The 56689-nt window shown below is 64.0% G+C and carries 52 protein-coding genes and 1 tRNA gene (1 of these 53 cut by a window edge); 33 read left to right on the top strand and 20 right to left on the bottom strand.

Going from position 1 to position 56689, the window contains the following annotated elements:
- Both greA and Q0L30_RS20995 read left to right on the top strand, forming a co-directional pair.
- Positions 1-106, top strand: partial view of a transcription elongation factor GreA gene (gene greA, locus Q0L30_RS21000; protein WP_296660639.1) — the final stretch only. The gene continues 371 nt to the left of window position 1, outside the view; the window shows 106 of its 477 coding nt (coding positions 372-477); its start codon lies beyond the left edge, outside the window; the stop codon is at positions 104-106.
- A 61-nt stretch (positions 107-167) separates the two neighbouring features.
- Positions 168-608, top strand: coding sequence for a DUF4149 domain-containing protein (locus tag Q0L30_RS20995; protein ID WP_296660636.1), 441 nt, complete (start codon positions 168-170; stop codon positions 606-608).
- A gap of 173 nt (positions 609-781) precedes the next feature.
- On the opposite strand, the gene Q0L30_RS20990 is transcribed toward Q0L30_RS20995, so the two are convergent.
- The gene (locus tag Q0L30_RS20990) at positions 782-1327 is read right to left on the bottom strand and encodes a YhbY family RNA-binding protein (RefSeq protein WP_296660633.1); all 546 of its coding nucleotides are present in this window, start codon (positions 1325-1327) and stop codon (positions 782-784) included.
- A gap of 225 nt (positions 1328-1552) precedes the next feature.
- On the opposite strand from Q0L30_RS20990, the gene Q0L30_RS20985 reads away from it, so the two are divergent.
- From Q0L30_RS20985 to phoR, 11 genes are all read left to right on the top strand, one after another.
- Positions 1553-2215, top strand: coding sequence for an RlmE family RNA methyltransferase (locus Q0L30_RS20985; RefSeq protein ID WP_296660695.1), 663 nt, complete (start codon positions 1553-1555; stop codon positions 2213-2215).
- A gap of 211 nt (positions 2216-2426) precedes the next feature.
- Complete coding sequence (gene ftsH, locus Q0L30_RS20980) at positions 2427-4316, top strand: ATP-dependent zinc metalloprotease FtsH (protein WP_296660631.1); 1890 nt, start codon at positions 2427-2429, stop codon at positions 4314-4316.
- 106 nt (positions 4317-4422) lie between these two features.
- Entirely contained in the window at positions 4423-5343 is a 921-nt protein-coding gene (gene folP, locus Q0L30_RS20975; RefSeq protein WP_296660628.1) for a dihydropteroate synthase, read from the top strand.
- 40 nt (positions 5344-5383) lie between these two features.
- Positions 5384-6736, top strand: a complete 1353-nt coding sequence (glmM, locus tag Q0L30_RS20970) for a phosphoglucosamine mutase (RefSeq protein WP_296660626.1) — start codon at positions 5384-5386, stop codon at positions 6734-6736.
- Positions 6737-7122: 386 nt separating this feature from the next.
- Positions 7123-8154, top strand: a complete 1032-nt coding sequence (gene pstS / locus Q0L30_RS20965) for a phosphate ABC transporter substrate-binding protein PstS (protein ID WP_296660623.1) — start codon at positions 7123-7125, stop codon at positions 8152-8154.
- Positions 8155-8332: 178 nt separating this feature from the next.
- A complete protein-coding gene (gene pstC, locus Q0L30_RS20960) occupies positions 8333-9319 on the top strand; it encodes a phosphate ABC transporter permease PstC (protein ID WP_296660621.1) in 987 nt (328 codons plus the stop codon).
- Positions 9316-10212 carry a phosphate ABC transporter permease PstA gene (gene pstA, locus Q0L30_RS20955; protein WP_296660618.1) on the top strand — a complete coding sequence of 299 codons (897 nt, stop codon included), beginning with the start codon at positions 9316-9318 and terminating at the stop codon, positions 10210-10212. Before pstC ends, pstA begins: the two co-directional genes overlap by 4 nt.
- 21 nt (positions 10213-10233) lie before the next feature.
- Positions 10234-11088, top strand: coding sequence for a phosphate ABC transporter ATP-binding protein PstB (gene pstB, locus Q0L30_RS20950; protein WP_296660693.1), 855 nt, complete (start codon positions 10234-10236; stop codon positions 11086-11088).
- Between the two features lie 19 nt (positions 11089-11107).
- The gene (gene phoU, locus Q0L30_RS20945; protein ID WP_296660617.1) at positions 11108-11812 is read left to right on the top strand and encodes a phosphate signaling complex protein PhoU; all 705 of its coding nucleotides are present in this window, start codon (positions 11108-11110) and stop codon (positions 11810-11812) included.
- Between the two features lie 30 nt (positions 11813-11842).
- Positions 11843-12544 (top strand): phosphate regulon transcriptional regulator PhoB, encoded by a 702-nt coding sequence (phoB, locus tag Q0L30_RS20940; RefSeq protein WP_296660614.1) that lies wholly within the window; start codon positions 11843-11845, stop codon positions 12542-12544.
- Positions 12545-12649: 105 nt separating this feature from the next.
- Positions 12650-13963, top strand: a complete 1314-nt coding sequence (gene phoR / locus Q0L30_RS20935) for a phosphate regulon sensor histidine kinase PhoR (protein ID WP_296660612.1) — start codon at positions 12650-12652, stop codon at positions 13961-13963.
- Positions 13964-14123: 160 nt separating this feature from the next.
- Here phoR and ppk1 read toward each other — a convergent pair whose 3' ends face one another.
- Entirely contained in the window at positions 14124-16187 is a 2064-nt protein-coding gene (gene ppk1 / locus Q0L30_RS20930; protein WP_296660609.1) for a polyphosphate kinase 1, read from the bottom strand.
- Positions 16188-16389: 202 nt separating this feature from the next.
- Between ppk1 and ppx the strand changes: the two genes are divergently transcribed.
- Positions 16390-17970 (top strand): exopolyphosphatase, encoded by a 1581-nt coding sequence (gene ppx / locus Q0L30_RS20925; RefSeq protein WP_296660607.1) that lies wholly within the window; start codon positions 16390-16392, stop codon positions 17968-17970.
- 105 nt (positions 17971-18075) lie between these two features.
- Here ppx and Q0L30_RS20920 read toward each other — a convergent pair whose 3' ends face one another.
- Together Q0L30_RS20920 and sixA are read right to left on the bottom strand one after the other, a co-directional pair.
- On the bottom strand, positions 18076-18894 hold the full coding sequence (locus Q0L30_RS20920) for a GNAT family N-acyltransferase (RefSeq protein WP_296660604.1): 819 nt from the start codon (positions 18892-18894) through the stop codon (positions 18076-18078).
- 180 nt (positions 18895-19074) lie between these two features.
- Positions 19075-19539, bottom strand: a complete 465-nt coding sequence (gene sixA, locus Q0L30_RS20915; RefSeq protein WP_296660601.1) for a phosphohistidine phosphatase SixA — start codon at positions 19537-19539, stop codon at positions 19075-19077.
- Positions 19540-19829: 290 nt separating this feature from the next.
- Here sixA and Q0L30_RS20910 point away from each other — a divergent pair.
- A tRNA-Pro gene (locus tag Q0L30_RS20910) sits at positions 19830-19906 on the top strand.
- A 570-nt stretch (positions 19907-20476) separates the two neighbouring features.
- Here the strand turns inward: Q0L30_RS20910 and Q0L30_RS20905 are convergent.
- The gene (locus Q0L30_RS20905) at positions 20477-20782 is read right to left on the bottom strand and encodes an H-NS family nucleoid-associated regulatory protein (RefSeq protein WP_367277848.1); all 306 of its coding nucleotides are present in this window, start codon (positions 20780-20782) and stop codon (positions 20477-20479) included.
- 419 nt (positions 20783-21201) lie between these two features.
- Between Q0L30_RS20905 and Q0L30_RS20900 the strand changes: the two genes are divergently transcribed.
- From Q0L30_RS20900 to Q0L30_RS20880, 5 genes are all read left to right on the top strand, one after another.
- Positions 21202-21654 (top strand): hypothetical protein, encoded by a 453-nt coding sequence (locus tag Q0L30_RS20900; protein ID WP_296660600.1) that lies wholly within the window; start codon positions 21202-21204, stop codon positions 21652-21654.
- Positions 21655-21739: 85 nt separating this feature from the next.
- The gene (locus Q0L30_RS20895; protein ID WP_296660597.1) at positions 21740-23347 is read left to right on the top strand and encodes a methyl-accepting chemotaxis protein; all 1608 of its coding nucleotides are present in this window, start codon (positions 21740-21742) and stop codon (positions 23345-23347) included.
- A gap of 334 nt (positions 23348-23681) precedes the next feature.
- Positions 23682-24515 carry a translesion DNA synthesis-associated protein ImuA gene (gene imuA / locus Q0L30_RS20890; protein WP_296660594.1) on the top strand — a complete coding sequence of 278 codons (834 nt, stop codon included), beginning with the start codon at positions 23682-23684 and terminating at the stop codon, positions 24513-24515.
- The gene (locus tag Q0L30_RS20885) at positions 24424-26055 is read left to right on the top strand and encodes a DNA polymerase Y family protein (RefSeq protein ID WP_296660592.1); all 1632 of its coding nucleotides are present in this window, start codon (positions 24424-24426) and stop codon (positions 26053-26055) included. Before imuA ends, Q0L30_RS20885 begins: the two co-directional genes overlap by 92 nt.
- A 9-nt stretch (positions 26056-26064) precedes the next feature.
- On the top strand, positions 26065-29583 hold the full coding sequence (locus Q0L30_RS20880; protein WP_296660589.1) for an error-prone DNA polymerase: 3519 nt from the start codon (positions 26065-26067) through the stop codon (positions 29581-29583).
- 125 nt (positions 29584-29708) lie between these two features.
- Here the strand turns inward: Q0L30_RS20880 and Q0L30_RS20875 are convergent, their stop codons facing one another.
- Both Q0L30_RS20875 and Q0L30_RS20870 read right to left on the bottom strand, forming a co-directional pair.
- Positions 29709-30659 (bottom strand): SDR family oxidoreductase, encoded by a 951-nt coding sequence (locus tag Q0L30_RS20875; RefSeq protein WP_296660586.1) that lies wholly within the window; start codon positions 30657-30659, stop codon positions 29709-29711.
- Positions 30660-30669: 10 nt separating this feature from the next.
- Positions 30670-30897 carry a heavy-metal-associated domain-containing protein gene (locus Q0L30_RS20870; protein WP_296660585.1) on the bottom strand — a complete coding sequence of 76 codons (228 nt, stop codon included), beginning with the start codon at positions 30895-30897 and terminating at the stop codon, positions 30670-30672.
- A 161-nt stretch (positions 30898-31058) separates the two neighbouring features.
- Here Q0L30_RS20870 and cueR point away from each other — a divergent pair, with 161 nt between their 5' ends.
- The 3 genes from cueR to Q0L30_RS20855 all read left to right on the top strand — a co-directional run bounded on the left by cueR (position 31059) and on the right by Q0L30_RS20855 (position 32488).
- Positions 31059-31472 carry a Cu(I)-responsive transcriptional regulator gene (cueR, locus tag Q0L30_RS20865; RefSeq protein WP_296660583.1) on the top strand — a complete coding sequence of 138 codons (414 nt, stop codon included), beginning with the start codon at positions 31059-31061 and terminating at the stop codon, positions 31470-31472.
- A 305-nt stretch (positions 31473-31777) separates the two neighbouring features.
- Positions 31778-31924, top strand: coding sequence for a DUF3563 family protein (locus Q0L30_RS20860; RefSeq protein ID WP_296660580.1), 147 nt, complete (start codon positions 31778-31780; stop codon positions 31922-31924).
- 252 nt (positions 31925-32176) lie between these two features.
- Positions 32177-32488: a hypothetical protein gene (locus Q0L30_RS20855; RefSeq protein ID WP_296660690.1), complete on the top strand. Its 312-nt coding sequence runs from the start codon at positions 32177-32179 to the stop codon at positions 32486-32488.
- Between the two features lie 94 nt (positions 32489-32582).
- Here Q0L30_RS20855 and Q0L30_RS20850 read toward each other — a convergent pair whose 3' ends face one another.
- Both Q0L30_RS20850 and Q0L30_RS20845 read right to left on the bottom strand, forming a co-directional pair.
- Positions 32583-33428, bottom strand: coding sequence for a 23S rRNA (adenine(2030)-N(6))-methyltransferase RlmJ (locus tag Q0L30_RS20850; RefSeq protein WP_296660578.1), 846 nt, complete (start codon positions 33426-33428; stop codon positions 32583-32585).
- A gap of 223 nt (positions 33429-33651) precedes the next feature.
- Positions 33652-34623, bottom strand: a complete 972-nt coding sequence (locus Q0L30_RS20845; protein ID WP_296660575.1) for an aldo/keto reductase — start codon at positions 34621-34623, stop codon at positions 33652-33654.
- 220 nt (positions 34624-34843) lie between these two features.
- On the opposite strand from Q0L30_RS20845, the gene Q0L30_RS20840 reads away from it, so the two are divergent.
- Both Q0L30_RS20840 and Q0L30_RS20835 read left to right on the top strand, forming a co-directional pair.
- Positions 34844-35647, top strand: a complete 804-nt coding sequence (locus Q0L30_RS20840) for a 3-hydroxybutyrate dehydrogenase (RefSeq protein WP_296660573.1) — start codon at positions 34844-34846, stop codon at positions 35645-35647.
- Positions 35648-35663: 16 nt separating this feature from the next.
- Positions 35664-36938, top strand: a complete 1275-nt coding sequence (locus Q0L30_RS20835; protein WP_296660570.1) for a patatin-like phospholipase family protein — start codon at positions 35664-35666, stop codon at positions 36936-36938.
- A 150-nt stretch (positions 36939-37088) separates the two neighbouring features.
- Here the strand turns inward: Q0L30_RS20835 and Q0L30_RS20830 are convergent, their stop codons facing one another.
- Positions 37089-38288, bottom strand: coding sequence for an amino acid aminotransferase (locus Q0L30_RS20830; RefSeq protein WP_296660567.1), 1200 nt, complete (start codon positions 38286-38288; stop codon positions 37089-37091).
- Positions 38289-38656: 368 nt separating this feature from the next.
- Between Q0L30_RS20830 and uvrB the strand changes: the two genes are divergently transcribed.
- From uvrB to Q0L30_RS20800, 6 genes are all read left to right on the top strand, one after another.
- A complete protein-coding gene (gene uvrB / locus Q0L30_RS20825; RefSeq protein WP_296660562.1) occupies positions 38657-40738 on the top strand; it encodes an excinuclease ABC subunit UvrB in 2082 nt (693 codons plus the stop codon).
- Between the two features lie 374 nt (positions 40739-41112).
- Positions 41113-41661, top strand: coding sequence for an iron transporter (locus Q0L30_RS20820; RefSeq protein WP_296660560.1), 549 nt, complete (start codon positions 41113-41115; stop codon positions 41659-41661).
- A gap of 93 nt (positions 41662-41754) precedes the next feature.
- Positions 41755-42099, top strand: coding sequence for a cupredoxin domain-containing protein (locus Q0L30_RS20815; RefSeq protein WP_296660559.1), 345 nt, complete (start codon positions 41755-41757; stop codon positions 42097-42099).
- Between the two features lie 77 nt (positions 42100-42176).
- On the top strand, positions 42177-43022 hold the full coding sequence (locus Q0L30_RS20810) for an FTR1 family protein (RefSeq protein ID WP_296660556.1): 846 nt from the start codon (positions 42177-42179) through the stop codon (positions 43020-43022).
- Positions 43019-44437, top strand: a complete 1419-nt coding sequence (locus Q0L30_RS20805) for a 4Fe-4S binding protein (RefSeq protein ID WP_296660554.1) — start codon at positions 43019-43021, stop codon at positions 44435-44437. The genes Q0L30_RS20810 and Q0L30_RS20805 overlap by 4 nt, the downstream gene beginning before the upstream one ends.
- 30 nt (positions 44438-44467) lie before the next feature.
- On the top strand, positions 44468-44875 hold the full coding sequence (locus Q0L30_RS20800; RefSeq protein WP_296660551.1) for a heme-binding protein: 408 nt from the start codon (positions 44468-44470) through the stop codon (positions 44873-44875).
- Positions 44876-45117: 242 nt separating this feature from the next.
- Here the strand turns inward: Q0L30_RS20800 and hemP are convergent, their stop codons facing one another.
- The 4 genes from hemP to Q0L30_RS20780 all read right to left on the bottom strand — a co-directional run bounded on the left by hemP (position 45118) and on the right by Q0L30_RS20780 (position 47519).
- Positions 45118-45366 carry a hemin uptake protein HemP gene (gene hemP / locus Q0L30_RS20795; RefSeq protein ID WP_296660688.1) on the bottom strand — a complete coding sequence of 83 codons (249 nt, stop codon included), beginning with the start codon at positions 45364-45366 and terminating at the stop codon, positions 45118-45120.
- A 204-nt stretch (positions 45367-45570) separates the two neighbouring features.
- Complete coding sequence (locus Q0L30_RS20790) at positions 45571-46056, bottom strand: SRPBCC family protein (protein ID WP_296660550.1); 486 nt, start codon at positions 46054-46056, stop codon at positions 45571-45573.
- Positions 46057-46093: 37 nt separating this feature from the next.
- The gene (locus Q0L30_RS20785; protein ID WP_296660547.1) at positions 46094-46492 is read right to left on the bottom strand and encodes an OsmC family protein; all 399 of its coding nucleotides are present in this window, start codon (positions 46490-46492) and stop codon (positions 46094-46096) included.
- Between the two features lie 133 nt (positions 46493-46625).
- On the bottom strand, positions 46626-47519 hold the full coding sequence (locus tag Q0L30_RS20780; RefSeq protein ID WP_296660546.1) for a pirin family protein: 894 nt from the start codon (positions 47517-47519) through the stop codon (positions 46626-46628).
- 122 nt (positions 47520-47641) lie between these two features.
- Between Q0L30_RS20780 and Q0L30_RS20775 the strand changes: the two genes are divergently transcribed.
- Entirely contained in the window at positions 47642-48625 is a 984-nt protein-coding gene (locus tag Q0L30_RS20775; RefSeq protein WP_296660544.1) for a LysR family transcriptional regulator, read from the top strand.
- A gap of 798 nt (positions 48626-49423) precedes the next feature.
- Here the strand turns inward: Q0L30_RS20775 and Q0L30_RS20770 are convergent.
- The 6 genes from Q0L30_RS20770 to Q0L30_RS20745 form a co-directional block, all read right to left on the bottom strand.
- Positions 49424-49696, bottom strand: a complete 273-nt coding sequence (locus Q0L30_RS20770) for a (2Fe-2S)-binding protein (protein ID WP_296660541.1) — start codon at positions 49694-49696, stop codon at positions 49424-49426.
- A gap of 201 nt (positions 49697-49897) precedes the next feature.
- On the bottom strand, positions 49898-50782 hold the full coding sequence (murI, locus tag Q0L30_RS20765) for a glutamate racemase (protein ID WP_296660538.1): 885 nt from the start codon (positions 50780-50782) through the stop codon (positions 49898-49900).
- Between the two features lie 40 nt (positions 50783-50822).
- Positions 50823-51302 carry a bacterioferritin gene (gene bfr / locus Q0L30_RS20760; protein ID WP_296660537.1) on the bottom strand — a complete coding sequence of 160 codons (480 nt, stop codon included), beginning with the start codon at positions 51300-51302 and terminating at the stop codon, positions 50823-50825.
- A gap of 241 nt (positions 51303-51543) precedes the next feature.
- Entirely contained in the window at positions 51544-53067 is a 1524-nt protein-coding gene (locus Q0L30_RS20755) for a fumarate hydratase (RefSeq protein ID WP_296660534.1), read from the bottom strand.
- A 48-nt stretch (positions 53068-53115) separates the two neighbouring features.
- Positions 53116-53718: a TIGR00645 family protein gene (locus tag Q0L30_RS20750; protein WP_296660532.1), complete on the bottom strand. Its 603-nt coding sequence runs from the start codon at positions 53716-53718 to the stop codon at positions 53116-53118.
- 178 nt (positions 53719-53896) lie between these two features.
- Entirely contained in the window at positions 53897-54787 is an 891-nt protein-coding gene (locus tag Q0L30_RS20745) for a DMT family transporter (RefSeq protein ID WP_296660529.1), read from the bottom strand.
- 350 nt (positions 54788-55137) lie between these two features.
- On the opposite strand from Q0L30_RS20745, the gene acs reads away from it, so the two are divergent.
- On the top strand, positions 55138-56689 hold a 1552-nt coding region (gene acs / locus Q0L30_RS20740; RefSeq protein ID WP_296660527.1), incomplete at its 3' end, for an acetate--CoA ligase.

The following is a 56689-nucleotide window of genomic DNA, read 5'->3' as shown; positions in this document are numbered from 1 at the left end:
GCCGATTGCGCGCGCGCTGATCGGCAAGTCGGAAGGCGACGTTGCTGCGGTGCAGGCGCCCGGCGGCGTGCGCGAGTACGAAGTTATCGACGTTCGCTACATCTGACGGGTAAGCCCGCGTGAGTCCCGCTCCCTCGGCTGCACACCGTCTGTTCGGCCTCCTGGCCATGCTCTGGGTGGGCAGCCAGCTGACTATCGGCTATGTGGCCGCCCCGGTACTGTTTGGCTCTCTCGACCGAATGACAGCCGGCTCGATCGCCGCGCAGCTCTTTCGGATCGAAGGGCTCGTCGGCCTTACGTGCGGCGTGCTGATGCTCGCGCTGTCCAACGTGCTGGTGCGGCGCGGCGTAGAGCGGTACCGGCGCTTGCGCTGGCTGCTGGCCGGGATGCTGTTGTGTGTGCTGATCGGCTATTTCGCGGTGCAGCCGTTCATGAACGCGTTGCGCGTACACGCCGCGGTTGCCGGCGTGGATATCGCGAATTCGCCTGATGCGGCGCGCTTTGGCATCCTGCACGGCGTGTCGAGCTTGTTCTATTTGATCAGTAGCCTGCTGGGCATTGCGCTCGTGTGGCTGCTGCCCGCCGCATGGCGGTCTCGCGCGGCGTAGCACGACGGGGAGTAGTGCGGAAGTGCTGCACGTGAGCGCACCGTTCTGAGGCCTGTGGGCCTGTCTGCCGCTTTCTTCTTCTGCTTTCCTTGCCGTGCGTTACTTGCAGAATCGCCACCCGCGCCGCTACGTGCGGGCGGCGCGATGGTGCGATTGGCATGCTGTGCAGCGGCTTACTTCGAACCCTGGTGCCCGCGCTTGCTGCTGGTCTGGCGCTTCTTGGCGCGTTTGACGTTGCCGCCTTGCGTGACGCGCTCGTTGCCCTTGACGACCACGTTCTGCGGCTTGGGGCGGCGCATCGGGTTTTCGGAAGGCTTGACGACCTTGACGATGCGCGGGGCTGCGCCGCGCGTGCCGGTTTCGCGCGCGCTCGGCACGTCGCCGGCCGGGCGCTTGACGGTGCCGCGGGCGCCGGCGCGGGCGGTGGCGGTCGTCGGTGCGGCTTCTTCGGGCTTCCAGATCACGAGCAGCTTGCCGATGTGCTGGACCGGTGCCGCGCCGAGGCGATCGCAGATATCTTCGTAGATCGCGATGCGTTCTTCGCGCTCATCGCCGAACACGCGCACCTTGATAAGCTGGTGCGCTGCAAGGTGAACCTTGATTTCTTTTACAACGGCGTCGGTCAACCCTTCCGCGCCGATGAGCACGACTGGTTTGAGCGCATGAGCCGCGGAGCGAAGTTCGGCGCGCTGCTCGGCAGTGAGAGTGAGGGCGGGCATGGGATGTGGCAGACTCGACTAAAATGACGGCGCCCGGCGGGCCGAAATGAGCCTCTCGGGGCTCACCCGGCGGGCAGCGCATCGGAACAACGGAAAAAACCGTGGGGACGGCAAGACGCGGGCGTGAGCCGGCGTGGATCAGCCGGACGGGCCGCGATGGCCGCACGAATAAAGCGCGTATTATCCGCTAAAAGCGCGCAATCACGCAGCAAGAGTTCACCTTTAATGGCAAAAAACCGCTTCAACCAGTCGTGGTTGCACGACCATATCAACGACCCGTACGTGAAAATGGCGCAACGGGAGGGCTACCGTGCTCGCGCCGCATACAAGCTTAAGGAAATCGACGAGCAGGACAAGCTGATCCGCCCTGGCATGGTGATCGTGGATCTCGGCGCGGCGCCGGGCAGCTGGAGCCAGTACGTGCGCAACAAGCTCGCGCAGGGCGCGAAGCGCGACGGGGAACGGCAGGGCGGCGTCGACGGCACGATCATTGCGCTCGACCTGCTGCCGATGGAGCCGATCGCCGATGTCCAGTTCATCCAGGGCGACTTCCGCGAGGACAGCGTGCTTGCGCAACTCGAAGAAATTGTCGGCGAGCGTCCGGTGGATCTTGTAATTTCGGACATGGCGCCCAATCTCTCGGGGGTGGCGTCGGCGGACGCCGCGCGTATTGAGCACGTGTGCGATCTCGCACTCGAGTTCTCGCAAAACCATCTGAAACCTGATGGCGCCCTTTTAGTAAAATGCTTTCATGGCAGCGGTTATAGCCAGATCGTCGAAAAATTCAAGCATCAGTTCAAAATTGTGGCCGCCCGCAAACCGAAAGCTTCGCGGGATAAATCGGCCGAAACGTTTATATTGGGTAAACAGCTGAAGCAGCCGCGTTGACGCGGGTATCGATTACGGTGTGCAGGGCAGGGTGAAGAAGCGTGTCGGCGGCGGAACCTGAAAGCCAGCCGAAACGCTTTGCGCACAAGGCCCGGAGGCTATTCCCGCGCCAGCGAAACGTTATGGCGGGTGCCTGCGTACTGGATTAGAATGCTTTGGTGGTGCCGCAAGGCAAATGTAGGCGCCCGTCTATGAGTGAAGGAGTGGTGCTTTGAACAACAACATGTTTTCGAAGGCGGCAGTGTGGCTGGTTATCGCACTGGTGCTGTTTACGGTGTTCAAGCAGTTCGACAAGCCCCGTGTCCAGGAAGGCGTTTCCTATTCGCAGTTCATGGACGACGCGAAGAGCGGCAAGGTCAAGAGCGTCGTGGTGCAGGGGCGGAACCTCACGGTCACTCCGGCGGATGGCCAGAAATACCAGATCGTGTCGCCCGGCGACATCTGGATGGTCGGCGACCTGATGAAGTACGGCGTGCAGGTGAGCGGCAAGGCTGACGAAGAGCCGAACGCGCTCGTTTCCGCGCTGTACTACCTCGGACCGACGATCCTCATCATCGTGTTCTGGTTCTACATGATGAGACAGATGCAGGGGGGCGGCAAAGGCGGGGCCTTCTCCTTTGGTAAATCGCGCGCCCGCCTGATCGACGAGAACAACAACGCCGTCAATTTCTCCGATGTCGCGGGCTGCGACGAGGCCAAGGAAGAGGTCTCCGAACTCGTCGACTTCCTGCGCGATCCCCAGAAATTCCAGAAGCTCGGTGGGCGCATCCCGCGTGGCGTGCTGCTCGTCGGCCCCCCCGGCACCGGTAAGACGCTGCTCGCGCGCGCCATCGCGGGCGAAGCGAAGGTGCCGTTCTTCAGCATTTCCGGTTCGGACTTCGTTGAAATGTTCGTCGGTGTCGGCGCGGCTCGCGTGCGCGACATGTTCGAGCAGGCCAAGAAGCACGCGCCTTGCATCGTGTTCATCGACGAAATCGACGCCGTCGGCCGCCATCGCGGCGCCGGCATGGGCGGCGGCAACGACGAGCGCGAACAGACGCTGAACCAGATGCTGGTCGAGATGGACGGCTTCGAGGCGAACTCGGGCGTCATCGTGATCGCGGCAACGAACCGTTCGGACGTGCTCGACAAGGCGCTGCTGCGTCCGGGCCGTTTCGATCGTCAGGTCTATGTGGGCCTGCCCGACATTCGCGGCCGTGAGCAGATCATGAAGGTCCACCTGCGCAAGGTGCCGATCGCCAACGACGTCGACGCTGCGGTCATCGCACGCGGCACGCCGGGCTTCTCGGGCGCCGATCTCGCGAACCTCGTGAACGAAGCGGCGCTCTTTGCGGCGCGCCGCGGCAAGCGCATCGTCGAAATGCAGGACTTCGAGGACGCGAAGGACAAGATCTTCATGGGTCCGGAGCGCAAGTCGGCGGTTATCCGCGAGGAAGCGAAGCGCGCTACCGCGTACCACGAGTCGGGCCACGCCGTGATCGCGAAGCTGCTGCCGAAGGCCGATCCGGTCCACAAGGTCACGATCATTCCGCGCGGCCGCGCGCTCGGCGTGACCTGGCAGTTGCCGGAGCACGACAACGAAACGTATTCGAAGGACTATCTGCTCGACCGTCTGGCCATTCTGTTCGGCGGCCGCGTGGCGGAAGAGCTGTTCCTGAACCTCATCAGCACGGGTGCGTCGGACGACTTCAACAAGGCCACGCAGACGGCCCGCGCGATGGTTGCACGCTTTGGCATGACCGATGCGCTCGGACCGATGGTCTATGTCGACGACGACAGCGACGGCGGCCCGTTCGGCAAGGGCTTTACGCGCGCCATCTCGGAAGCGACGCAGCAGAAGGTCGACGCGGAAATCCGCCATGTGCTCGACGAGCAGTACAACCTCGCCAAGCGCATGCTCGACGAGAACCGCGACAAGGTCGAAGCGATGACCGCTGCGCTGATGGAGTGGGAAACGATCGACTCCGATCAGATCAACGACATCATGGCGGGTCGCCCGCCGCGCTCGCCGAAGAGCTCGCCGTCGGCTGGCGATGCTTCGTCGTCGGGCGGCAGCACGGGCAGCGAAGTGAAACCGGGCAGCGCGACTGCGCCGGCCTGATTCAGATTGCGCCAAATCAAGTAAAGTTGCGGGCCGGTGTGATTCCACATCGGCCCGCCTGCATTTCCGGCGACATCTCTTCGCTACACTTCTGACGTTCGTTGACGTGCCCGATACCACTGCGCAGAGTCTTTTGCTTCCTCAGTTGCCTCCTGAGCCGCTGAAGTGCGGCCGCTTCACGCTGACTTTCGAACGCCCGCTGGTCATGGGCATTCTGAATGTCACGCCTGATTCGTTTTCCGACGGCGGCCGTTATGTCGATCCCGGCGAAGCGCTGCGGCGCGCCGAGCAGATGCTGCTCGACGGCGCGGACATCGTCGACATCGGCGGGGAATCGACGCGGCCAGGTGCGCCGCCCGTGCCGCTCGCGGAGGAACTCGAACGCGTGATTCCGCTGGTCGAGCGGTTGCACGGAGCGAACGTGCCGCTGTCGATCGATACGTACAAGCCCGACGTGATGCGCCATGCGCTTGCGGCCGGGGCGGACATGATCAACGACGTCTGGGGTTTGCGGATGCCCGGCGCGATCGACGCCGTGCGTGCGAGCGATTGCGGGCTGTGCGTGATGCACATGCTCGGCGAGCCGCAGACGATGCAGATGGGCACGCCCGACTACACGGACGTCGTGAGCGAAGTGCGCGCATTCCTTACGGCGCGCGTAGCGGAACTCGAAGCGGCGGGCGTGGCGCGTGCGCGCATCAGCGTCGATCCGGGTTTTGGTTTTGGCAAGGCGGTGATCGAACATAACTACGCGTTGCTCGCGCATCTGCGGGATACGGCGCCGCGCGTACCGCGGGGCGCCGCACCCTATCCGGTGCTGGCGGGCATGTCGCGCAAGTCGATGCTGGGCGCGCTCGTGAACCGGCCCGCTGCGGAGCGCATCGCCGCGAGCGTGGCTGCTGCCGTGTGTGCGGCGGAGCGCGGTGCCGCCATTATTCGCGTTCACGATGTCGCGCAGACCGTGGACGCGCTGAAGATTTGGGCCGCTGTGCGCGAAGCCGCACGCAGCCAGGCCACCCCGGCGTAAAGCCGGACAAAGAGAACGGTAGAAGGAGAGGGATCGAAGGATGGGACGTCGTTATTTCGGAACGGATGGGGTTCGCGGCAAGGTCGGCTCGGCGCCGATCACGCCGGATTTTGTGCTGCGCCTCGGCTACGCGGCGGGCAAAGTGCTTGCGGGCGCTGCCGCGACTTCGGGCTCGCGCCCGTCTGTGCTCATCGGCAAGGACACGCGCATCTCGGGCTACATGCTCGAGGCGTCGCTGGAAGCCGGGCTTTCGGCGGCCGGCATCGACGTGATGCTGGCGGGCCCGATGACCACGCCTGGCATCGCTTACCTCACGCGCGCGCTGCGGCTCTCGGCAGGCGTCGTGATCAGTGCGTCGCACAACCCGTTCTACGACAACGGCATCAAGTTCTTTTCAGCCGATGGCAACAAGCTGCCCGACGAAGTCGAGCGGCAGATCGAGGAGCAGCTCGACCTGCCGCTCGACTGCGCGCCGTCCGAGCAGCTTGGCCGCGCACGACGCCTGGACGATGCAGGCGGCCGCTACATCGAGTTCTGCAAGAGCACGTTTCCGCAGGCGTACAACCTGCGTGGGCTGAAGCTCGTGGTCGATTGCGCGAACGGCGCAGCCTACGATATCGCGCCGCACGTGTTCCATGAACTCGGCGCGGACGTGATTCCGATCGGCGTTTCGCCGAACGGCTTCAACATCAACGACGGTGTCGGCGCGACGGCGCCCGACGCGCTGGTGCGCGCCGTGCGCGCGAATCAGGCTGATCTCGGCATTGCGCTGGACGGCGACGCCGACCGCCTGCAGGTGGTCGACGCACAAGGCCGCCTTTTCAACGGCGACGAGCTGCTTTACGTCCTCGTGAAGGACCGCATGGCGACCGACGGGAAGGTGGAAGGCGCGGTCGGCACGCTGATGACCAACCTCGCCGTCGAGCAGGCCATCGAGCGTCTTGGAGTGAAGTTCGTGCGCGCCGCAGTCGGCGACCGCTACGTGCTCGAACAGTTGCGCGAGCATGGCTGGCTGCTCGGTGCCGAAGGCTCCGGCCACATTCTCTCGCTCGACCGGCATACGACCGGCGACGGCATCGTTTCGGCGCTGCTGGTGCTCGCCGCGATGAAGCGCAGCGGGCACTCGCTTGCCGAACTGCTCGACGGCGTGACGCTGTTCCCGCAGAAGCTGATCAACGTTCGCATCGCGCAGGGCGCCGACTGGAAAGCTAACGGAGCCATCCAGCAGTCGGTTGCCGACGCCGAAGCCCAACTGAACGGCAAGGGCCGCGTGCTGATCCGCGCATCGGGTACGGAGCCGGTGCTGCGCGTGATGGTCGAGGCGCGCGAGCAGCACGACGCCGTCCACTACGCGGAAGCGATCGCCGCGACCGTCAAGCGCGCGATTGCCTGAGTCCGCCGCTGGCAGGGCCACGCGTGCGCGGCGATGCGAACGTCGCGCATCGGGCCACGCCGGCGAATTGTGACAGCCCATTACGACGTATTCGAATCGTTCCTCGAATTCGTCAAATTCTTTTCCCCACGCTTTCCAGAGGGACAGAACGCGCTCCAGCAGGAGCGCGTTCGTGTTGCCTGAATCACCATCCCCTACCTGTTAGAGCGGCTCAGAGGCCCGCTGTGCGAGCCGCAGCGGCAATGAACAAGGCGCATCATTCATTCGCTTCGCATCTTTCAGTCGGTAATGACATTGTCACGGTTGGTTCATGTACGGTCATGGTACTGTCACAATGAGACCCTAAGCTTCGCGGTGTCGTTTATCTGCTCACCACTGGAGGCCACATGAAATTGATGCAAACCGTGCTCGCTGGCGTCGCCGGCGCGCTCTTCGCGATCGCAGCGCAGGCAGCTGATATTACCGGCGCTGGCAGCACCTTCGCTGCACCGATCTACACGAAATGGGCGGACGCCTATCAGAAGTCGGGCGGCGGCAAGGTGAACTATCAAGGTATCGGTTCGTCGGGTGGCATCAAGCAGATCAACGCCAAGACCGTTGACTTCGCAGGTTCGGATGCCCCGCTGAAGGACGACGAACTGGCCAAGGAAGGCCTGTTCCAGTTCCCGACGGTGGTTGGCGGCGTCGTTCCGGCAATCAACGTGCCGGGCATCAAGGCTGGCGAAATCGTGCTGTCGGGCGCAGTGCTCGGCGACATCTACCTCGGCAAGATCAAGAAGTGGAACGATCCGGCCATCGCCGCCCTGAACCCGAAGGTCAAGCTGCCGGATCTCGACATCGCCGTGGTCCGCCGCGCCGACGGTTCGGGCACGAGCTTCATCTGGACGAACTACCTCTCGAAGGTCAACCCCGAGTGGAAGAGCAAGGTTGGCGAAGGCACGACCGTGAACTGGCCGACCGGCACGGGCGGCAAGGGTAACGACGGCGTTGCTGCATTCGTGCAGCGTCTGCCGGGCGCAATCGGCTACGTCGAGTGGGCGTACGCCAAGCAAAACCACATGGTCTACACTGCCATGAAGAACGAATCGGGCGCAGTCGTTCAGCCGACCACCGACACGTTCAAGGCCGCTGCAGCTGGCGCCGACTGGAAGAAGTCGTTCTACCAGATCCTGACGAACGAGCCGGGCAAGAGCGCATGGCCGGTCGTCGGCGCGACGTTCGTGCTGCTGCACACCGCACAGGACAAGCCGGAGCAGGGCAAGGAAACGCTCAAGTTCTTCGACTGGGCGTTCAAGAACGGCGGCGCTTCGGCTGACAGCCTCGACTACATTTCGCTGCCGCCGTCGGTCGTGAGCGAAATCAAGTCGCAGTGGAAAGAGAAGGTGAAGGACGCTAGCGGCAAGTCGATCGCCGAATAAGGCAGATTGAAGCCAAGCTGAACGGGGTCGTCGCGCGATGAGCGCGCGCCCCGTTTGTCCGTTTGAGGGCTGTAGTCCGTTGTCGTGCCGTAAGCCTCGCTGGCAGACGGGCCGTAGTCCTCAGACTGCATGACCGCCGCGCACCGTTGTGGTGAACGGCATCTGGAAACTGGCCACAATGTCCGACATCCGTCTCGTGTCGAATCCTCCCGGCAGCGCTGCGCAGCAAAAAGCGCCCAGCCCGGCAGGCGACGTTATTTTCGGCAGCCTCACGCGGTTGGCCGCTATCGTCACTTTGCTGCTGCTCGGCGGCATCATCTTGTCGCTGATCATCGATTCGCTGCCAGCGATCAAGAAGTTCGGCTTCGCTTTCCTCTGGACTGCCGACTGGGATCCACCCAGTGAGCAGTTCGGCGCGCTCGTGCCCATCTACGGCACGATCGCCACTTCGCTTATCGCGCTTATCATCGCCGTGCCCGTGAGCTTCGGCATTGCACTCTTTCTCACCGAGCTTTCGCCGTCGTGGCTGCGCCGTCCGCTCGGCATCGCCATCGAACTGCTGGCCGCCATCCCGTCGATCGTGTACGGCATGTGGGGCCTGCTCGTGTTCGCGCCGATCTTTGCGCAGTGGTTCGAAAAGCCCCTCGGCAACCTGCTGGGCGGCATGCCGATCGTCGGCGCCCTGTTTCAGGGCGCGCCCATCGGCATCGGCATTCTGTGCGCCGGCGTGATTCTCGCGATCATGGTCATCCCGTACATCGCCGCGGTCATGCGCGACGTGTTCGAAGTCACGCCCGTGCTGCTCAAGGAGTCGGCCTACGGCATCGGCTGCACGACGTGGGAAGTCATGTGGAAGATCGTGCTGCCGTTCACCAAAACCGGCGTGATCGGCGGCATCATGCTCGGCCTCGGCCGTGCGCTCGGCGAGACCATGGCCGTCACGTTCGTGATCGGCAATACGAATCTGCTCGACAACGTGTCGCTCTTTTCGCCCGGCAACAGCATTACGTCGGCGCTCGCCAACGAATTCGCGGAAGCCAACCCGGGCCTGCACACCGCAGCGCTGATGGAACTCGGCCTGATCCTGTTCGTGATCACGTTCATCGTGCTTTCGATCTCGAAGCTGCTTCTGCTGCGCCTCGAAAAATCGGAGGGCGCGCGATGAGCGAACCGCTGATGAAAATTCCAGGCGCCATTTACGGCCCTGCGCTGGAGAAGATGCGCGGCAAGCTGCAGCGCCGCCGCCGCGCGATCAACGTGTTCGCGCTCGCGTTGTCGCTCGCAGCGATGGCCTTCGGCCTCATCTGGCTCGTGTGGATTCTCTATACGACGCTCTCGCTCGGCCTGGGCGGTCTTTCCGTGCAGCTCTTCACGCAGTCGACGCCTCCGCCGAACACCGATGGCGGCGGTCTCGCGAACGCGATCGTCGGCAGCCTGTTGCTCGTTGGCGCCGCAACGTTCGTCGGCACGCCGATCGGCATTCTCGCCGGCATCTATCTGGCCGAGTACGGTCAGCGCGGCTGGCTTGCGAGCGTGACGCGCTTCATCAACGACATCCTGCTGTCGGCGCCCTCGATTGTCGTGGGTCTGTTCGTCTACGCGCTCGTCGTCGCGAAGATGGGGCATTTCAGCGGCTGGGCCGGTGCGATCGCACTCGCGCTCCTGCAGGTTCCGATCGTGATCCGCACGACCGAGAACATGCTGAAGCTTGTGCCGAACGCCCTGCGCGAAGCGGCCGTTGCGCTCGGCACGCCGAAGTGGAAGATGATTCTTTCGATCACGCTGAAGGCGTCGATTGCCGGCATCGTGACTGGCGTGCTGCTCGCGGTTGCGCGTATCGCCGGCGAAACGGCGCCGCTGCTCTTTACGGCGCTGTCGAACCAGTTCTTCACGGCGGACATGAATCAACCGATCGCGAACCTGCCGGTCACGATCTTCAAGTTTGCGATGAGTCCGTTTGCGCAATGGCAGTCGCTTGCGTGGGCAGGTGTGTTCCTGATCACGCTGGGTGTGCTGGGGCTGAACATCCTCGCGCGTACGATATTTTCGAATAAGTAAGGGCGGAGCGATCCGATGAACATGGCAGAAAGTCACATCAATACCGCCGCTCAGGCGATGACGCCGGCCGCCGGTTTTCAACCCGCGGATCCCGCCCAGGGCGCAACGAATCAGGCACCTGGCGCGCCGAAAATCGACGTGAAGAACCTGAACTTCTTCTACGGCAAGTATCACGCGCTGAAGAACATCAACCTGCAGATTCCCGAAGGCCGGGTGACGGCGTTCATCGGCCCGTCGGGTTGCGGCAAGTCGACGTTGCTGCGTACGTTCAACAAGATGTACGCGCTCTATCCGGAGCAGCGCGCCGAAGGCGAAATCATCATGGACGGCGAAAACCTGCTGACCACGACGCGCGACATTTCGCTCTTGCGCGCGCGTGTCGGCATGGTGTTCCAGAAGCCGACCCCGTTCCCGATGTCGATTTACGACAACATCGCGTTCGGCGTGAAAATGTTCGAATCGCTGTCGCGTCCGGAAATGGACGACCGTGTCGAGTGGGCGCTCACGAAGGCGGCGCTCTGGAACGAAGTGAAGGACAAGCTCGGCCAGAGCGGCTACGGCCTCTCGGGCGGCCAGCAGCAGCGTCTGTGTATCGCGCGCGGCATCGCCATCCGCCCGGAAGTGCTGCTGCTCGACGAACCGTGCTCGGCGCTCGACCCGATCTCGACGGGCCGCATCGAAGAGCTGATCGCGGAACTCAAGAGCGATTACACCGTGGTGATCGTCACGCACAACATGCAGCAGGCTGCACGCTGCTCGGACTACACCGCGTACATGTATCTTGGCGAGCTGATCGAGTTCGGCGATACCGAGAAGATCTTCATCAAGCCGGTCCGCAAGGAAACGGAAGACTACATCACCGGTCGCTTCGGCTGATCGAAGCAGGGAGACTGAAATGTCCGATAAGCATCTGTCCAGCCAGTTCGACGCCGATCTGAATCTCGTGTCGTCGAAGGTCCTCGAAATGGGCGGCCTCGTCGAATCGCAGATCATCACTGCGATGCAGGCGTTGAACGAGTTCGACGCCGAAGCCGCCGAGCGCGTGATCGTTGCAGAAGAGCGCCTCAATACGATGGAAGTCGATATCGATGAGGAGTGCAGCAACATCATCGCGCGCCGCCAGCCGGCCGCGCGCGACCTGCGCCTCCTGCTCGCGATCTCGAAGACCATTACGAACCTCGAGCGCGCCGGCGACGAAGCCGAAAAAATCGCCAAGCGCACGAAGCGCCTGATGGAAGACGGCGCGTCGCGCAGCGTGAATATCGCCGAGATCAAGATCTCGGGCGAGATGGCCGTCTCGATCCTGCGCCGCGCGCTCGACGCGTTTGCGCGCCTCGACACCGTGGCCGCCGCGCAGATCGTGCGCGACGACAAGGCGATCGACGAGGAATTCCGCGCGTTCGTGCGCAAGCTCGTCACGTACATGATGGAAGACCCGCGCACAATTTCGGTCGGGCTCGACTATCTGTTCATCGCGAAGGCGATCGAGCGGATCGGCGACCACGCGAAGAACATCGCCGAGTTCATCATCTATATCGTCAAGGGCACCGACGTGCGCCACAAGTCGCGCGACGCCCTCGAACGTGAAGCATTGAGCTAATTAAACTGGATACAAGGTCAAGAGGTGCCGATGCCTAGCAGCATTCTCGTCATCGAAGATGAGCCCGCTATTTCTGAGCTGATTTCCGTGAACCTGCAGCACGCGGGCCATTGCCCGATCCGCGCGTACAACGCGGAGCAGGCGCAGAACCTGATCAGCGACGTGCTGCCCGATCTCATCCTGCTCGACTGGATGTTGCCGGGCAAGTCCGGCGTTGCGTTTGCGCGCGACCTGCGCACCAACGAGCGCACGAAGCATATCCCGATCATCATGCTGACCGCACGCGGCGACGAACAGGACAAGGTGCTTGGCCTCGAAATCGGCGCGGACGACTACGTGACGAAGCCGTTCTCGCCGAAGGAACTGATGGCGCGCATCAAGGCGGTGCTGCGCCGCCGCGCGCCGCAGCTCACCGAGGATGTCGTGGCGATCAACGGCCTGAAACTCGATCCGGCCACGCACCGCGTCGCTGCGCACGCGGAAGGCAGCGAGATCAAGCTCGATCTCGGGCCGACCGAGTTCCGCCTGCTGCATTTCTTCATGACCCATCCGGAGCGCGTGCACAGCCGCACGCAGTTGCTCGACCAGGTGTGGGGAGATCACGTGTTTGTGGAGGAGCGCACGGTTGACGTGCACATCAAGCGTCTGCGTGCCGCGCTGAAACCGGCGGGGTGCGATGCCATGATCGAAACGGTGCGCGGAAGCGGCTACCGTCTCGCGAAGAGCGCCTGACGCACGTTCTACTCCAGCCGCGTCCCATGCCGGCGCGGTCTCGTGTCGATTCCGTATCGACGCGGCGCGTCCGGTTCGCACTGTCTATCTTCGATTAGCGGGAACATGAACATCATCTGGGCGCGCTCCATTGTTTCGGTTGTGCTGCTTGCGCTCGTGTGCGCGGCGATCGGTGAGGTGTTTGGCGCGAAGTATGGCCTCGCACTCGCCGTCTGCCTGTTGCTCGTGCAAATGTTTTTCAGTACGTTTCACAAGCAACGTTTGTGGCGACTGCTCGATGCACCGGTCTACGGCGAAGTGCCGAGCGCCCCGGGTGTATGGGGCGAAATCTATTACCGTCTGCACAAGCTCGCCAAGCGCTGGCACGCCCAGGTGCGCCAGGTCGAGCAGCAGCATTCGCGCTTCATCCAGGCGATCCAGGCGTCGCCGAACGGCGTCGCGATGCTCGACGATCACGACCAGATCGAATGGTGCAATGCGATCTCCGAGCAGCACTTCGGGCTCGATGCGAAGCGCGATTTGCGCCAGCACATCACACACCTCGTGCGCCAGCCCGACTTCGTGCGATACCTGAACTCGAACCGCTACGAAGCGATGCTGATCATGCGCGGCATGGGCGACAAGCGGCAGAACGTTCTGTCCGTGCAGGTGTTTCCGTATGGCGACAATCGCAAGCTCGTGCTTTCGCAGGACATCACCGAACTCGAACGCACCGACGCCATGCGCCGCGATTTCGTCGCGAACGTCTCGCACGAACTCAAGACGCCGCTTACGGTGCTGTCCGGTTTTCTCGAGACGATGCGCGAGCTGCCCCTGTCCGAAAGCGAGCGCGCACGTTACCTCGAACTGATGGAGCAGCAGGCCGCACGCATGCGCCACATCGTGACGGACTTGCTCGTGCTCGCGCAACTGGAGGGCGAGGCGCGTCAGCCGGGCGATCAGATGATCGACATGCGCGCGGTGCTGGGCCATGTGCGCGAAGACGCGGAGAACCTCTCCGGGGGCCATCATCTCATCTCGGCGGACTTCGACGACAGCCTGAGCGTGATCGGTTCGGAATCTGAAGTGCTGAGCGCGTTCGGCAATCTCGCGAGCAATGCGGTGCGCTACACGCCCAATGGCGGGAAGGTGCATCTGACGTGGCGCGCCGAGGGGAATTGCGCGTTGTTCTCGGTGACGGACAGCGGGTTCGGCATTCCGGCTGCCGATATTCCGCGACTCACCGAGCGCTTCTATCGTGTGGATCGCAGCCGTTCGCGCGATACGGGCGGCACGGGCCTCGGCCTCGCGATCGTCAAGCACGTGCTGCAGCGCCACGATGCGGCGCTCGAAGTGAAGAGCGAGGAAGGGCGGGGCAGCACGTTCACGGTGCGTTTTCCGGCCGCGCGCACGACGCGCCGGCAACCGGCGCCAGCGTGACCGGCAATGATTCAGTAGTTCACTAAAGCAATAAAAAGGCCGCGCATCCGGTGATCTGCACCCTGCGCGGCCTTTTTTACATGCGTCGGGCGCCGCATCGAGCGGCGCCGCGCCATCACTTCCCGTCGTTACGTCCGCCGTTACGTCCGCCGTTACCTCATCACGTACAGAACTTCGACAGCAGGCTCAACTGCCCGTTGCGCACCGCCTTGCCCGCGCGGCGGCGGCGGTAGTGGCCGTCGCTTTGCATGAGCCACGCCGACTGATTGTCGCCGAGGAAAGTCGAGAGTCCTTCGCCGATCACACGGCGCTTGAGACGCCGGTCGTCGATCGGGAAGGCCACTTCGACGCGGCGGAACAGGTTGCGATCCATCCAGTCGGCGCTCGACAGATAGACCTTTTCCTCGCCGTCGGCATAGAAGTAGTAGATGCGGTGATGCTCGAGGAAGCGGCCGACGATCGAGCGCACCGTGATGTTCTCGGAGAGCCCAGGCACGCCCGGCTGCAGCGAGCAGACGCCGCGCACGATCAGATCGATCTTCACGCCCGCCTGCGACGCTTCGTAAAGCTCGTTGATCACGGTCGGTTCGAGCACGGCGTTCATCTTCGCGACGATGCGTGCCTTCTTGCCGGCGCGCGCAGCGGCGGCTTCGGCGCGAATGGCTTCGATCAGCTTCGGATGCAGCGTAAACGGCGATTGCCACAGCGCGTGCAACTGCAGTTTGCCGCCGATACCCGTCAGTTGCTGGAACACGTGATGCACGTCCTCGCAGATCTCCGGCTTCGATGTCATAAAGCCGAAGTCGGAGTAAAGACGCGCGGTGCGCGGGTGATAGTTGCCGGTGCCGAGGTGAACATAGCGGCGCAGCACCATGCGGCCGTTTGCCGGCACGCGGCGCACGATCAGCATCATCTTGGCGTGGCATTTGTGGCCCACCACGCCGTAGACGACGTGTGCGCCCACCGCTTCGAGCTGCGCTGCCCAGTTGATGTTGGTCTCTTCGTCGAAGCGCGCGAGCAGCTCCACCACCACCGTGACTTCCTTGCCATTGCGCGCGGCCTGCATGAGCGCGTCCATGAGCGGGGAATCGGTGCCTGTGCGGTAGATCGTCTGCTTGATTGCGACGACGTTCGGATCGTTCGCGGCCTGAATCAGCAGCTCGAGCACGGGCTGGAAACTCTCGTACGGATGATGCAGCAGGATGTCACCCTGATCGATCACGTCGAACATGTTGCCGTTCGCCGTGACGCGTTTCGGAATGGCCGGCACGTGCGGCACGAATTTCAGCTCGGGGCGGTCCACCATCTCGGGCAGCTGCATGAGGCGCACGAGATTCACGGGGCCGTCGACGAAATAGCAGTCCCTTTCGGTCAGGCCGCTTTCGTCGAGCAGACGCTTCACGAGGTGAGTGGGCGTCTCGGCGGATACTTCGAGCCGCACCGCGTTGCCGAGGTGGCGCGCGGGCAGTTCGCCCTGCAGCGCGACGCGCAGATTCGTGATTTCGTCCTCGTCGACGAAGAGTTCGCTATTGCGCGTGATGCGGAACTGGTTGCAGCTGCGCACGACGAGGTTGGGAAACAGTTCGCCGATAAAGCGCTGCAACAGCGACCCGAGCAGCACGAAGCCGTGCTGGAAGCCGGATAGTTCCTGCGGCATGCGCACGAGGCGCGGCAGCGCGCGCGGCGCCTGGACGATACCCATCACGGCCTGGCGGCCGAAGGCGTCCTTGCCCTCGAGTTCGACGACGAAATTCAGGCTCTTGTTGAGCACGCGCGGAAACGGGTGCGCGGGATCGAGCCCGATCGGCGTGAGGACCGGCAGCAGTTCATCGAGGAAGTACGCGCGCGCCCAGGCGGTCTGGGCTTCGTTCCAGGCGTCGGTGCCGTGGAAATAGATGTCTTCCTGCTCGAGCGCGGGCAGCACGGTCTCGTGCAGCATCTGGTACTGGCGGTGCACGAGACGCTGCGCACGCTCGACCACGAGCTCGTAGACATGCTGCAGCGACATGCCGTCAGGAGAGAGCCCGCCCGGGTTATCGCGCATCTGCTCCTGAAGCCCGGCCATGCGGATTTCGAAGAACTCGTCGAGGTTGCTGCTGGTAATACAAATGAAGCGCAAGCGCTCGAGCAAAGGGACAGCGGGGTCAGCCGCCTGTGCGAGCACGCGCTCGTTGAATCCCAGAATGCCCAGCTCGCGATTGAGTAAAGGGTAGCGGATGGACATCGGCAGTGAAAACTGTATGTCAGGATTAGATTCGAACGGACGCTCGGAAATTCGCACAATGATATGTCTATATTATGACGTTTGATGTGTCATAAATTCTACGCTGCAAGTTCACGAAAAAGACAAGTCGTTTCGTAATGATGCCCGATGGTTCCGACTCATGCGAGTGAGGAGCGACATCGTGAAAGCGGGTACGCTTAAAATGGCATATTTGAACAGCGCGGCCCCGATCAGGGTAGCCGTACTTGCACGCATGGAGCCACCCCCCTCGATGCTCAACAATCCCCATCTGCTCGCCGCCGTCGATCTCGGTTCGAACAGCTTTCGTCTGATCGTCGGCCGCGTTGAAGAAACCGAAGCGGGCAGTCAGATCTATCCGGTCGATGCGCTGCGCGAGACGGTCCGTCTCGCAGCCGGCCTGTCGAAGGAGAAAATGCTCGACCGCGCCTCGCAGGTGCGAGGCTGGGACGCGCTCAAGCGTTTCGGCGAACGCCTGCGCGATTTCCATCCCGATCACGTGCGCGCCGTGGCGACCAATACGCTGCGCGTCGCGAAGAATGCCGGCGAATTTCTCGGTGAGGCTGAAGCGGCGCTCGGTTTTCCGATCGAAGTGATCGCGGGCCGCGAAGAAGCGCGTCTCATCTACGCGGGCGCCGCGCATTCGGTGCCGGCGAGCGCGGGCAAGCGGCTCGTCGTCGATATCGGCGGCGGCTCGACGGAATTCATCATCGGCTCGCACTACACGCCGATCCGCATGGAAAGCCTCTATATCGGCTGCGTGAGCCACAGCCGTCAGTTCTTCCCCGCGGGCAACGTCGACGAATACACGATGCGCCAGGCCGAACTTGCGGCGACGCGCGAAATCCAGATTATTTCCTCCGATTACCGCGAAACCGGCTGGGAGCAGGCGATCGGCTCCTCGGGCACGGCGCGCGCGCTCGCGGAACTCGTCGAGGCCAATGGCTTCAACGATCCGGGCATTACGCACGGCATTTCGCGCGGCGGCCTCGAGCGGCTCAAGCGCGCGCTCATCAAGGCGGAGAACGTGAACCGCCTGAAGCTCATTGCACTCAAGCCCGACCGCATTCCGGTGCTCGCGGGCGGCCTCTCGATCATGATCGCGGTGTTCGACGAACTGGGCATCGACTACGCCGACACCACCGACGCCGCGCTGCGTCTCGGCGTCCTCTACGACCTGCTCGGGCGTTCGCAGCACGAGGATATGCGTACGCTCACCGTCGAGGGCTTTATGCGCCGCTATGGCGTCGACCGCATGCAGGCGGGGCGTATCGGCGAACTGGCTGTGTCGTTCTACGACCAGCTTGGCGAAACCGACGAAGAGCGGCGTGAAGAAAGCCGCATGTTCCTCGGCTGGGCGGCGTCGCTGCACGAGATCGGGCTTTCGATCTCACATAGCGCGTATCACAAGCATTCGGCCTATATCGCCAGCAACGCCGACATGCCGGGCTTCTCGCGCACCGACCAGGCGCGGCTCGCCGCGCTCGTGCTCGGGCACGTGGGCAAGCTCGGCAAGCTCTCGCAGACGCGCGACGTCGAGTGGACGCTGCTGTTCTGCCTGCGACTTGCGACGCTGCTTAGCCGCCGCCGCGCCGACGTGGGGCTGCCCGTGATCTCGATCACGCAGGAGCGCAACGGCTTCGAGGTGCGCCTGCCCAACGCGTGGGTCCAGAATAATCCGCTGACCGACTACAACCTCGTTCAGGAATCGGCCGAGTGGGGCAAGCTCGGCATCCCGTATCGCGTGGTGTATACGGACGACTGAGGGACGATTGAGGGGCCATTGCGCGTCATTGCGACGCGCGATAAAGAACGCCCGGCTTGTGCCGGGCGTTCTTGTTGCATGCCTTACCGCGTGTTTTAGCGTCTTTTAGCGGCTGGCGGCGTCGCCGAGGAAGTGGCGCGCATAGCGCTCGTTGATATCGGAGAGACGAAACAGCGTGAGGAAATCGGCGGTGTTGAAATCGGGATCCCAGGCCGGTGCGCCGCAGATCTTCGCGCCGAGACGCAGATAACCCTTGACGAGCGGCGGCGGCACAGCGGACGCGCCGGTGCGCAGTTCGTCGACGGGCAGCGGTGTGTGCGGGAACGCGCGATATTCGGGCGCGGTGAGCGCATTCGCGCCGAGCGATGTGTAGAGATTCGCGGCGTAGTGGCCGCCGTCGGCCATGGAAACGCTCGCGCAGCCGAGCATGGTTTCGTAGCCGTTATGGTTCATGTACGCACCGAGCCCGCCCCACAGCGACATAATCACCGAGCCGCTGCGAAAGTCGGGATGCACGCACGAGCGGCCCACTTCGACCATTTTCGGGCGTAGATGCGCGAGGCGCGAAACATCGAATTCACTCTCGGCGTAGAGGCGGCCGATGCGCACGGCTTCGTGCGGCGGCAGCACGCGATAGGTGCCGACAACTTTCAGGGTGTCGAGATCGCGCACGAGCAGATGGTCGCAGTAGCCGTCGAACACGTCGACGTCGAGGCCGGTCGGGCCCATGAGGCGCGCGCCCATTTCTTCGGCGAACACGCGGTAGCGCAGGCGCTGGGCTTCGCGCAGTTCTTCGTCGCTGCGCGCCCACGCCACCTGCAGGCGGTGCTGCGCAGTAACCGTTTCTTCGGCGCGCGGCAGACGCCGGTTCGACTCGAACAGTGTCGAGGCGAGCGGCAGAACGGGCGTCGGCAGATCTCGCATAGTGCGTCCTCGTCGGAAGTGATGTAACTTTTCCGGCCAATGTAGTAACACCTGGTTACGACTACGTGGCAAGGCGATGACGATTCGGTGACGCACTGAAAGGTGGACGTTGGGGCGAAGCGGGGGATGCCGGGCGGCGTGGCCTGAGTCCACGCGCGCGCACGCCCGTCGGAAGCGGGATCAGGCCAGTTCGGGCGTGATGGCGGCGTGCAGGACTGCGTGCTCGTTGCCGTTGCGCTCGCGCGAGGCAATCCACACGAGCGCACCCTTCTTGAGCGCCCAGCTGTGCGGATCCTGACCGCCGGAGAGGAGCTGTGCGGCGACTTCGCCGAGCGTAGGCTGGTGGCCGACGACCACGACGGTCGGCGCGAGGCCTTCCGGCCAGCCGACGGCCGTAAGGACGTCGTCGACGCTCGCGTTGGGGGCGAGCTCGCGCACCACACGGTACTGATCCGTGAGTGCTTCGACGGTCTGGATGGTGCGGGCGGCGGGGCTGGCGAGAATGAGCGCGTCATCGGGCAGACGTGCGTGCAGCCATTTCGCGACGCTTTGCGACTGCTTGCGGCCACGTGCGGTGAGCTGGCGGGCCAGGTCGCTCGCGGCCACGTCTTCAGCTTCGGCGTGGCGCCAGAGGATGAGATGCATCGACGGCTCCTTGTTGTGTGCGGTGGTGTGCAGCGGCGGACCCGCGGGTCTTCGCATGTTGCATGCCTCGTATGTCCGCAGCAAGGCGAGGTGGCCCGATTTGACGGTTTTGGGTTCTAGCCGATACAATCTTCGATTCGTTGGAGCGAAGCGCGGTCTCGCCGCGCATCTGCCTGGGGATCGCTTTTATCGCGTGCCGTTATGGTCCGCTATGGTCCAATAAGGCAATCCCGGGATGCACGGCCATTCCGAAAGCTCCTTCGTTTTTGCACCCGTTTTTGCACCCTCGTCGGGGTGTAGCGTAGTCCGGTAACGCGTCCGCTTTGGGAGCGGAAGACCACAGGTTCGAATCCTGTCACCCCGACCATCCCCTCGTTTGTCCGCCAGCACGGTTTTCACCGGCTTTCGCACCCGCACCATTGCGTCCGTACCGGTTGTTCCGTTTCTACCGGCGCGCCTTTTGGGCTCGTTCCTTTCCGTGACTCGCCATATTGCGGCTTTTGCATAACTACATAAGCGAATATGTAAATATGGGGCGCAATTAGAAAGATGATCCACAGCGACTTCGCAAATCGGAATGCGTCGAGTCGGTGAAGCAAATCACCTGTGATCTTGATAACCCGGTCAACGGCATTTTCGGCGCGTGGAGCATGGGTGGCTACGCTATTAGCGTGCAGCCAGAGCATGCCTGTGCGGTAGACGGAAGTCCGCGTTTCTCGTCGCGGCGCCGCCGATGACGCAAGCGTGCGCGGCGCACGTTATTCCCCGTTTCAAATGTTTATTCGGCACGTGATGGAATAAGTTTGCGCGCGCAACAGACGTACGCGGATTCGTACCAGTCGGGCGGCAGCAATCCTGCCAGTCGCAGCAGAAAAGGGGCAGCGCCCTTTACGGGCGGATCGGGAACGACGCCTATGAGCGCGGTCTGTCTCAGGTGTTATCCGAACAGATCGGGCTGTTTGGGCTCGTTGCTGCTGTCGGAGGCCGACCCCTGCGGTGCAGGGTCGATACGGAAGAAATCTGGATTGACGCCTGCATTGCGCGCGGCACTCAACCAGTGCGGCATCGCGCCCTTTCCGTTCCATTCGTTTCCACGCGCATCGCGGTAAAGCGGCGGGTGGTCCCGGTCATACTGGAGCGATTCAGCGAGGGCCTGGGGTGTAATGCCAAACTCGGCCATGCGGCGGCGAATCCACATGATCAATCGTTCGCGGGCCTCGCCGTCGGCGATTTTTCCCTTCATGGATAACGCGGACATTCGTGATGGTGTGCTGATTATAGCGTGGTACGGTCAGCTGACTGGCGCCGGAACCCGCGCAGATCGCGCGCTTTTCCGAGCCATGGATTTGTGACCGCTAAGCGCGAGTATAGCGACGTTCATGCCTGTGTGGGGCACCGTTTTATGGCTGTTGCAAATTCTAGTGGCCGTCCGGGTTTTTTTCGATTGATTCCGATCGCGCGGCACCCGGCGGCTCACGATGTGAGCAAGCGTGCAAGGCTCGCCGCGCAATGCTATCCCGATATGCGCGGCGTGCGTCACGACGTGGTTCGCGATGTAAACAGCAACCTGGTTATCATTCGCTGCCATTTAAAATCGCGAAGCTAATATGCGAATAAACTGTGCCGTCTCTGCGGATGAGCAAACGTTTTACGGCGTGCGGGATGGCTCACGCCAAAGTGCAGGGCATGCCGGAGTTTCAATTGATGAAAGTCAGCCGTCTGATGAGTGAAACGTTTGCTCGCGGGTTTGCTCTTGCTTTGGCTTTCATATATTGGCAATTAAATGGATTATGGCGTGAGCACGAATGCCGGATGCCGATATTCGCTTTGCTAATTCCATATTCGTGGTTGGTGTGGAGGTTGCCCGGTCGCAGGTTCTCTGTCTTCCTGCGTGGAACGGAAGGCATCCATTGGCGGCAGCCGCTGCTGGGATTGCCGGTGCGCTCGCGACAATTGGCGACGTTCCGCCATGGCGTATTTTTCGCAGAATTACGGATAAATCGTGCGCCGATCGGAAAAACCGTATGCATCTGCCGGTCGAGTTGCCGCGATAAGTATGTCGGAAAGATCAAGACGGTTGCGCCGGAACGCGTGATGGCGGATTCGGGCAGCTGAAAAATAAAAATGCGATCTGATTAGGGTAAGCGGCACCTGAAGATATTCCTCTTCCATAAAATCAGATCTGGTTACGGAGTCTCCGATGAAACAGCTTTTTTCGACGGTTAAATCCAGGATCATTCTTGTCATTGCGGTGAGCACGGTGGGTACGCTGATAATCGGCGGATTCGTCGTAAGCGGCATTTCAGCCTTAAGCGATGCGTTACACGGCACCTATAGCAGCATCGTCATTCCGACCGGCTATCTGAGCGCGACCCAGACCGATACGCTCAATTCGCGTCTTGGGCTCTGGCGCATGGTCGCGCAGAAGGACAAGTCGTTCATCCCGGCGATTCGCCATTCCCTGGTACAAACCCAAGAGGACTGGAAAGGCTACTACCCGGGCGGCGTAGCGAATAGCGAAGCGCGCGTGCTGGCAGACAGGATCGATGGCCAGATCGCACAGTTTCAGACAGCAGTCGAGAAGGAACTGACGCTTGCCGGGCAGGGCGACTTCGACGGCGCGCTCGCCTGGCAGGTGGGCAGCGTTCTCCCCATCGGCGACAGCGTGACCGCTCTGCTCAAGCAGGACGTGCAACTCAACGCGGACCTGGCGAGACAGACCGATGTCGACGGCGCGACCAAGGCATCGCGATTGAGGTGGATTTCCGCTGCGCTGCTGCTGGTCGGCGCGCTTTATTCGGTCGGCGCGGCGCTTTATCTGACCCGATCCATTACGCGGCCGTTGCGCAAGACGGTGAGTATCGCCAGTGACATTGCACAAGGCCGGCTCGACACCGAGATCGTCGTGGACGCGACGGGCGAGTTCGGGCAGTTGCTCGAAGCCATGAAGGCCATGAGCGAGCGGCTGGCCACCACCATCCGGGAGATTCGCGACAGCAGCGAATCGGTGACGGTTGCATCGGAGCAGATCGCGGCGGGCAACCAGGACCTCTCTGCGCGCACGGAAGAGCAGGCTGCATCGCTTGAGCAGACGGCCGCGAGCATGACTGAGCTGACCGAAACCGTGAAGCAGAACGCCGACAACGCCCGCCAGGCCAATTCGCTCGCAGCCAACGCGCGCGCGCTGACCGATGCGGGAAGCTCGGCGGTGGGCACGATGGTGGCGACGATGCAGGAGATCAGCGCGGACTCCGCCAAAGTGGGGGAGATCACCGGGATGATCGAGGGCATTGCCTTCCAGACCAATATCCTCGCGCTCAATGCGGCTGTTGAAGCCGCGCGCGCAGGGGAGCAGGGGCGCGGTTTTGCGGTAGTCGCCACGGAAGTGCGTGCGCTGGCGCAACGCGTGTCGGCGGCAGCCAGGGAGATCAAGGCGCTGATCGAAGTGTCTTCCGGCAAGGTGCAGCAAGGCGCCCAGCAGGCGGGCGACGTCGGCTCGACGATGGACAAGGTGATCCAGGCGATTGGCCGCGTGTCCGATATCGTGGAAGAAATCTCGGTGGCTTCCGACGAGCAGAGCAAGGGCATCCAGCAAGCGCATCAGGCGATCAACCTGATCGACGATGTCACCCAGCAGAACGCCGCACTGGTGGAGGAGGCCGCGGCGGCGGCCCAGTCGCTGCAGGAGCAGGCGGCGAGGATGGCGTCCGACGTGCTGTTCTTCAGGCTCGGGGTAGAGGCATCGTCACTGGCGCAGCCGGATTTCGAGAATCCGGAGGATCAGCCGGCCGTCGAAGCGTATGCGTAGTCACAGCGGCGTATGCGTAGTCACAGCAGCGTATGCGTAGTCACAGCAGCGTATGCGTAGTCACCGAAGCGTAGGCGGAATTTGACGCGTGGCCCGGAACGCATGCCGCGATACCCGCGCAGGTATCGCGGCACGAGCGCATCCATCACCCCTACCTCCCGCCACATTTCCGCTTTCCCAAATTGTTAAAAATACTGTATAAATATACAGGTAACGGCGCGGCGAAATCCGCGTCCGTGGTGATTTCGTCATGCCCCGTTTTCCGCCTGGGCAGGGCGATCTATTCCTTTTCAATCGAGCCCTGGCGGCCGAGCCCCTTTGACAGAGCGAACTCATGGCAGCAGCACTCCAGCTTGCGGCGGCCCATCTGCCGCCCCGGTTGCAAAGCCGGATCTGGCAGGGCGATCAGCTCGCGCACGCGAGCGGGCGCACGGTGCCGAGCGGGCACGCTGCGCTCGACGCGCTCCTGCCCGGCGCGGGCTGGCCTGCGGGCAGCCTGACCGAGCTGCTGGTCGAACAGGGCGGCATCGGCGAGATGCGGCTCGTCGCGCCCGCGCTGCGTTCGCTGACGGCCACGGCCGGCCGCCACGTGCTGCTCGTCGCGCCGCCCTGGCAGCCGTATGCGTGTGCGCTCAGGGCGTGGGGACTCGCGCTCGATCATGTGATCTGGGTGCGCGCGGGCGAGGACGATGCACCCTGGGTCGCCGAGCAGGCGCTGCGTCAGGACGGCATCGGCGCCGTGCTGCTCTGGCAGGCGCGCGTGCGCGCCGATGCGGTGCGGCGTCTGCAGGTCGCCGCGCAGGATTCGCGTGCGCTCGCGTTTCTGATCCGTCCGGTCGCCGCGCGCAGCCAGTCGTCGCCCGCGCCGTTACGCATGACCTGCACGCCGGTGCCGCCTCCCGCCGATGCCGGTATCAACCGGCGCCAGTGGATGCAGCTCAGCGCCGTGTCCGTCGATATCTTCAAACGCCGCGGGCCGCCGCCCGCCCAGCCACTCATCGTCATGCTGCCGCTGCAGGACGCCGTGCTGCCCCTCGCCGGGCCGGCGTCCGCCGTGCCGCGGCCCGGGATCAATCATGTTGTGGATCGCCGTCACCTTGCCGCTCTTGCCGCTGGAGGCCGTGAGGCCACCGCTGCTGCCGGACCAGCCGTTTCCGCATCCCTCTGAGGCGCAGCCGCAGGGCGCACGCACCGCGCAGGAGGCTCGCTGCTATGCGCTGGCCGACCACGCACGCATCCTGATTCCCGATCTCGATGCGTTCGCGCTCGGCGTGCGCGCAGACAACACGCGCGCGCATGCACTCGCGCTCGCGCCGGGGCTCGTGCTGCTCGAACCCGATCCGGCCCGCGAGACCCGTGCGTTCGAAGCGCTCGCGCTTGCGCTGCTCGCCTATACGCCGAAAGTGTCGTTCGCGCAGTCGCATACGCTGTTGCTGGAGGTCGGCTCCGGGCTGCGTCTTTTCGGCGGCGTGCGCGCGCTGCTCGCGAAGGTGGCGGCGACGGTAGCCGATTGCGGGCACACCGCGCGCATTGCCTGCGCGCCCACCGCCTGGGGCGCGTGGACGCTCGCCCAGGCGCGTGCCACCCGCGCTTCGGGGACGTCGCGCCGCTGGCGTGTGCTCAAGGAGACGACGCTTGCGCGCGTGCTCGACACGCTGCCGGTCACGCTCGCCCCATTCGCCGCGCAGCACGATCACGCGCTCACGCAGATCGGCTGCGCGACTCTTGGCGGCCTGCGGCGTCTGCCGCGCGAGGGCATTGCGCGGCGTTTCGGCGACGGCGTGCTGACCTGGCTCGCGCAGGCGCGCGGCGAGGCGCCCGATCCGCGTATCGCGTTCAGCGCGCCGCCGTCGTTTCGCGCCGAACTCGAATTGCAGGCGCGGGTGGAAAGCGCCGAGGCGCTGCTCTTCGCCGCGCGCCGGCTTGTGATGCAGCTGGCGGGCTGGCTCGCTGCGCAGCATGCGGCGCTGAGCGCGTTCGAGTTGCGGCTCGAACACGAACTGGCTTCGCGGCACGCGCCGCGCACGTCGAGTTTGACGCTCGCGTGGGCATCGCCTTCGCGCGACGCCGGGCATCTGTTGTGGCTTCTGCGCGAAAAGCTCAATCAGACCGAGCTTGCCGCGCCGGTGATCGGGCTGGCGCTCATCGCGTCCGAGGTGAGCGAATACGCCGCGCCCAATGACACGCTGTTCCCGATGCCCGAGACATCGGACGCGCCGCTCGCGCAGCTGTTCGAGCGCATCGGCGCGCGGCTTGGCGAGCAGAACGTGCTGCAGCTGTTCGTCGAGGACGATCACCGGCCCGAGCATGCGATGGCGGCGCGCGCGTATCGTGCGGATGGTGCGCCTGCGCGCCGGGCGTCTTCGCGCAAGCCGCGCGGCCGGGCGCAGGCGCAGGAAGCGCAGGAGGTGCAGGGGGCGGCATCGGTGCAGTCCGTGCTCGATCTTCCCGACATGCCGCTGCCGACGCAGCCGCGTCCGGCGTGGCTGCTCGAAAAGCCGCTGAAGCTGGCCGTGCGCGGCGACCGCCCGGTCTACCGGCGGCCGCTGAAGACGCTCACGCGCACCGAGCGCATCGAGACCGGCTGGTGGGACGGCGAGGGCGTCGGACGCGACTACTACGTTGCCGCCGACGACCAGGGCCGCATGTTCTGGCTCTATCGCGAGCGCATCGGCGGGCAGTGGTATCTGCAGGGGCTCTTCGGCTGAGCGGCGATCATGTCGATGTCCGGTTCGGGCGAGGCGCCGCGCGCGTCGCCGCCAACTGATCCCCCGGCTTATCCAGCTTCGCAGCCGGGCAGGGCGCAAGCTGCGCATTTGCCTGCTCATTTGCCGGATTATGCGGAGCTGCACTGCCTGACCAATTTCACGTTCCTGCGCGGCGCGTCGCGCCCGGACGAACTGGTCGGGCAGGCGATCCGTCATGGTTACCGCGCGCTCGCCATCACCGACGAATGCTCGCTCGCGGGCGTCGTGCGCGCCTTCAGCGCACTGAACGAGCATGACGAGCCGCTCAGAAAGGCGCACGACGAAGCCGCGCGCGAAGCGCATAGGCGCGGCGACAAGGCGCCGGAGCCGTTCGTACCGTCGCTGCAGCTTTTGATCGGCAGCGAGCTGAATCTCGTCGAGCAAGACGGCGGTGCGCCGTTCTGCACGCTGGTCGCGCTCGCGATGAACCGCGAGGGCTACGGCAACCTGTGCGAGCTGATCACGCTCGCGCGCTCGCGGGCGGACAAGGGGCACTACCGCGTGCACCCGGATGACTTCACCCATCCCGATGCGGATTTCGCGCACCTGCTGCATCTGCGCGACTGCGTGCTGCTTCTCGTGCCGCAGCGCGCGGCGACGCTTGCACAGACGCTACGCGCCGCGCACTGGCTCTCGGGTTTCGCGGCGGAGCGTGCGTGGCTCGTGCTCGAACTCTGGCAGACCGGCGGCGACGACACGCAGATCGAGGCGCTGCGTTTCGTTTCTCAGGAGACGGGCCTGCCGCTCGTGGCGGCGGGCGGCGTGCTGATGCATGCACGCTCGCGCAAGCCGCTGCAGGACACCTTGAGCGCGATTCGCATCGGCCAGCCGCTGGCGGCGTGCGGCCGCGCGCTCGAACCGAATGCGGAGCGGCATTTGCGCTCGCGCGTGCGGCTCGGCGCGCTGTATCCGCGCGACGCACTCGACGCGACACTCGACGTCGCACGCCGCTGCATGTTCTCGCTCGCCGAGCTGGCCTACGAGTATCCCGAGGAACTGGTGCCGGCAGGCGAGACACCGGCTTCGTGGCTGCGCAAGCTGGTCATGCGCGGCGCCGCCGAGCGCTGGCCCGACGGCATGACGGACAAGCGCCGCAAGCAGATCGAGAAGGAACTCGATCTCATTGCCGCACTGAAGTACGAGAAGTACTTCCTGACGGTTCACGACATCGTCCGCTACGCGCGCGGCGAGGGCATCCTGTGCCAGGGGCGCGGATCCGCGGCGAATTCGGTGGTCTGCTATTGCCTCATGATCACGGAGATCGACCCCGTGCGCATGAACATGCTCGTCGAGCGCTTTATCTCGCGCGCGCGCAACGAACCGCCCGATATCGACGTCGATTTCGAGCATCAGCGCCGCGAGGAAGTGATCCAGTACCTCTACCGCAAGTACGGCAAGCGCCGCGCCGCGCTCGCCGCAACCCTCATCACCTACCGTTCGCGCAGCGCGCTGCGCGACGTGGGCAAGGCGCTCGGGCTCGATACGGCGCTCGTCGAAAAGCTTTCGGGCGCGCATCAGTGGTGGGACGGCGCCGATTCGATCGCGCAGCATCTGGAGGAGGCGGGTTTCTCGCCGGATTCGCACGTCACGCAGCAGCTCATTCGCCTCACGCGCGAGTTGCGCGGTTTTCCACGCCATCTGTCGCAGCACGTGGGCGGCTTCGTGATCGCGAAGGACAAGCTGTCGCGCCTCGTGCCTATCGAGAACGCCGCGATGAAGGACCGCTATGTGATCGAGTGGGACAAGGACGATATCGACGCGCTGCGGCTTCTGAAGGTCGATGTGCTCGCGCTCGGCATGCTCTCGGCGATCCGGCGCTCGCTGGATCTGATCGCGTTGCGGCGCGGGTTGCCCGCGTTTCGCGTGCAGGATATTCCCGCCGAAGATCCCGCGGTCTACGAGATGTGCTGCCACGCGGATACGGTCGGCGTGTTCCAGATCGAATCGCGCGCGCAGCAGAGCATGCTGCCGCGGCTTCGTCCGCGCACGTATTACGACCTCGTGATTCAGGTTGCGATCGTGCGGCCCGGGCCGATCCAGGGCGGCATGGTGCATCCGTACCTGAAGCGGCGCCAGGGGCTGGAGCCGGTGGAGTATGCGAAGGACGAACTGCGCGAGGCGCTGGCGCGCACGTTGGGCGTGCCGATTTTCCAGGAGCAGGTGATGCACCTGGCGATGGTCGCCGCCGACTACACCGGCGAGGAAGCCGACAAGCTGCGCCGCGCGATGGCCGCCTGGCGGCGCGACGGCGACCTGCGCCCGTATCAGGCCGATCTCACGCAGCGGATGTTGAAGAAGGGCTACACGCAGGAGTTCGCCGAGCGCATCTGCAAGCAGATCGAGGGCTTTGGCGATTACGGCTTTCCGGAGAGCCATGCGGCGAGCTTTGCGTTGCTCGTCTACACGAGCGCGTGGATCAAACGTTATGAGCCGGCCGCATTTCTTGCAGGATTGCTGAACAGTTTTCCGCTGGGATTCTATTCGCCGTCGCAACTCGTGCAGGACGCCAGGCGCCACGGCGTGACGGTGTTGCCGCCCGATATCGCGTCGAGCGACTGGGATTGCGTGCTGGAGCGGCGCGACAGACCGGGCGTGCGGATCGATACCGATGTCGATACTGATACGGCTTGCGCGCGCCGCGCCAGGGCGGCGGATTACCGGGAGCGGCTGCGCGCCGCGTGGCCGCGCGGCAGGCCGCGGTTCGCGAGCCGCCTTGTGCGCCGCTTTGCACGCAGGCTGCGCGCGCGGATCGCACTGCCGCCGCGTTTTTACGGCCGTGGCGGCCCGGCGGTGCGGCTAGGTTTCCGTCTTATCAAGGGATTTTCGGAGGATGCCGCGCGGCGCGTGATGACGGCGCGCGCGCGTGAGTCGTTCGCCGATGTCGACGATCTCGCACGGCGTGCGGCGCTCACGCGGCGCGAACTGGAGGCGCTCGCGGCGGCGAACGCCCTCGCGAGCCTCGCGGGGCACCGGCGCGAAGCGTGGTGGGCCGTGACCGCGCAGCACGCGGTGCCTGAGCTGCTGCGCGATGCGCGCGTCGCCGAGGCGCCGCTCGCGTTGCCGCGCGCGTCCGAGGGCGCGGAGATCGTCGCCGATTACGCGAGCTTGCGGCTCACGCTGAACCGGCATCCTCTGGAGCTATTGCGGCCCGGGCTCGCGAAGCAGCGCTTTCGCACGGCGGCACAACTGGCGCAGTGCCGTCACGGCGCGCTTGCGCGCGTGTGCGGCATCGTCACGGTGCGGCAGCGGCCGGGGACCGCGAACGGGACGATTTTTGTTTCGCTGGAGGACGAGACCGGCTCGGTCAACGTGATCGTGCACGCGGCGCTCGTCGAGACACAGCGCAAGGAACTGCTCGGGGCGTCGCTGATGGCCGTGGCGGGCGTCGTGCAGCGCGAGGGCGAAGTGGTGCACCTTGTCGCGCAACGGCTCGAGGATCACAGCCGCCTGCTCGGGCGGCTCGCGACCGAGAGCCGTAATTTTCACTGATCGACGTGCGTTGCGACGCGATGGCGTGGTGCGATGATGTGGCGCGATGATGTGGCGCGATGCGCGGGCGGCTACGTCGTGCATCAAAAACCGTCTCGCGCCATCACGCGGGAGACCTGTCGCGCTTATTTGCCTCGCTCAGTTGCCACGCCTGATTGCGACGCTTCGCTGCCGCGCCGCTCGAAGCCGCCAAGCACCGCGCCGATTGCAGCGTCGAACGGGGTGCGTCTGCCGATCCCGAGCGCTTCGAGACGGGTCGAAGCGAGGTGGCAGTCGCGCGGACGCGGCGTCGCATCGGCGGGCGCAGTCTGCGCGGCGAGCCGAGCGTCGACGCCGAGTGCCCGCGCGAGCCGTTGGGCGATTTCATACTTGGTCATCGGCTCGTCGCCGGACCACTGCGCGATGCCGCGAACCGCGTTGCCGTCCACACACCGGGCCAGCAACGCGCGGATCACCACAGCGACATCGGGCGTAAACGTGGGGTAGCGCGTCGCCCATGCGTCCATGACGGCCGCAGGCGCACCCGCCTGCGCCGACGCCAGCACGGCGGGCACAAGGCTCGTCACCGCAGACTCGCTCCACTCGACGACCGGCCCGTAAAGCAACGGCAGGCGCAGCACGAGCGCGTTGTCCGTCGCATCGAGCAGCGCGCGCTCGCCATCGAGCTTGCTGCGACCGTACGCGTTGAGCGGATTCGGTGGATCGTCGTCGCGATAGGGCGGCGTGGTGCCGTCGAACACGTAATCGGTCGAAATCGACAGCACCCATGCGCCGCGTTTCCGCGCCGCCTGCGCGATGCTGCGCACGGCGTCGACGTTCAGCGCGTGTGCAGCGGCGGGATCGTGCTCGCAGATGTCGGGGCGGCGCTCGGCGGCGGCGATGACGATGGCGTCGGGCGCCTCGCGCGCGACGAACGCCTCGACGGCTTGCCGGTCACGCACGTCGAGCGTGATCTGCGCCGGGTTTGCGTGACGGAACGCGGTCTGGACGACCTGCCAGTCAGTTTCGACCGCGAGTTCGCGGGCCACTGCGCGCCCGAGCAGCCCCGAGGCGCCGATTACGGCAACTTTGAACATCGTTGACGCGTCAGGCGTGCGACGCGCCGCCGACCGTGCCATTGACCGATTTGACCGTGTAACCGGCTTCGTCGATCGCGGCCTTCAGCACATCGGCGCTCTGGCTCGATTCGACGCTCACGCGGCCCGTGGCCAGATCGATCTCGACCTTCGCGGCAGCGTCGTGTTCCTGGATCGCGCGGGTGACGGCGCCCACGCAGTGCTGGCAAGTCATGCCTTCGACATTGAACTGGATCATCGCTTCTTCCTTTTGCTGGGGGGAGGACTCAACTACTAAACGGTACTGAGCCGATATGGGGCCGCCGGCAGATTATGCCAGCCGGTAGCCGCTTGAACGCTGGACCTTCCCACAATGGGAAGGTGTACGATCGATGCATCGAACGCATGCAGGAGTGCAGCATGAACATCGGCGAAGCGGCGCGCGAATCGGGCGTCACGGCGAAAATGATCCGCTACTACGAAAGTGTCGGCCTGCTTGCGCCAAAGGGCCGCACGGCGTCTGGCTACCGCGTCTACGGCATGGAGGAAGTGCATGTGCTGCGATTCGTGCGCCAGGCGCGGCGTTTGGGCTTCCTGGTCGACGACATCCGCCTCCTGCTCGCGCTGTGGCACGACCGCTCGCGCGCGAGTGCCGAGGTCAAGGCAATCGCGCTCGCGCATGTAGCCGACCTGAACCAGCGCATCGCCGAGCTGACCCAGATGCGTGACACGCTCACTCATCTGGCGGCCCATTGCAATGGCGACGATCGGCCGGATTGCCCAATTCTTGAGCAGCTCGCCGAATCGCAGCCCGCGACGCCTGCGCAGGTTTGACCGCCGGCCCGGTTCGGGTGCAACCCGCGTCGGCAAATTGTCGCAACCCGGCGTATCAGGTGCGTCAATTTGGTGCATTTTTATGCACCTTGGCTTTGCTGCTGATCGGCGTCTGTGAAAAATATACATAAAATCAATATGTTGCAGGTTGCTCTAAGTTTGGGCTTGCCAGCCGGGGTTGCACTGCATTCGGGCGACGGGCTAGCAAAATTCCAAAACATGACTATAATGAGGGTATTCCCTAGTTAGGGTAATCCCTGATGAACGATGCACCGGGGATCCACACATCCTTGGAGAACAACATCATGTTTGCTTACATTCTTGAAGCCCTGAGTAACTGGTTTGAAGCCGCAGAACGTCGTCGCCGCGAAGAGTGGCTCGCCTCGTCGTCGGATATCGTGCAACTCGAGCAGCGTATCCGCTCGCTGGAGTCGGACGGCTACACGTCGTAAGCCGCACGCCAGCTGGTACTGTCTCAGGCCCCGCATTGCGGGGCTTTGTCATTTCTGGCGCACCCCGTTCTCGCGATGACCACCCCGGTCAGCACATGCAGTCTGAACCTTGACACCGCGGTAAGGTAAAGTCTTTTTTGAGTTTTGCCGACATAGCTGGTGAAACTGCATATTTCGGGGGAGTCCATGGAGACAGGCCGCATAGATCGCATAGACCGCAAGCCTTTGACCATCTGGCTGCCCGCCGCCGCGATGGCAGGCGTGCTGGCGCTGGCGCATGCCGCCGCTTATGCGGACGGCCAGCCATTGATACTCGACACGCAGCGGGGAATCATCGACGGTCAGAAGGGGATGGTGCTGCAAAACGCGCCGCTTTCGCACGAGCCGATGGTTGCGGCGCATCAGCCGGCTGCGCCGGCCGGGCTCGCGCCGGACTCGTCGACGCCCTATGTCGTCGCGCCGTACATCGCGGTGCCGGATAGCGGAACGCGGCCCAGACCGCCGCGCCCGAGACCTCCGCGCTCCAGACCACTGCCGACGCCACAGGTGGCGCCGGCGCAATAAGCTGCGCGGGTATTAGTCACTGCGAGTCACCGCAAGTCACCGCGAGTCACCGCGAATCACCGCGAATCACCGCGAATCACCGCGCGCGCCGGTTTCAGTCGCCGCGCGATTCGATCTTGAACTGCGCGGCCTGATCCTGGCCGAGCGTCTTCACGAGCCAGGGCAGCGTCTCTTTCATCGCCGCCACCAGCGTATACGGCGGGTTCAGGATGAACATGCCGCTGCCGTACAGGCCATAGCCGTCTGCTGGCGGCTCGCTTACAGTGAGCGTGACATGTAGCCAGTTCTTCTCCTGCAGGCGCTTGAGCTGCTCGGGAAAGCGCTGCGACTCGGGGCGCGTGACCTGCGGATACCAGATCGCATACGTGCCGTTCGCGAAGCGCTTGAGACTTTCCTCGGCGCACGTGAGCGTGCGCGCATAGTCGCGCTTGTCCTCGAACGAGGGATCGATCAGCACGAGCGCGCGGCGCGGCGGCGGCGGCAGCAGCGCCTTGATGCCCTCGAAGCCGTCGCCGTCGTAAAGCATCACGCGACGGCCCGCATCGCGGAAACGGTGGCGCAGCACTTCGATCTCCGTGCTGTGCAGCTCGAAGAGCCGCATGCGGTCCTGCTCGCGCATCAGCCGCCAGGCCAGATACGGCGAGCCCGGATAGAAGCGCAGCTCGCCATCGGGATTGAGCGCCGCGACTTCCTCCACATATTCGGCGAGCACGGCCGGCAGATCGGTACGTCCCCAAAGCTTCGCGATACCCGTTTCGAACTCGGCGGTCTTCGTGGCGTAGCCCTCGCGCAGCGCGTACGCGCCTGCGCCCGCGTGGGTGTCGATGTACCAGTACGCCTTGTCCTTTTTGTCGAGATAGCGCAGCAGTTGCACGACAACGGCGTGTTTCAGCACGTCGGCATGGTTGCCTGCATGGAACGCGTGGCGGTAGCTCAGCATGATGGGTGGGCGGAAGATCGGACTAAAAGAGGGGAGCGCAACGCTTCACGTAGCGCGCGCCGCTTGCCAGGGCAGTCAGGGCAGCGCGTGACGGAATTGTTTCTGCAAGGCCGCGTATTGTACGCGACGCACGGTACGCGACCCAGGGTACGCGACGTACGCAAGTACACGACACGACACGGCCCGACCGCATGCGCCGCTCCTGACGCGCGCGCGGCGCGTTTCACTCGTAAGCGTCGCCGACGATCTCCTCGATCTGCTGCTTGATTTCCGGCGTGATTGTCGCGGCGACGTCGCGTGCGAGCATGTTCTCCTTGATCTGCGCGACGTGCGACGCGCCGGTAATCACCGTACTCACGTGCGGATTTTTCAGAATCCACGCAATGGCGAGCTGGCCGACCGTGCAGCCCATCTGTGCGGCGAGCCCGGCGAGCTTCGCGACGATGGCGTTCTTGTCCGCGTTGGTGAGCGCCGGGCGCAGCCAGTCGTAGCCCTCGAGCTGCGCGCGGCTGTCTGCGGGCACGCCGTCGCGGTATTTGCCCGTGAGCAGACCCGAGGCAAGCGGGCTCCAGGTGGTGAGCCCGAGACCGATGTCTTCGTAGAGGCGCCGGTATTCGTCCTCCACGCGGCGGCGGTGGAACAGGTTGTACTGCGGCTGTTCCATGACCGGCTTGTGCAGATGATGCCGCTCGGCGATTTCCCACGCCGCGCGGATTTCGTCGGCGCTCCATTCCGACGTGCCCCAGTACAGCGCCTTGCCGCGCGCGATCATGTCGCTCATCGCCCAGACCGTTTCCTCGACGGGCGTGTTCGGATCGGGCCGATGGCAGAACACCAGATCGACGTAATCGAGCTGAAGCCGCTTGAGCGAGCCGTCGATGGCGTTGTGCAGGTACTTGCGGTTGAGCGTGTGGTGCTGGTTCGGCCCTTCGCTCAAGCCCCAGAAGAACTTCGTCGACACGACATAGCTCACGCGCGGCCACGCGAGTTCCTTGAGCGCCTCACCCATGATTTCTTCGGACTTGCCGCCTGCGTACCCCTCGGCATTGTCGAAGAAGTTGACGCCCGCATCGCGTGCGGCGGCGAGCGATTCGCGCGCGAGGCTGCGATCGACCTGGTTGCCGTACGTGACCCACGAGCCGATGGACAGTTCGCTCACTTGCAGGCCGGAACGGCCCAGTCGCCGATAATTCATGAATGTCTCCCGTAAAAGAAGCACGATATTAACGCCTGCCCAAGGTATACGCGCGGCACCGTGGCGCGCTGCGCGGCACCGTGCAGGATGCGGATACCTTCATGCACAATAGCGCGGTTGGCTGCGGCGCATAACGCCGCCGGAAGGCATAGGCCATCTGGCCAGTTTGACAGCGTTAGCGTGTCGAGGTCTGATCTCGTCTACTACCTGGAGGTGCTCGATGTCGTCTCTTTCACTCAACACCAAGCTCGACGGCAAGGTCGCTGTCGTTACCGGCGCGGCCAGCGGTATCGGCAAGCAGATCGCGCTCACGCTCGCACAAGCGGGCGCGGCGGTCGCCATTGCCGACCTCAACCAGAGCGGCGCGGACGCCGTTGCCGAAGAGATCAAGGCGGCGGGCGGCAAGGCGATGGGCGTCGCGATGGACGTCACGAGCGAGGACGCGGTGAATCAGGGCATCGACCGTGTCGCGGCCGAGTTCGGTTCGGTGGACATTCTCATTTCGAACGCGGGCATCCAGATCGTGAATCCGATCGAAAACTACGCGTATGCCGACTGGAAGAAGATGCAGGCCATCCACGTGGACGGCGCGTTCCTCACCACCAAGGCGGCGCTCAAGCACATGTACAAGGACGATCGCGGCGGCGTCGTGATCTACATGGGCTCGGTGCACTCGCACGAGGCGTCGCCGCTCAAGTCGGCGTATGTCGCCGCCAAGCATGCGCTGCTCGGCCTGGCACGCGTGCTCGCCAAGGAAGGCGCGAAGCACAACGTGCGCTCGCACGTAGTGTGCCCGGGCTTCGTACGCACGCCGCTCGTCGACAAACAGATTCCCGAACAGGCGAAAGAACTCGGTATTTCCGAAGAGGAAGTCGTCAAGCGCGTGATGCTGGGCGGTACGGTGGATGGCGTGTTCACGACCGTCGACGATGTCGCGCAGACTGTGCTGTTCCTCAGCGCATTCCCGAGCGCGGCATTCACCGGCCAGTCGTTCGTCGTCAGCCACGGCTGGTTCATGCAATAAGAGGGAGGGCGCGGCCATGGCGCAACGTAAAAAGCAGGCTCCGCAGAGCGCCGTCGCGGACGAGACCGGCGTGCATACCGGCGCCGCGCCGCGGCCGCGTTCGCACTACTGCGGCGGCGAGTCCGCGCAGTGGGAAACCGTCGCGCTCACATTGCAGGGCGGCGGTGCGCTCGGCGCGTATCAGGCTGGCGTCTATGAGGGCCTCGCCGAGGCCGGCATCGCGCCGAACTGGATCGCCGGTATTTCGATCGGCGCGCTCAATACGGCGATCATCGCGGGCAATCCGCCTGAGCTTCGCGTCGCGCGGTTGCGCGAGTTCTGGGAGACGATCTGCCAGCCCGCCTATAGCGTGCAGCTGCCTGCATTCGTGGAACACGCGCTCTTCAATTCGGGCGACGCCATTCGCAAGACGTTCACGGCCATGCAGGCGGCGAGCGCGCTCGTCGAAGGGCAAAAGGGTTTCTTCGTGCCGCGTTTCCCGCCGCCCATGCCGCACGCGTCGGGCCATCCGGAGCGGGCGAGCTATTACGACACGCGCCCGCTCAAGGACACGCTCGAGCGTTTGTGCGACTTCGACCGCATCAATTCGAAAGAGACGCGTGTTTCGGTGGGCGCGGTCAACGTGCGCAATGGCAACTTCGTCTACTTCGACAACACCACGACGAAGCTTCGCCCCGAGCATTTCATCGCGTCGGGTGCGCTGCCGCCCGGCTTCCCGGCCGTGGAGATCGACGGCGAGTACTACTGGGACGGCGGCCTCGTGTCGAACACGCCGCTCTACGAAGTGATCCAGACCACGCCGCGCCGCGATACGCTCGCCTTCCAGGTTGATTTATGGAGCGCGCGCGGCCCGGTGCCCGATAGCATCACCGATGTCCAGGGGCGCATGAAGGACATCCAGTATTCGAGCCGAACGCGTCTCGTGACCGACATGCTCCAGCGCTCGCAGCGCTTTCGCCATGTGTTGCGCGAAGTGCTCGACCGCGTGGCGACCGAGCATCAGCAGGATCCATGGGTCGAGCTGGCGGAGGAGCTGTCGTGCTCGAAGAAATACAACGTGGTCCATCTGATCTACCGGCAAAAGGAGTACGAGGGCCACTTCAAGGACTATCAGTTCGGCACTTCGACCATGCGCGAACATTGGCATAGCGGCTTGCAGGACATTCGTGCGTCGCTTGCGCAGCCGGGGTGGCTCGACAAGCCCGATAACGACGCCGGGTTCGTCACGCACGACATTCATCGCGATGGCCGCGCGCATCCGAAGCCGGGAGAGGGCGAGGGAGCCGTCTAGGCACGTTCGGACACGCCACATTGCCGCGTGTTGCGGCCTCTCAAAACCGGGCTTCAAATGCAAACGGCGCCCGTCATTCAGACGGGCGCCGTTTTTATTCAGCCTCGAATGCGCGTGCCGTCTATCAAGACGGCACGCGTTCAAACAAGCTTACTTGAGCACTTGCGCGACAGCGCTGGCAACGACGTCGAGATTGCGGTTGTTCAGCGCGGCCACGCAGATGCGGCCCGTGCTCACGGCGTAGATGCCGAACTCTTCGCGCAGGCGGTCGACTTGCGCCGCCGTCAGGCCCGAGTACGAGAACATGCCGCGCTGCACGTTGATGAAGTTGAAGTCGCGATCCACACCGGCGGTCATCAGGCGCTCGACGAGGCCCGTGCGCATTGCGCGGATACGGTTGCGCATTTCGCCCAGTTCGTTTTCCCACATCGTGCGCAGTTCCGGCGAGCCGAGCACTGCGGCGACCACCGAACCACCGTGCGTCGGCGGGTTCGAGTAGTTCGTGCGGATCACGCGCTTGAGCTGCGAGAGCACGCGGGTCGATTCTTCCTTGCTGTTCGTGATGATCGACAGCGCGCCGACGCGTTCGCCGTACAGCGAGAACGACTTCGAGAACGACGACGAAACGAACACGTTCAGTTCCGAAGCAGCGAACAGGCGCACGACCTCGCCATCCTCAGCGATGCCGTCACCGAAGCCCTGATAGGCGATGTCGAGGAACGGCACGAGTTCGCGCGCCTTCACGACTTCGATGATCTGCTTCCACTGGTCGATGGTCAGGTCCACGCCGGTCGGGTTGTGGCAGCATGCGTGCAGCACGATGATCGTGCCCGCCGCGTAGCTGTTCAGCGCGGCCAGCATGCCTTCGAAGTTCACGCCGTTGGTCTGCGCGTCGTAGTACGGGTAGGCGACGACTTCGAAGCCTGCGCTTTCGAAGAGGGCGCGATGGTTTTCCCAGCTCGGGTTGCTGATCGCGACCTTCACGTTCGGGTTCACGCGCTTGAGGAGGTCGGCGCCGAGCTTCAGCGCGCCCGTGCCGCCAAGCGCCTGCGCCGTCACGACGCGGCCGGCTGCGATCAGCGGCGAATCGTTGCCGAGCAGCAGCTTTTGCACGGCGGCGTCGTAGGCAGCCAGACCTTCGATCGGCAGATAGCCGCGCGGCAATCCGGCTTCGACGCGGGCCTTTTCCGCTTCGCGCACCGCGCGCAGCAGCGGAATCTTGCCTTCCTCGTTGGTGTAGACGCCCACGCCGAGGTTCACCTTGGTGGTGCGCGCATCGGCGTTATAGGCTTCGTTCAGACCGAGGATCGGGTCGCGAGGGGCAAGTTCGACAGCGGAAAAGAGGGACATGATGGTTCGGCAATAGTCAGGGATGGACACGTGGGTGGCCGCTTGCGCTTGCTCTCTCGCCGCCGCGCGTGAGAGGGCGCGGACGGCGCAGCCGGCTGGCCACGCAAGGCGCTATTGTAACGAATCTGTGACGCCTTTTCGCCCGCAGCGGTTGCTTTGCGTCCCTTTTGGACACGTTTTGGGGCGCGTTTCGTGAGCACGCTCGTGCGCAAAATCGTGCTCCGTTGCGCGGGCAGACGGCGCTGGCGCGCTCGTCGTCCGCCGCGCGGCACGTCCTTCCACCGTTCCCGCGCCCGATTCCACCCCCGGCCCGGACGTCGGCAAAACGCTAGAATAGTCCTTTGCCCCAGGCAGAGGATGTCGCCCCCATGTCCGACCAGACCGTTGCCGACGCGCCCGTGTTCGACGAATCGAAGTTCGTCCAGTACGACGGTTCGCCGTTCGAGCTTTATCAGCCGTACGCGCCGGCGGGCGACCAGCCCACGGCCATCGAGACGCTCGTCGAAGGCGTCGGCGACGGCCTCGCGTTCCAGACGCTGCTCGGCGTGACGGGCTCGGGCAAGACCTACACGATGGCGAACACGATCGCGCGCCTCGGCCGTCCGGCCATCGTGTTCGCGCCGAACAAGACGCTTGCCGCGCAGCTCTACTCGGAGTTCCGCGAGTTCTTTCCGCGCAACGCCGTCGAGTATTTCGTCTCGTACTACGACTACTACCAGCCGGAAGCGTATGTTCCGCAGCGCGATCTCTTCATCGAGAAGGATTCGTCGATCAACGAGCACATCGAGCAGATGCGCCTCTCCGCGACGAAGAGCCTGATGGAGCGGCGCGATGTCGTGATCGTGGCGACCGTGTCGGCGATCTACGGTATCGGCAATCCGTCCGAGTATCACCAGATGATTCTCACGCTGCGCCACGGCGACAAGCTCGGCCAGCGCGAAGTCATCGCGCGGCTGATCGCGATGCAGTACACGCGCAACGAGCAGGATTTCCAGCGCGGCACGTTCCGCGTGCGCGGCGACACCATCGACATCTTTCCGGCCGAGCACGCCGAAATGGCCGTGCGCGTCGAATTGTTCGACGACGAGGTCGAAACGCTGCAGCTGTTCGACCCGCTCACGGGCCGCGTGCGCCAGAAAATTCCGCGTTTCACTGTGTATCCGTCGTCGCACTACGTGACGCCGCGCGAAACCGTGCTGCGCGCCGTCGAAACCATCAAGACCGAACTGCGCGACCGGCTCGAATTCTTCCATACCGAAGGCAAGCTCGTGGAGGCCCAGCGGCTCGAACAGCGCACGCGCTTCGACCTCGAAATGCTTCAGGAGCTCGGCTTTTGCAAGGGCATCGAGAACTACTCGCGGCACTTCTCGGGCGCGGCGCCGGGCGAGCCGCCGCCGACGCTCGTCGATTACCTGCCGGGCGACGCAATGATGTTCCTCGACGAATCCCACGTCCTGATCGGCCAGTTCAACGGCATGTACAACGGCGACCGCGCGCGCAAGGAAAACCTCGTCGATTACGGCTTTCGGCTGCCTTCGGCGCTCGATAACCGGCCGCTCAAATTCGGCGAATTCGAGCGCAAGATGCGCCAGGTGGTTTTCGTGTCGGCGACGCCTGCCGATTACGAGAAGAAGGTTACGGGGCAGATCGCCGAACAGGTCGTGCGGCCCACCGGCCTCGTCGATCCGGTGATCGAAGTGCGGCCCGCTTCGACCCAGGTCGACGACGTGCTCGGCGAGATCAACGAGCGCGTGGCCGCGGGCGAGCGCGTGCTCGTCACGACGCTCACGAAGCGCATGGCCGAGCAGCTCACCGAATTCCTCTCCGATCACGGCGTGAAGGTGCGCTACCTGCATAGCGATATCGACACGGTCGAGCGCGTGGAGATCATCCGCGATCTGCGGCTTGGCACGTTCGACGTGCTCGTCGGGATCAACCTGCTGCGCGAGGGCCTCGACATTCCCGAGGTGTCGCTCGTAGCGATTCTCGACGCCGACAAGGAAGGCTTCCTGCGCGCGGAGCGCTCGCTGATCCAGACGATCGGCCGCGCGGCGCGCAACGTGAACGGCAAGGCGATTCTCTACGGCGACCGCATCACCGACTCGATGCGCCGCGCGATCGACGAAACGGAGCGCCGCCGCGCGAAGCAGATCGCGTTCAATGCGGAGCACGGCATCGTGCCGCGCGGTGTGGTCAAGCGCATCAAGGACATCATCGACGGCGTCTACAACGTCGACGAGGCGCGTGCCGAGTTGCGCGAGGAGCAGGAGCGCGCGAAGTTCGAGGATATGTCGGAGAAGCAGATCGCGAAGGAAATCAAGAAGCTCGAAAAGCAGATGATGGACTACGCGAAGAACCTCGAATTCGAAAAGGCCGCGCAGACGCGCGACCAGCTCGCACTCTTGCGCCGGCGCGTGTTTGGCGCGAACGTCGACGATCATCCTGCCTGAGCACGCCTCTTCGTGCCTGAGCGGCGCCGCGTATGTACGCGGCGCTTTCTCGCTCGACTGCGGGTCGGCCCGCATCTCAGCCAGCCGGTCAGCCTGCATCCAAGCTCGTATCTCAGCCCACCGGTCAGCCCGCCAGGCAAAAGCGCGCCCCGGAAGCGGCGCGCCCGTCACGACCCTTCAGTCTTGTAAGTTTCCGCACGGGTCTTGCGGCGCAAGACCCTTATGCCGTCAGGCCTTCCGTGATTTTTCCTTTGGTGTAGTCCATTGTAAGTGCTACACTGACATTCTTACTGAGAATGGTTCGCATTAACATTCATAGCAACATTGTGTCATTTGCTTTTGTACTTTCACTCATAAAAATGCCAGGAGTTTCGATGCGGATCCACTCATTCTTGCGCGCCACCGCGCTGATCGCCGCGGCAGCGGCTGCCTGCGGCGCCAATGCGGCCGAATACCCGATCGGCAAGCAGCACATTCTGGGCGGCATGGAAATCGGCGCGGTGTATCTGCAGCCGATCACGATGGAACCGGAAGGCATGATGCGCAAGGCTGCGGATTCCGATATCCACCTCGAAACCGACATCCACGCTGTGAAGAACAACCCGAGCGGTTTTGCCGAGGGCGACTGGATGCCGTACCTGCAGGTCCACTACGAACTGACGAAGCCCGGCTCGAACTACGTGCAAAAGGGCGACCTGATGCCGATGGTCGCGAACGACGGTCCGCATTACGGCGACAACGTCAAACTCGCGGGCCCGGGCAAATATCACCTGAAGATGACCGTCGAGGCGCCGATGCAGATGGGCAACATGGCGTTCGGCCGTCACGTCGACAAGGAAACCGGCGTGGGTCCGTGGTTCAAGCCGATCACAATCGAATACGACTTCCCGTTCGCCGGCATCGGCAAGAAGGGCGGCTACTAAGCCGAGCCGCGCGGGTGAGTCAGCAGGGCGGGCGGCGTCGCTTGCTGTAGCGGCGGCGTTGCCCGAAAACGCAGAACAGAGCAGGGAACAACAATGACTGGAATCAGAAAGTTGGCGGCGCTCGCGTTCGGCGCGGCGCTTCTCGCGCCGCTCGCCGGCGTCGTGCATGCCGCGGATCTGCCGACGTTCAGGCTGGAAATGACCGACGGCAAGTTGAACCCCGCGCGCATCGAAGTGCCCGCGGGCAAGCGCATCAAGATCGAAGTGCACAACACGGGTAAGAGCGCGGCCGAGTTCGAGAGCGTCCAGTTGCGCAAGGAAACGGTGCTGGCGCCGGGCGCGGATTCGTTCGTCGTGATCGCGCCGCTCGATCCGGGCGAGTACAAATTCTTCGACGATTTTCATCATCAGGCGCAAGGCCTGATCGTCGCGAAGTAAAGCGGCGAAGTAACGTGGCGAAACAGGCGTAGCGATGTGACGCCGCCCGCGTGTGCACCGGCGGCAGGAGGACTTGAATGGGTCAGGTGATGTTCATCGTGTGGCGGGAGAGCGTCGAGGCGCTGCTCGTCGTCGGCATTCTTCACGCGTGGCTGAAAAACGGCGATGCCGACGCGCGGCGCGGCCTGCCGTATCTATGGGGCGGCGTGGGGCTCGGGATACTCGCGGCGATTGCGCTCGGCGCGGCGCTGGTCGGGTTCACCGAGGTGCTCTCGGGCGATGGGCAGGATTACTTCCAGACGGCGATGGTGCTCATTGCCTGCGTGCTGATCGTGCAGATGGTGCTGTGGATGAAGCGGCACGGGCGCACGCTCAAGCGCGAAATGGAACAGTCGCTCGAAGCGAGCGCGCGCGATGCGAACTGGTGGGGCGTGACCGTGCTCGTTGCGCTCGCAATCGCACGCGAGGGCAGCGAGACGGTGATCTTCCTGTACGGGCTCGGCTTTGGCCAGTCGGGTCACGTCGATGCGGGCCAGTACCTTGCGGTCGCGATCGGCTTCGGCCTCGCCTTGCTCACGTTCTACGTGCTGCAACTGGGCGGCAAGGTGTTCTCGTGGCGCCACTTCTTCCGCATCACCGAGATCATGCTGTTGTTCCTCGGCGCGGGCCTGTTCCAGACCGGCATCGACAAGCTGATCGACAAGGAGATCCTGCCTGCGATCGTCGACCGGCTCTGGAACACGTCGATGATCCTCGACGATTCGAGCACCTTCGGCTCGCTCGTCGCCACGCTCACGGGTTATCGCGCACATCCCGCGCTCATGAACCTGATTGCCTACGCTGCGTACTGGGCCGTGGTGTGGCTCCTCGTGCGTCGCGCAAATGGCCGCGCGGCCGCTATCGGTGCGAGGAAAGCAGCATGAGTTGTGTGTCCTCGCAGCCGGTCGCCCGGCGCGGCAAGCTCGCACAGGTCGGGCTCTGGATGCGGCGGCACGGTGCGGTGATCCGCAACGTGCAGTGGATCGTCGTCAGCGTTTACGCCTTCCTCATTCTCGTGCCCGCGCTCATGCCGTTGCCCGGCAACACCGCGCATCTCTGGAACAATCTCACGCTCGCCGCGCAGTTCGTCTTCTGGGGCATCTGGTGGCCGTTCGTGCTGCTTTCGATGGTGCTGCTCGGCCGTGTCTGGTGCGGCGTGCTGTGCCCGGAGGGCGCGCTCTCCGAGTTTGCGAGCAAGCATGGCCGCGGCGGCGCCATTGCGCACTGGATGCGCTGGGGCGGCTGGCCGTTCGTCGCGTTCGGGCTCACGACCATCTACGGCCAGCTCGTGAGCGTCTACCAGTATCCGAAGGCGGTGCTGCTCGTGCTGGGCGGCTCGACGCTCGGCGCGATGGTGATCGGTTTTCTGTATGGCCGCGAAAAGCGTGTCTGGTGCCGCCACCTGTGTCCGGTCAACGGCGTGTTCTCGCTGCTCGCGCGTCTCGCGCCGTTTTATTACAAGGTCGACGAGGATGCGTGGCGCCGCTCGTACAAGTCCGGCGAGCAGGGCGGGCATCGCGTGATTCCGGTCAACTGCGCGCCGCTTCTGCCGCTGCGCAACATGAAGGGCGCCGCCGCGTGCCACATGTGCGGCCGCTGCGCGGGTCACCGCGACGCCATCGAACTGACATGGCGCTCGCCCACGCACGAGGTGGTCGAACTCGGCGACCGCCACGCGAAAGGCTGGGACACGGTACTGATTCTGTACGGTCTCCTCGGCATCGCCATCGGCGCGTTCCACTGGACCGGTTCGCCGTGGTTTGTCGCCGTCAAGCAGTCGATTGCCGGCTGGCTCATCGACCGCGACATCACCTGGCCGCTCGCCACGAATGCGCCGTGGTTCCTGCTCACGCATTATCCCGAGCAGAACGATGTGTTTTCGTGGCTCGACGGCGCGATGATCGTCGGCTATATCCTCGCCACGGCGCTCGTATACGGCACTGCGCTGCTCGCCATTCTGGCGGGTGTGAGCAGAGTGTTCGGGCGCTTCGAGATGCGCCGTCTGCATCACTTCGCGCAGGCCCTGATTCCGCTCGCGGGCGCGGGCGTGTTCCTCGGCCTGTCGGCCACGACGCTCGCGCTGCTGCGTGCGGAGCACCTCGCGCTCGACTGGGCATCGGGCGTGCGAATTGCCATTCTCGGCATTGCCAATCTGTGGAGTGCCTGGCTTGCGTGGCGCGTCGGCGGCCGATACAGTCAGCGGCTCGGACAGCGCAGTCTGGCGTTGATCGGCTTCGTGGCTGCGCTTGCCGTCGTCGACAGTGCGTGGTGGCTCATGTTCTGGGGCTGGGCGCACTGATCGGCAGTTCAACCGATCGGAGAGCAAACCATGCGAACCAGGGCGGTATTGACCGACGAAGACATCGTGAAGATGGCCGACGCGGCCATCGCGCATGCGCGCACGAATCAATGGAACGTGACGATTGCAGTCGTGGACGAGGGCGCGCATTTGCTGTGGCTGCGCCGGCTCGACGGCGCGGCGCCCGCCACGGCTGAAATGGCGACATCGAAAGCCCGCACGGCGGCGCTTGGCCGTCGCGAGAGCAAGCTCTATGAGGACGTCATCCGCCAGGGCCGCACGGCGTTCTTGAGCGCGCCGCTCACAGCCATGCTGGAGGGCGGCGTGCCGATCGTCGTCGATGGCGACGTGATTGGCGCAATCGGCGTTTCAGGCGTGAAATCGGATCAGGATGCGGCCGTGGCGCGCGCGGGTATCGCGGCGCTCGGCATCGCTTAAGACGGTAGACAGGGCGGTCGACAGCGCGGTCGGCAGCGCGGTGCGCGCGTTCGCGGCGGGGCGCGCGTGCGCCGGTCTTGTCTCTGTCCTTGCTACGGTGAGAAAAAATGGCGTGGCTGGCTGCGACGGCCCGCATGAAGCATGTTTGCACGAAGGGGTCAGGATTCGCGTGCAAGCCGTCTCGACTGGCTATTGCCTAACGCCTCGCGATTGGAGGCGATCCCCACAAAACCCGGTACGTCCTACTTGGTGAGAATCAGCTTGCCGAGCCGCGTGGCTCGCAATTGATACGCCTCGCCGTTATGCACGATGCTCACATGGCTGTGCCCTTGCAGCAGCGCCGTGCTGTCGAGCGGTTGCGCCGATGCGGCCGGTTGCGATTGAGCGGCGCTCGGCGCCGTGACGCGTGGGCTGATAGAGCCGCTTGAGCTACTGCTTGCGCCGCTCGTGCGGCGCAAGGTGAGCGTGGCTGAGTGATTGAAGCCGGTCATGAACGTGACGCCTTCCTCGATTCGATGGATCAATCATAAATGATAATCGTTCGCATTTGCAAGTCGAGGATAAGTATTAGATTTGCGCGGCGATAGTGGCGGACAGCGTAAGCAGGTGAAGCTGGCATGGCATGGCATGGCATGGCATGCCATGGCGTGCCCGCGCCGCACTTCACCCGCTGCATTGCTTACGCGTGACGTCGTTCAGTGCTGCAGCGCATCCGGTTCGCCCGGCCCGAGCACGAACTGGCGAATCAGTCGAACGGTATCGATATCCGATTCCCGGTACGCGGACTTCACGATTTCCGAGGTCTGCCGGTCGTCTTCGGTATCGGCGGTGGGCAGGGTCGTGCGGTACGCGAAGCGCAGGAAGAGCTGGTCTTCGTCGGGCGCTTCGATCGTCATCGTGAGCGAACCGCCGACATACGTCGCGGTCGCGAGAATGTCGTAGCGCACGCTTTGGCCGGGCGTGAGCGTGACGCGGTCGCGCACTGTCGCGTGGCCGTAGTGCAGCTCGCGCTCCAGCGTGCTTTCGGTGCGCGAGAGGATCGTGCAGCTATCGAGACCGAGCACGAACAGCTGCGGCTGCTCGGCCCGCAGGACGAGGCCCTCCCACAACTGATCGCGAGTCATTTGCGGGACCAGCGGGTTCAGCGGGTCGTTGATCTGGATGAGGTGTTCGAAATTCAAGTCGGCGGCTTCCTGTGACGATTTCCGTGTGCGCCGCCTAGACGGCCACCAGACCCGAGCGGATCGTCACCGACTGCGTGAGGATCTTGTGGACCGGACAGGCGTTGGCGATCTGCAGGAGGCGTTCGCGCTGCTCGCTCGTGAGCGTACCTTCGAGCTTGATCTGGCGGTCGATGGTCGCGCCGAGAGCGCTGTTCACCATCGTGAGGTTGACGTGCACGCCTTCGAGCGGCCATTCCTTGCGCTTCGCGTACATCTTGAGCGTGATCGACGTGCAGGCGCCGAGGCTGGACAGCAGCAGCGAGAACGGCGAGGGGCCGCGGTCGCCGCCGCCGAGCGCGGCGGGTTCGTCGGCGATCCACGTATGGGTGCCGTCGTTGAATTGAACCTGATAGTCGGTCGAGCCGATGTGGGCGTTGACAGCGGGTTCGGCCATGCACTCCTCACGGGTGGTACGGGCAACGGATAGGGGAAAGGACGCGCTGCGCGCGTCCCTCGAACCGCTATTGTGACGGAAAGCGAAAGTAACGGCGGAAAGTTCTCGCTGGCCGCGCTCAGCACGCCATGCGTCAGTGCGCGATGCGGCCCATGCGGCCGGACTGGTAGTCGGCCACGGCCTCGCGGATTTCCTGTTCCGTGTTCATCACGAACGGGCCGTAGCGCACGACCGGTTCGTGAAGCGGCACGCCGCCGATCAGCAGCACCTCCAGTGGTTCGGCCGCATCGTCCGGCGCGGCGAGCACGACCGAATCGCCGTTATTCGCGAACGCGACCATCTGCTGGGCTTCGACACGCTCACCGCCGCGCTCGCCGTCGCGCCCGTAATATCCCGCGCCCGAGAGGCCATAGGCGAACACGCGCCACGCGGCCGGCACCGGCTGCTCGACGCGGCCGCCCGGCGCGATCGTGAAATGCTGATAGAGGATGGGCGTGCGTGTTTCGATGGCCGCCTTGACGCCAAGCGCCTCGCCCGCGATCACCTTCACCGAGACCTTGCCGTCGGCCGAGCGGCCGACCGGAATGCTTGCGGTGGGCAGTTCCTGGTAGCGCGGCGCGATCATCTTGTCGCGTGCAGGCAGGTTGACCCACAACTGCAGGCCATGAATGCGGCCGCCGGTTCGCGCAAATTCGGGGTCGGGCATCTCGCTGTGGATCACGCCGGCGCCGGCCGTCATCCACTGCACGTCGCCAGGGCCGAGCGAGCCCGAATGCCCCGCCGAGTCCTTGTGAGCGAAGCGCCCTTCGAGCATGTACGTGACCGTCTCGAAGCCGCGGTGGGGATGATCGGGGGCGCCCTTCGCAGCACCGGGTGCGTAGTCGATCGGGCCCATTTCGTCGAGCAGCAGGAACGGATCGAAGTCCATCAGCGTTCGCGTCGGGAACGGTCGATGAACGATAAAGCCCGCGCCCTCGGTCGTGCGAACGGCGGGAAAGATGCGTTCGATGGTGCGGGTCGTCGTCATGGGGATCCTCTCCGAACAGTGAGCGTTGCTCGATATGCGAAACAAACGGTTATTATAGGTAGCCGTTTTAGGCCTTTTGACAGCCGTTACGCAATTGATTGTCCCATCGCTGGAACGATGAAATGAAGATCGACTCACATGACCTGAACGACCTGATGTATTTCTCGCAGGTCGTCGAGCACGGTGGTTTTTCAGCGGCCGAACGCGCGCTTGGCATTTCGAAGTCGCGTCTGTCGCGGCGCGTGAGCGAACTCGAATCGCTGCTCGGCGTGCGCCTGCTGCAGCGTTCTACGCGCAAGCTTGCGCTCACCGAAGCGGGCGAGCTTTTCTATCAGCATTGCCGCGCCATGCTCGCCGAGGCCCAGGCGGCGGTCAACGTCGTGCAGTCGTTGCGCTCGTCGCCGCGCGGCACCGTGCGCGTGAGCGTGCCGGTCACGCTTTCGCAGACCATCTTTTCGCAGATCATCCCCGATTTCATGCATCGCTTCCCCGAAGTGCGGGTCGTGATGCGCGTGACGAACCGCGTGATCGATCTGTTCGAGGACTCGGTGGATGTTGCGCTGCGCGTGCGTTCCGAGCCGCCGCAGAATGCCAACATCGTGGTGCGTCCGCTCTGGCGCACGGAGCAGATGCTCGTGGGCGCGCCCAGTCTGCTTGCGCAGAATGCGCCGCCGCTCACGCCCGGCGATCTCGCACGTTTCGAAACACTCGATACGCCCACGGGCGATGGCCGCCACGTCTTCCAGCTCATCGCGCCGGACGGCACGCGCCACGCGCACGAGCACGAGCCGCGCCTCATCTCGGCCGATCTCACCACGATCCGCGAAGCCGCGCTCGCGGGCCTCGGCATCGCGGCGCTGCCCGAGATGATGTACGGCGCCGCGCTGCGCTCGGGCAAGCTCTCGCCGGTCATGCCGGGCTGGACGCTGCCGACGCCTCAGCTTTACGCGGTGTTTCTCTCGCGGCAGGGGATGGTGCCCGCGGTGCGTGCGTTCGTCGATTACCTCGTTGAAGTGCTCGATGTCGATGAAAGCCTGCAGCAGGAGTGTCCGCTGCGCAGCGACATTGCGCCGCTGCAGGAACGTCATCGAGAGACGCACACCTGAGCGCACGAAGCTGCGAAGCGCTATCGATCGATGCGTAAAGCCGCAGCGTATGCGCGCATGTTGGGAGGTCATGTTTTTTTGCATTTAAGCGTCGCCGGCAATCGTTACTTTCAATGGGCGAAGTCTTGAATGCGCGAGGCGAGAGGAATATATTGAATTCCGTCTCGCCAAGACCGGTCTTGTGTGGGATTTGATGGCCGCTATCATAGCGAGCCTTCAGGGCTGAAAGCGCTGTCCGTGTTGCCCACGGCATGTCGCATGTATTGACGCGAACTGGCCGACGGTGAGCGTCGAGACCGCCCGAATGCGCTGCGTGCGCACGAAAAAAGGCCTTCATCTGACGATGGAGGCCTTTTACTTTGTACGGCGCGAATGCGCGGGTTGCATGTCGCTGGCGTGCGGAAGGGTTGACGATCCCGGGTTTCCGGAAACCGCAGCGACGTATAGACGCATCGACGTCTAGATGATTCGAGCCTTCTCGCCCGAATGACGATCAGGATAACGAACATTGAATCGGCTTACGACGATCGCATCTGTCGCGTGAGTACGTTTGTCGCCGGAAGAAGGGTGCATCGCCGTGGCGTGTCACGGCTCGGTGCGGGCGGCGACGTGCGAAGCACCGTCAATCGCGAAAGATCAACACCGAGATGCAGAGCGTAGTCACGAATCCAATCAGCAATTCCATTGAGGCCTCCCTGGAGCAGGATGAATGGTCGCTGGCTGGTCGTGAAACTGGCTGGCTGTTGGTACAGACGGGTACAGACGGGTACGGAAGCGGCGCTGTGCGCGCCGCGATGTTCAGGCGGCCTGGGGCTCGTAGACAGGAACCAGGGCGGTCACGGGCACGGCGGCCGGAAGCCGCTGCTGGGCGCCGCCGCAGCAACCGCTACCGCAGGCACCGCTGCCGCAGGCGCCGCTTTGCGCCATCACTTCACGAACCGATTCTTCGCACTTGCCGCAGCAGGTCGCAACGCCGAGTTCGAACTGCAGGTCGTCGAATGAATCCGTGCCTTCGGCGATGGAGGCGCGGATCTTTCGGTCGGAGACGGACTTGCACACACAGACAATCATGATGGAGCACGATAGAGGGCCGTAATGCGAATTATTATCATTCTGTTTGATGCATGTAGCAAGCACTTTAACGGAATTTTTGTAACAAAACCGGGTACTTAGCAGGGTCTTGCCATTTCGCCGAGCCGTTGCGGAACAGACAAAACGGGGGCGGAAAAGACTGCGTGCGGCCGACGGGTGCCGCAGCGAGGGATGGCGAAGTCAGGCCGCGTTGGTTTCCAGTTCGAGCGTGCGCCGCGACGGAATCCGCACGGATTCGACCTGTGCATCGATGCCGAGCAGCGCCGCTGCCAGCATGTGCAGGTGCGTGCCGTCGTTCGTCGAGCAAAAACGCGCGGGCGCGGGTGCATCGCCGGTCGCGGGCGCACGCAGTCCGTCCCGGGTCAGCACGCGTTCGAGTTGCCTCGCGATGGCGACGCTCGTGTCGATGAGCGTCATCTGCTCGCCGACGATCGAGCGGATCGCCGTATCGAGAAACGGATAATGCGTGCAGCCGAGCACGAGCGTATCGGCGCCTGCGTCGAGCATCGGCTGGAGATAACCGCGCAGCAGTGCGATGAGTGCCGGGGAGCCCACGTCGCAGCGCTCCACGGCTTCGACAAGCCCGTGGCCGGGCTGGCAGAGCACGCGCAGACCGGCGGAATGGCGTTCGAGGAGCGCCTGAAAGCGCGCGCTGCGCAGCGTAACCTGGGTTGCGAGCAAGCCCGCCACGCGCGTTTTCGAGCGCAGCGCGGCTGGCTTGATGCCGGGCTCCACGCCGACGAGCGGAATGGGCAGCCGCTCGCGCACGAATTCGATGGATTGGGCGGTGGCCGTGTTGCAGGCCACTACGAGCGCCTTCGCGCCCTGCGCCATCAGCCATTGGCCGATGGCGAGCGTGCGGTCGGCGATAAAGTCGTCGTCGCGCTGCCCGTAAGGCGCGTAGCGCGAATCGGCCACATAGACGAGCTGTTCGTCAGGCAGGAGCTTTCGCACGGCGCGCAGCACGGACAGGCCGCCAAGGCCGGAATCGAAGATGCCGACGGGCAGGGCGCTGGAGCGGGGCGAGACGTTCAAGAGATTCGGCGCAGGATAGTGGGGACGCATCCGCGAGGTGGGCGAATGCGTCGTAACGGCAAGACGGCGATCAGGATTCTACCGAACCCATGCCCGACTGCTGGTAGTTCTGGATGCCGACCTTGTCGATGAGATCAAGCTGGGTCTCGAGCCAGTCGATGTGCTCTTCGGTGTCGTCGAGGATCGTCACGAAGATCTCGCGCGAAACGAAGTCGCGCACGGACTCGCAATAGACGATCGCTTCCTTGCAGGTGGCCTGGGAAATCTGTTCGAGTTTCAGGTCGCATTCGAGGATTTCGCGGGTTTCCTCGCCGATCAGAAGCTTGTGCAGATCCTGCAGGTTCGGCAGGCCGTCGAGCATGAACACGCGCTCGATGATCATGTCGGCGTGCTTCATTTCCCCGATCGACTCGTCGTATTCGTGCTTGCCGAGCTTCTCGAGCCCCCAGTGTTTGTACATGCGGGCGTGCAGGAAGTACTGATTGATGGCGGTCAGCTCGTTCTTGAGCTGCGCATTCAGGTATTCGATGACCTTCTTGTCGCCTTGCATGATGTTTTCCTTCCTTGGTGGCCGGGCTCTGGTCATGAACAATAAACGCTGCACAGGCAAATGCCAAGGCGAAATCCGGAGCGCATTCCCGCGGCGCGGCGCGTGGGCATCAGTCGCAAAATCAGTCTCGAGGCGGCTCGCGTTACCGCGCAAAAAGAAAAACCGGGACGCTCGGCCCCGGTTTTTTTCTCATCGGCGCAAGCCGATCCGAATCATGCGATTCATGCGCGTACGCTGCGCATTAAACCTCAGCGACCGGAATCTTGCCGATTTTGGCCTGCCATTCCTTCGGGCCGGTCTGGTGAACCGAGGTGCCCGACGAATCGACGGCAACCGTCACCGGCATGTCCTGAACGTCGAACTCGTAGATGGCTTCCATGCCGAGATCCCCGAACGCGAGCACCTTCGCACCGCGGATCGCCTTCGACACGAGGTAGGCTGCGCCGCCCACGGCCATCAGGTACGCGGCCTTGTGCTTCTTGATCGCCTCGATGGCGACCGGGCCGCGCTCGGCCTTGCCGACCATCGAAATGAGGCCCGTCTGCGCGAGCATCATCTCGGTGAACTTGTCCATGCGCGTGGCGGTCGTGGGACCGGCCGGGCCGACCACTTCGTCGCGCACCGGATCGACCGGGCCGACGTAGTAGATCACGCGGTTCTTGAAGTCGACGGGCAGCTTCTCGCCCTTCGCGAGCATGTCGGCGATGCGCTTGTGCGCGGCGTCGCGGCCCGTGAGCATCTTGCCCGAGAGCAGCAGCGTCTGGCCCGGCTTCCACGAAGCGACTTCTTCCGGCGTGAGCGTGTTGAGATCGACGCGCTTGCTGGTCTCGGTGTTCGGTTCCCAGTTGACCTTCGGCCAGGCGTCGAGCGAGGGCGCTTCGAGCTTCGCCGGGCCCGAGCCGTCCAGCACGAAGTGCGCGTGGCGCGTCGCGGCGCAGTTCGGGATCATCGCGACGGGCTTCGACGCCGCGTGCGTGGCCGCAGCCATGATCTTGACGTCGAGCACGGTGGCGAGACCGCCCAGGCCCTGTGCGCCGATGCCGAGCGCGTTCACCTTCTCGTGCAGCTCGACGCGCAGTTCTTCGATCCAGTCCTTCGGGCCGCGCTCGATGATGTCCTGAATGTCGACCGGCTCCATCAGCGATTCCTTCGCCATCAGCATCGCCTTTTCAGCGGTGCCGCCGATGCCGATGCCGAGCATGCCCGGCGGGCACCAGCCCGCGCCCATCATCGGCACGGTCTTGAGCACCCAGTCGACGATCGAATCCGACGGATTCAGCATCACGAACTTCGACTTGTTCTCCGAGCCGCCGCCCTTGGCTGCGACCTGCACGTCGACCTTGTCGCCCGGCACGATCTCGTAGTGGATCACGGCCGGGGTGTTGTCGGTCGTGTTCTTGCGGGCGCCTTCGGGCGGGTTCACGATCGACGCGCGCAGCACGTTGTCCGGGTGCGTGTAACCGCGGCGCACGCCTTCGTTGATCATGTCTGTGAGGCTCATCGTGGCGCCGTCCCACCGTACGTCCATGCCGACCTTCACGAAGATCGTGACGATGCCGGTGTCCTGGCAGATCGGGCGGTGGCCTTCGGCGCACATGCGGCTGTTCGTGAGGATCTGCGCGATGGCGTCCTTCGCGGCGGGGCTCTTTTCGAGCTCGTACGCGCGACCGAGCGCTTCGATGTAGTCCTGCGGATGGTAGTAGCTGATGTACTGCAGCGAATCCGCGATGCTCTGGATCAGGTCTTCCTGTTTAATGACGGTCATGGCTGGCTTCAGTGAGTGCGGGGGTGTAATCGTGTTATGGGTGCTGCTTCATTCGGCAGCGACGGTCTCCGGCGCCGGATGCCGCGCGGCCAGTGCCTCGTAATGCTGGGGATGCGTGTGCGTGGTGAGGCGGTCGATCCACGCCATGATCAGCGCGGATGCGAGGAACGAGATATGGATGATCACCTGCCACAACACGGTGTGCGCGGAAACGGCATCCGGATTGATGAAGGTCTTCAGCAGATGAATGGATGAAATGCTGATGAGCGCCATGGCGAGCTTCACTTTGAGCACGCCGGCATTCACGTGATCGAGCCATTCGGGCTCGTCGGGGTGGCCTTCGAGGCCCATGCGCGAGACGAACGTCTCATAGCCGCCGACGATCACCATGATGAGCAGATTCGAGATCATCACGACGTCGATCAGGCCGAGCACGGCGAGCATGATGCTCGTTTCGTCGAGCGTTGTCGCATGACTGACGAGGTGCCAGACTTCCTTCAGGAACAGCACGCCGTAGACAATCTGCGCGACGATGAGGCCGAGATAGAGCGGCACCTGGAGCCAGCGGCTCATGAAGATGACGCGCGGCAGGAGGTGCGGGCGGCGCGGAGCTTGACCCGCGTGAGGCGGTCGTGGATGTGCAGCGGACATGGGCAGTGACGATGGCGAATTACGGGCGGGGCCGCCGCGCCGCGCACGCAGCACACAGCAACGCAACAGGGCGCCGCCGGCGGGTGCGCGCCGCATGGACCGGGCGCGCTATTGTACAGCGTCGGCGGCCTGGGCCGTCTCGGGACGGGCGGCGCGGCATGCCGGGCCGTGCGGCGCCTCAGGACGAGACGGGCGGCACGCGCTTCGTCTTGACGCTCGCAAGTGCGATGCCGCTGATCACGCAGGCGAGTGCGATCCCGTGCGCGGGCGTGGGCCGCTCGCCGAGAAACGCGATCCCGTAGATCGCCGCCGCCACGGGAAGCACGGCTGTGAACACGCCCGCGACGCTGCCCGCCACATGGCGGATTCCCTTCATCCAGAGCCAGAACGAGAACACGCTCGCGGAGAGCGCATACCAGAGCGAGAGCCCCCAGATGCCGGGCGGCACGCTCGAATAATCGAACGACAGTGCGTCAGGCAGACCCACGGGCAGCATCAGCAGAAAGCCGAAAAGATGTGTGTAGGCGCAGATATCGATGGCTTCGAGCGTTTGCGTGAGACGGCGCGAGAGAATCACATAGAGCGATTCGCAGCACACGGCGCCGAGCACCATCAGATTGCCCGCGAGCGATTGCGGTGCGCTGTCGTTGCCAGTATGTGCGAGGTTGACGACAGCGATGCCCGCGATGGCGAGTGCAATCGACACGAACGCGCGCGAATCGGGCCGTTCGCGCAGGAAGAGCCAGGAGAACAGTGCGACGATCGCGGGGATGGTGCTGGTGATAACGCCCGCGGCGACCGCGCTCGTGCGATGCACGCCGCCGAGCATAAGCAGCGTAAACCCGAATGTACCGAAGAGTGCCTGAAGGAAGAGATTGATCCATTCGCTGCGCTTGACGCGCCGCATCTTCGCTACGCGCAGGAGCGGCCAGAGCACGGCGAGGGCGACGACGAAACGCAGCAGCGCAAAGAGCGGAACGGGAACGAACGAAACGATCGATTTGCCGATGCCGACGTTGCTGCCCACGAGGAGCATCGCGGCGACGAGAAAAAGAGAGTAGCGGTTCAAGCTGGAATCCGGGCGCACAGGTCGGTTAGCATTCTAAGTGCCGGCCTGTCGGTGCGTCACCTGCAGGATTTACCCTCGAAGGTGTGGGTGCGTAAGTGGACGGTAAGTTGGTACGCTTAACCTTGTTCGCTCGCACGACGGGCCACGCGACGTGTCCAGCAGCATGCTGCACTGCCGCAGCAGTGCGCGCGCAAAGGTCCGCGTGAAAGGGCACGTGTCAAGGCGACGACACGCGTGCCAGCAACAATAGAGCCGCCCGCAAGGCGAGGTGGCGTTCGGAGACGGCGCGCGCACGGAAGTTGCTGCGCGTGCCCACGCGTTTGACGTTTCATTTCACGAAGGGGTCCTCGATGGCAACGATTGAATCGGTTCTTCACGAGCACCGCGTTTTCGCACCATCCGCGCAAATGGTGGCGAACGCGACGGTTTCCGGCATGGACGCCTACAACGCACTGTGCGCGGAAGCCGAGCGCGATTACGAGGGCTTCTGGGCGCGCCTGGCGCGCGAGAACCTGAGCTGGCACAAGCCGTTCTCGAAGGTGCTCGACGAATCGAACGCACCGTTCTACACGTGGTTCGAGGATGGCGAACTCAACGCTTCGTACAACAGTCTCGACCGTCACGTCGAAGCGGGCCTTGGCGAGCGCGTTGCGATCAACTTCGAAGCCGACGACGGCACCGTTACCCACGTCACCTATCGCGACCTGCTCGCGCGCGTATCGCGCTTTGCGAACGCGCTCAAAAAGCGCGGCGTGAAGAAGGGCGACCGCGTCGTGATCTATATGCCGATGTCGGTTGAAGGCGTGGTTGCGATGCAGGCGTGCGCACGCATCGGCGCGACGCATTCGGTGGTGTTCGGCGGCTTCTCGTCGAAGTCGCTCAACGAGCGCGTGGTCGACGTGGGCGCGGTCGCGCTCATCACCGCCGACGAGCAGATGCGCGGCGGCAAGGCGCTGCCGCTGAAGAACATCGCCGACGAAGCGCTCGCGATGGGCGGCTGCGAAGCGGTGCACAGCGTGATCGTGTACCAGCGCACGGGCGGCAAGGTTGCATGGCACGAGGGCCGCGACTACTGGATGCACGAACTCTCGCAGGCCGAAAGCGACACCTGCGCGCCGGTGCCGGTGGGCGCGGAGCATCCGCTGTTCATCCTTTACACGTCGGGTTCGACGGGCAAGCCGAAGGGCGTGCAGCACAGCACGGGCGGCTATCTGCTGTGGTGCGCGCTGACCATGAAGTGGGCCTTCGACTGGAAGCCCACCGACGTGTTCTGGTGCACGGCCGACATCGGCTGGGTCACGGGCCATAGCTACATCGTGTACGGTCCGCTTACGCTCGGCGCGACGCAGGTGGTGTTCGAGGGCGTGCCGACGTATCCGAACGCGGGCCGCTTCTGGGACATGATCGCGAAGCACAAGGTGAGCGTGTTCTACACGGCGCCCACGGCGATCCGCTCGCTGATCAAGGCGTCGGAAGCCGATGCGAAGGTACATCCGAAGAGCTACGACCTGTCGTCGCTGCGCGTTCTCGGCTCGGTTGGCGAGCCGATCAATCCGGAAGCATGGGTGTGGTACTACGAGAACGTGGGCGGCGCGCGCTGCCCGGTCGTCGATACGTGGTGGCAGACCGAAACGGGCGGCCACATGATCACGCCGCTGCCGGGCGCGACGCCGCTGGTGCCGGGTTCGTGCACGCTGCCGCTGCCGGGCATCATGGCGGCGATCGTCGACGAAACGGGCCAGGACGTGCCGAACGGCAACGGCGGCATCCTGGTGGTGAAGCGTCCGTGGCCGGCGATGATCCGCAACGTGTGGGGCAATCCGGAACGTTACCGCACGGGCTATTTCCCCGAGGAACTGGGCGGGCGGCTCTACCTGGCGGGCGACGGCAGCGTGCGCGACA

The sequence above is a fragment of the Paraburkholderia sp. genome (genome assembly GCF_024281035.1).
Classification (GTDB): Bacteria; Pseudomonadota; Gammaproteobacteria; order Burkholderiales; family Burkholderiaceae; genus Paraburkholderia.
Note: the sequence above shows the minus strand (reverse complement) of the source record. Positions and strands in the feature narration are given on the sequence as shown.

Bases quoted from the DNA above. Each gene is read 5' to 3' on its own strand.
- Q0L30_RS20995 (WP_296660636.1), top strand. From the start codon at position 168: ATGCTCTGGGTGGGCAGCCAGCTGACTATCGGCTATGTGGCCGCCCCG.
- Q0L30_RS20990 (WP_296660633.1), bottom strand. From the start codon at position 1,327: ATGCCCGCCCTCACTCTCACTGCCGAGCAGCGCGCCGAACTTCGCTCC.
- Q0L30_RS20985 (WP_296660695.1), top strand. From the start codon at position 1,553: ATGGCAAAAAACCGCTTCAACCAGTCGTGGTTGCACGACCATATCAAC.
- glmM (WP_296660626.1), top strand. From the start codon at position 5,384: ATGGGACGTCGTTATTTCGGAACGGATGGGGTTCGCGGCAAGGTCGGC.
- pstS (WP_296660623.1), top strand. From the start codon at position 7,123: ATGAAATTGATGCAAACCGTGCTCGCTGGCGTCGCCGGCGCGCTCTTC.
- pstC (WP_296660621.1), top strand. From the start codon at position 8,333: ATGTCCGACATCCGTCTCGTGTCGAATCCTCCCGGCAGCGCTGCGCAG.
- pstA (WP_296660618.1), top strand. From the start codon at position 9,316: ATGAGCGAACCGCTGATGAAAATTCCAGGCGCCATTTACGGCCCTGCG.
- pstB (WP_296660693.1), top strand. From the start codon at position 10,234: ATGGCAGAAAGTCACATCAATACCGCCGCTCAGGCGATGACGCCGGCC.
- phoU (WP_296660617.1), top strand. From the start codon at position 11,108: ATGTCCGATAAGCATCTGTCCAGCCAGTTCGACGCCGATCTGAATCTC.
- phoB (WP_296660614.1), top strand. From the start codon at position 11,843: ATGCCTAGCAGCATTCTCGTCATCGAAGATGAGCCCGCTATTTCTGAG.
- phoR (WP_296660612.1), top strand. From the start codon at position 12,650: ATGAACATCATCTGGGCGCGCTCCATTGTTTCGGTTGTGCTGCTTGCG.
- ppk1 (WP_296660609.1), bottom strand. From the start codon at position 16,187: ATGTCCATCCGCTACCCTTTACTCAATCGCGAGCTGGGCATTCTGGGA.
- ppx (WP_296660607.1), top strand. From the start codon at position 16,390: ATGGCATATTTGAACAGCGCGGCCCCGATCAGGGTAGCCGTACTTGCA.
- Q0L30_RS20920 (WP_296660604.1), bottom strand. From the start codon at position 18,894: ATGCGAGATCTGCCGACGCCCGTTCTGCCGCTCGCCTCGACACTGTTC.
- sixA (WP_296660601.1), bottom strand. From the start codon at position 19,539: ATGCATCTCATCCTCTGGCGCCACGCCGAAGCTGAAGACGTGGCCGCG.
- Q0L30_RS20905 (WP_367277848.1), bottom strand. From the start codon at position 20,782: ATGAAGGGAAAAATCGCCGACGGCGAGGCCCGCGAACGATTGATCATG.
- Q0L30_RS20900 (WP_296660600.1), top strand. From the start codon at position 21,202: ATGGCTCACGCCAAAGTGCAGGGCATGCCGGAGTTTCAATTGATGAAA.
- Q0L30_RS20895 (WP_296660597.1), top strand. From the start codon at position 21,740: ATGAAACAGCTTTTTTCGACGGTTAAATCCAGGATCATTCTTGTCATT.
- imuA (WP_296660594.1), top strand. From the start codon at position 23,682: ATGGCAGCAGCACTCCAGCTTGCGGCGGCCCATCTGCCGCCCCGGTTG.
- Q0L30_RS20885 (WP_296660592.1), top strand. From the start codon at position 24,424: ATGTTGTGGATCGCCGTCACCTTGCCGCTCTTGCCGCTGGAGGCCGTG.
- Q0L30_RS20880 (WP_296660589.1), top strand. From the start codon at position 26,065: ATGTCGATGTCCGGTTCGGGCGAGGCGCCGCGCGCGTCGCCGCCAACT.
- Q0L30_RS20875 (WP_296660586.1), bottom strand. From the start codon at position 30,659: ATGTTCAAAGTTGCCGTAATCGGCGCCTCGGGGCTGCTCGGGCGCGCA.
- Q0L30_RS20870 (WP_296660585.1), bottom strand. From the start codon at position 30,897: ATGATCCAGTTCAATGTCGAAGGCATGACTTGCCAGCACTGCGTGGGC.
- cueR (WP_296660583.1), top strand. From the start codon at position 31,059: ATGAACATCGGCGAAGCGGCGCGCGAATCGGGCGTCACGGCGAAAATG.
- Q0L30_RS20860 (WP_296660580.1), top strand. From the start codon at position 31,778: ATGTTTGCTTACATTCTTGAAGCCCTGAGTAACTGGTTTGAAGCCGCA.
- Q0L30_RS20855 (WP_296660690.1), top strand. From the start codon at position 32,177: ATGGCAGGCGTGCTGGCGCTGGCGCATGCCGCCGCTTATGCGGACGGC.
- Q0L30_RS20850 (WP_296660578.1), bottom strand. From the start codon at position 33,428: ATGCTGAGCTACCGCCACGCGTTCCATGCAGGCAACCATGCCGACGTG.
- Q0L30_RS20845 (WP_296660575.1), bottom strand. From the start codon at position 34,623: ATGAATTATCGGCGACTGGGCCGTTCCGGCCTGCAAGTGAGCGAACTG.
- Q0L30_RS20840 (WP_296660573.1), top strand. From the start codon at position 34,844: ATGTCGTCTCTTTCACTCAACACCAAGCTCGACGGCAAGGTCGCTGTC.
- Q0L30_RS20835 (WP_296660570.1), top strand. From the start codon at position 35,664: ATGGCGCAACGTAAAAAGCAGGCTCCGCAGAGCGCCGTCGCGGACGAG.
- Q0L30_RS20830 (WP_296660567.1), bottom strand. From the start codon at position 38,288: ATGTCCCTCTTTTCCGCTGTCGAACTTGCCCCTCGCGACCCGATCCTC.
- uvrB (WP_296660562.1), top strand. From the start codon at position 38,657: ATGTCCGACCAGACCGTTGCCGACGCGCCCGTGTTCGACGAATCGAAG.
- Q0L30_RS20820 (WP_296660560.1), top strand. From the start codon at position 41,113: ATGCGGATCCACTCATTCTTGCGCGCCACCGCGCTGATCGCCGCGGCA.
- Q0L30_RS20815 (WP_296660559.1), top strand. From the start codon at position 41,755: ATGACTGGAATCAGAAAGTTGGCGGCGCTCGCGTTCGGCGCGGCGCTT.
- Q0L30_RS20810 (WP_296660556.1), top strand. From the start codon at position 42,177: ATGGGTCAGGTGATGTTCATCGTGTGGCGGGAGAGCGTCGAGGCGCTG.
- Q0L30_RS20805 (WP_296660554.1), top strand. From the start codon at position 43,019: ATGAGTTGTGTGTCCTCGCAGCCGGTCGCCCGGCGCGGCAAGCTCGCA.
- Q0L30_RS20800 (WP_296660551.1), top strand. From the start codon at position 44,468: ATGCGAACCAGGGCGGTATTGACCGACGAAGACATCGTGAAGATGGCC.
- hemP (WP_296660688.1), bottom strand. From the start codon at position 45,366: ATGACCGGCTTCAATCACTCAGCCACGCTCACCTTGCGCCGCACGAGC.
- Q0L30_RS20785 (WP_296660547.1), bottom strand. From the start codon at position 46,492: ATGGCCGAACCCGCTGTCAACGCCCACATCGGCTCGACCGACTATCAG.
- Q0L30_RS20780 (WP_296660546.1), bottom strand. From the start codon at position 47,519: ATGACGACGACCCGCACCATCGAACGCATCTTTCCCGCCGTTCGCACG.
- Q0L30_RS20775 (WP_296660544.1), top strand. From the start codon at position 47,642: ATGAAGATCGACTCACATGACCTGAACGACCTGATGTATTTCTCGCAG.
- Q0L30_RS20770 (WP_296660541.1), bottom strand. From the start codon at position 49,696: ATGATTGTCTGTGTGTGCAAGTCCGTCTCCGACCGAAAGATCCGCGCC.
- murI (WP_296660538.1), bottom strand. From the start codon at position 50,782: ATGCGTCCCCACTATCCTGCGCCGAATCTCTTGAACGTCTCGCCCCGC.
- bfr (WP_296660537.1), bottom strand. From the start codon at position 51,302: ATGCAAGGCGACAAGAAGGTCATCGAATACCTGAATGCGCAGCTCAAG.
- Q0L30_RS20755 (WP_296660534.1), bottom strand. From the start codon at position 53,067: ATGACCGTCATTAAACAGGAAGACCTGATCCAGAGCATCGCGGATTCG.
- Q0L30_RS20750 (WP_296660532.1), bottom strand. From the start codon at position 53,718: ATGTCCGCTGCACATCCACGACCGCCTCACGCGGGTCAAGCTCCGCGC.